General features: G+C 52.7%; 51 protein-coding genes, 3 tRNA genes, 2 rRNA genes and 6 pseudogenes (2 of these 62 cut by a window edge). 21 read left to right on the forward strand and 41 right to left on the reverse strand.

Annotated elements, in window-relative coordinates; all coding sequences use genetic code 11:
* The 7 genes from ACQ86N_RS36985 to ACQ86N_RS37015 form a co-directional block, all read right to left on the reverse strand.
* Positions 1–2,218: ribosomal RNA gene (locus tag ACQ86N_RS36985) — 23S ribosomal RNA — on the reverse strand; it reaches 663 nt to the left of the window's first position.
* 195 nt (positions 2,219–2,413) lie between these two features.
* Positions 2,414–2,488: transfer RNA gene (locus tag ACQ86N_RS36990), tRNA-Ala, on the reverse strand.
* 68 nt (positions 2,489–2,556) lie between these two features.
* A tRNA-Ile gene (locus ACQ86N_RS36995) sits at positions 2,557–2,631 on the reverse strand.
* A gap of 135 nt (positions 2,632–2,766) precedes the next feature.
* Positions 2,767–4,294 (reverse strand): 16S ribosomal RNA (locus tag ACQ86N_RS37000).
* Together the 16S and 23S rRNA genes with 2 tRNA genes alongside form the textbook arrangement of a ribosomal RNA operon.
* Positions 4,295–4,953: 659 nt before the next feature.
* Positions 4,954–5,487, reverse strand: a complete 534-nt coding sequence (locus ACQ86N_RS37005; protein WP_431211408.1) for a tRNA pseudouridine synthase A — start codon at positions 5,485–5,487, stop codon at positions 4,954–4,956.
* Positions 5,488–5,799: 312 nt separating this feature from the next.
* Positions 5,800–6,636 (reverse strand): DUF4476 domain-containing protein, encoded by an 837-nt coding sequence (locus tag ACQ86N_RS37010; protein WP_431211409.1) that lies wholly within the window; start codon positions 6,634–6,636, stop codon positions 5,800–5,802.
* A complete protein-coding gene (locus tag ACQ86N_RS37015; RefSeq protein ID WP_431211410.1) occupies positions 6,633–7,151 on the reverse strand; it encodes a hypothetical protein in 519 nt (172 codons plus the stop codon). The genes ACQ86N_RS37010 and ACQ86N_RS37015 overlap by 4 nt, the downstream gene beginning before the upstream one ends.
* Positions 7,152–7,429: 278 nt before the next feature.
* Here ACQ86N_RS37015 and ACQ86N_RS37020 point away from each other — a divergent pair, with 278 nt between their 5' ends.
* Together ACQ86N_RS37020 and ACQ86N_RS37025 are read left to right on the forward strand one after the other, a co-directional pair.
* Positions 7,430–7,708: a hypothetical protein gene (locus ACQ86N_RS37020; protein ID WP_431211411.1), complete on the forward strand. Its 279-nt coding sequence runs from the start codon at positions 7,430–7,432 to the stop codon at positions 7,706–7,708.
* Positions 7,705–9,882: a M1 family aminopeptidase gene (locus tag ACQ86N_RS37025; protein ID WP_431211412.1), complete on the forward strand. Its 2,178-nt coding sequence runs from the start codon at positions 7,705–7,707 to the stop codon at positions 9,880–9,882. The genes ACQ86N_RS37020 and ACQ86N_RS37025 overlap by 4 nt, the downstream gene beginning before the upstream one ends.
* Positions 9,883–9,966: 84 nt before the next feature.
* Here ACQ86N_RS37025 and ACQ86N_RS37030 read toward each other — a convergent pair whose 3' ends face one another.
* The 4 genes from ACQ86N_RS37030 to ACQ86N_RS37045 form a co-directional block, all read right to left on the reverse strand.
* The gene (locus tag ACQ86N_RS37030; RefSeq protein WP_431211413.1) at positions 9,967–10,791 is read right to left on the reverse strand and encodes a TPM domain-containing protein; all 825 of its coding nucleotides are present in this window, start codon (positions 10,789–10,791) and stop codon (positions 9,967–9,969) included.
* A 134-nt stretch (positions 10,792–10,925) separates the two neighbouring features.
* Positions 10,926–11,255: a TPM domain-containing protein gene (locus ACQ86N_RS37035; RefSeq protein ID WP_431211414.1), complete on the reverse strand. Its 330-nt coding sequence runs from the start codon at positions 11,253–11,255 to the stop codon at positions 10,926–10,928.
* A gap of 57 nt (positions 11,256–11,312) precedes the next feature.
* Positions 11,313–11,906, reverse strand: a complete 594-nt coding sequence (locus ACQ86N_RS37040) for a LemA family protein (RefSeq protein WP_431211415.1) — start codon at positions 11,904–11,906, stop codon at positions 11,313–11,315.
* Between the two features lie 83 nt (positions 11,907–11,989).
* The gene (locus ACQ86N_RS37045) at positions 11,990–12,997 is read right to left on the reverse strand and encodes a PmoA family protein (protein WP_431211416.1); all 1,008 of its coding nucleotides are present in this window, start codon (positions 12,995–12,997) and stop codon (positions 11,990–11,992) included.
* Between the two features lie 264 nt (positions 12,998–13,261).
* Between ACQ86N_RS37045 and ACQ86N_RS37050 the strand changes: the two genes are divergently transcribed.
* The 4 genes and pseudogenes from ACQ86N_RS37050 to ACQ86N_RS37065 all read left to right on the forward strand — a co-directional run bounded on the left by ACQ86N_RS37050 (position 13,262) and on the right by ACQ86N_RS37065 (position 15,621).
* On the forward strand, positions 13,262–13,855 hold the full coding sequence (locus tag ACQ86N_RS37050; RefSeq protein WP_431211417.1) for a Gfo/Idh/MocA family protein: 594 nt from the start codon (positions 13,262–13,264) through the stop codon (positions 13,853–13,855).
* Positions 13,856–13,973: 118 nt separating this feature from the next.
* On the forward strand, positions 13,974–14,561 hold the full coding sequence (locus tag ACQ86N_RS37055; protein ID WP_431211418.1) for a hypothetical protein: 588 nt from the start codon (positions 13,974–13,976) through the stop codon (positions 14,559–14,561).
* Between the two features lie 112 nt (positions 14,562–14,673).
* Positions 14,674–14,961, forward strand: a pseudogene (locus ACQ86N_RS37060) (MDR/zinc-dependent alcohol dehydrogenase-like family protein); the annotation flags it as partial.
* Complete coding sequence (locus ACQ86N_RS37065; RefSeq protein WP_431217745.1) at positions 14,944–15,621, forward strand: zinc-binding dehydrogenase; 678 nt, start codon at positions 14,944–14,946, stop codon at positions 15,619–15,621. The pseudogene ACQ86N_RS37060 and the gene ACQ86N_RS37065, both read left to right, overlap by 18 nt.
* Before the next feature lie 238 nt (positions 15,622–15,859).
* Here ACQ86N_RS37065 and ACQ86N_RS37070 read toward each other — a convergent pair whose 3' ends face one another.
* The 4 genes and pseudogenes from ACQ86N_RS37070 to gap all read right to left on the reverse strand — a co-directional run bounded on the left by ACQ86N_RS37070 (position 15,860) and on the right by gap (position 19,793).
* Positions 15,860–16,357: a DUF3471 domain-containing protein gene (locus ACQ86N_RS37070; protein WP_431211419.1), complete on the reverse strand. Its 498-nt coding sequence runs from the start codon at positions 16,355–16,357 to the stop codon at positions 15,860–15,862.
* A 71-nt stretch (positions 16,358–16,428) separates the two neighbouring features.
* On the reverse strand, positions 16,429–17,415 hold the full coding sequence (locus ACQ86N_RS37075; RefSeq protein WP_431211420.1) for a serine hydrolase domain-containing protein: 987 nt from the start codon (positions 17,413–17,415) through the stop codon (positions 16,429–16,431).
* 98 nt (positions 17,416–17,513) lie between these two features.
* A pseudogene (locus tag ACQ86N_RS37080) lies at positions 17,514–18,724 on the reverse strand (phosphoglycerate kinase).
* A 55-nt stretch (positions 18,725–18,779) separates the two neighbouring features.
* Complete coding sequence (gene gap, locus ACQ86N_RS37085) at positions 18,780–19,793, reverse strand: type I glyceraldehyde-3-phosphate dehydrogenase (RefSeq protein WP_431211421.1); 1,014 nt, start codon at positions 19,791–19,793, stop codon at positions 18,780–18,782.
* Between the two features lie 388 nt (positions 19,794–20,181).
* On the opposite strand from gap, the gene ACQ86N_RS37090 reads away from it, so the two are divergent.
* Positions 20,182–20,254: transfer RNA gene (locus ACQ86N_RS37090), tRNA-Glu, on the forward strand.
* A gap of 344 nt (positions 20,255–20,598) precedes the next feature.
* On the opposite strand, the gene ACQ86N_RS37095 is transcribed toward ACQ86N_RS37090, so the two are convergent.
* From ACQ86N_RS37095 to ACQ86N_RS37135, 9 genes and pseudogenes are all read right to left on the reverse strand, one after another.
* Positions 20,599–21,864 carry a RagB/SusD family nutrient uptake outer membrane protein gene (locus ACQ86N_RS37095; protein ID WP_431211422.1) on the reverse strand — a complete coding sequence of 422 codons (1,266 nt, stop codon included), beginning with the start codon at positions 21,862–21,864 and terminating at the stop codon, positions 20,599–20,601.
* Positions 21,815–22,363 (reverse strand): hypothetical protein, encoded by a 549-nt coding sequence (locus tag ACQ86N_RS37100; RefSeq protein ID WP_431211423.1) that lies wholly within the window; start codon positions 22,361–22,363, stop codon positions 21,815–21,817. The genes ACQ86N_RS37095 and ACQ86N_RS37100 overlap by 50 nt, the downstream gene beginning before the upstream one ends.
* Before the next feature lie 113 nt (positions 22,364–22,476).
* A complete protein-coding gene (locus tag ACQ86N_RS37105) occupies positions 22,477–23,886 on the reverse strand; it encodes a TonB-dependent receptor domain-containing protein (protein WP_431211424.1) in 1,410 nt (469 codons plus the stop codon).
* Between the two features lie 124 nt (positions 23,887–24,010).
* Positions 24,011–24,544 (reverse strand): hypothetical protein, encoded by a 534-nt coding sequence (locus ACQ86N_RS37110; RefSeq protein ID WP_431211425.1) that lies wholly within the window; start codon positions 24,542–24,544, stop codon positions 24,011–24,013.
* A gap of 76 nt (positions 24,545–24,620) precedes the next feature.
* Positions 24,621–25,301 (reverse strand): TonB-dependent receptor plug domain-containing protein, encoded by a 681-nt coding sequence (locus ACQ86N_RS37115; RefSeq protein ID WP_431211426.1) that lies wholly within the window; start codon positions 25,299–25,301, stop codon positions 24,621–24,623.
* Between the two features lie 210 nt (positions 25,302–25,511).
* Positions 25,512–26,150 carry a PEP-utilizing enzyme gene (locus ACQ86N_RS37120; protein WP_431211427.1) on the reverse strand — a complete coding sequence of 213 codons (639 nt, stop codon included), beginning with the start codon at positions 26,148–26,150 and terminating at the stop codon, positions 25,512–25,514.
* A gap of 300 nt (positions 26,151–26,450) precedes the next feature.
* Complete coding sequence (locus ACQ86N_RS37125) at positions 26,451–26,900, reverse strand: hypothetical protein (RefSeq protein WP_431211428.1); 450 nt, start codon at positions 26,898–26,900, stop codon at positions 26,451–26,453.
* A complete protein-coding gene (locus ACQ86N_RS37130; protein ID WP_431211429.1) occupies positions 26,897–27,367 on the reverse strand; it encodes a PEP/pyruvate-binding domain-containing protein in 471 nt (156 codons plus the stop codon). Before ACQ86N_RS37130 ends, ACQ86N_RS37125 begins: the two co-directional genes overlap by 4 nt.
* Before the next feature lie 37 nt (positions 27,368–27,404).
* A pseudogene (locus tag ACQ86N_RS37135) lies at positions 27,405–28,112 on the reverse strand (PEP/pyruvate-binding domain-containing protein); the annotation flags it as partial.
* A 259-nt stretch (positions 28,113–28,371) separates the two neighbouring features.
* On the opposite strand from ACQ86N_RS37135, the gene ACQ86N_RS37140 reads away from it, so the two are divergent.
* A complete protein-coding gene (locus ACQ86N_RS37140; RefSeq protein ID WP_431211430.1) occupies positions 28,372–29,037 on the forward strand; it encodes a hypothetical protein in 666 nt (221 codons plus the stop codon).
* Positions 29,016–29,453 (forward strand): hypothetical protein, encoded by a 438-nt coding sequence (locus tag ACQ86N_RS37145; protein WP_431211431.1) that lies wholly within the window; start codon positions 29,016–29,018, stop codon positions 29,451–29,453. Before ACQ86N_RS37140 ends, ACQ86N_RS37145 begins: the two co-directional genes overlap by 22 nt.
* Positions 29,454–29,530: 77 nt before the next feature.
* Here the strand turns inward: ACQ86N_RS37145 and ACQ86N_RS37150 are convergent, their stop codons facing one another.
* The gene (locus ACQ86N_RS37150; RefSeq protein WP_431211432.1) at positions 29,531–33,652 is read right to left on the reverse strand and encodes a choice-of-anchor J domain-containing protein; all 4,122 of its coding nucleotides are present in this window, start codon (positions 33,650–33,652) and stop codon (positions 29,531–29,533) included.
* 243 nt (positions 33,653–33,895) lie between these two features.
* Between ACQ86N_RS37150 and ACQ86N_RS37155 the strand changes: the two genes are divergently transcribed.
* Complete coding sequence (locus ACQ86N_RS37155; RefSeq protein WP_431211433.1) at positions 33,896–34,087, forward strand: hypothetical protein; 192 nt, start codon at positions 33,896–33,898, stop codon at positions 34,085–34,087.
* A 44-nt stretch (positions 34,088–34,131) separates the two neighbouring features.
* On the opposite strand, the gene ACQ86N_RS37160 is transcribed toward ACQ86N_RS37155, so the two are convergent.
* A complete protein-coding gene (locus tag ACQ86N_RS37160; protein ID WP_431211434.1) occupies positions 34,132–34,944 on the reverse strand; it encodes a class I SAM-dependent methyltransferase in 813 nt (270 codons plus the stop codon).
* Positions 34,945–35,176: 232 nt separating this feature from the next.
* Between ACQ86N_RS37160 and ACQ86N_RS37165 the strand changes: the two are divergent.
* The 5 genes and pseudogenes from ACQ86N_RS37165 to ACQ86N_RS37185 all read left to right on the forward strand — a co-directional run bounded on the left by ACQ86N_RS37165 (position 35,177) and on the right by ACQ86N_RS37185 (position 39,927).
* Positions 35,177–35,814 (forward strand): annotated as a pseudogene (locus tag ACQ86N_RS37165) (hypothetical protein).
* Positions 35,815–35,819: 5 nt separating this feature from the next.
* Positions 35,820–35,936 (forward strand): helix-turn-helix domain-containing protein, encoded by a 117-nt coding sequence (locus ACQ86N_RS37170; RefSeq protein WP_431217746.1) that lies wholly within the window; start codon positions 35,820–35,822, stop codon positions 35,934–35,936.
* 33 nt (positions 35,937–35,969) lie between these two features.
* Positions 35,970–36,884, forward strand: a complete 915-nt coding sequence (locus ACQ86N_RS37175) for a PLP-dependent cysteine synthase family protein (protein WP_431211435.1) — start codon at positions 35,970–35,972, stop codon at positions 36,882–36,884.
* Positions 36,885–36,886: 2 nt separating this feature from the next.
* A complete protein-coding gene (locus tag ACQ86N_RS37180) occupies positions 36,887–37,546 on the forward strand; it encodes an NAD-dependent epimerase/dehydratase family protein (RefSeq protein ID WP_431211436.1) in 660 nt (219 codons plus the stop codon).
* Between the two features lie 11 nt (positions 37,547–37,557).
* Positions 37,558–39,927, forward strand: a complete 2,370-nt coding sequence (locus ACQ86N_RS37185; protein WP_431211437.1) for an ABC transporter permease — start codon at positions 37,558–37,560, stop codon at positions 39,925–39,927.
* 356 nt (positions 39,928–40,283) lie between these two features.
* Here the strand turns inward: ACQ86N_RS37185 and ACQ86N_RS37190 are convergent, their stop codons facing one another.
* The 4 genes from ACQ86N_RS37190 to ACQ86N_RS37205 form a co-directional block, all read right to left on the reverse strand.
* A complete protein-coding gene (locus ACQ86N_RS37190) occupies positions 40,284–40,595 on the reverse strand; it encodes a hypothetical protein (RefSeq protein WP_431211438.1) in 312 nt (103 codons plus the stop codon).
* Positions 40,585–41,460: a hypothetical protein gene (locus ACQ86N_RS37195; RefSeq protein ID WP_431211439.1), complete on the reverse strand. Its 876-nt coding sequence runs from the start codon at positions 41,458–41,460 to the stop codon at positions 40,585–40,587. The genes ACQ86N_RS37190 and ACQ86N_RS37195 overlap by 11 nt, the downstream gene beginning before the upstream one ends.
* Before the next feature lie 74 nt (positions 41,461–41,534).
* Positions 41,535–43,679: an FtsX-like permease family protein gene (locus ACQ86N_RS37200; RefSeq protein ID WP_431211440.1), complete on the reverse strand. Its 2,145-nt coding sequence runs from the start codon at positions 43,677–43,679 to the stop codon at positions 41,535–41,537.
* Entirely contained in the window at positions 43,676–43,915 is a 240-nt protein-coding gene (locus ACQ86N_RS37205; protein WP_431211441.1) for an ABC transporter permease, read from the reverse strand. Before ACQ86N_RS37205 ends, ACQ86N_RS37200 begins: the two co-directional genes overlap by 4 nt.
* A 197-nt stretch (positions 43,916–44,112) precedes the next feature.
* Here ACQ86N_RS37205 and ACQ86N_RS37210 point away from each other — a divergent pair, with 197 nt between their 5' ends.
* A complete protein-coding gene (locus ACQ86N_RS37210; RefSeq protein ID WP_431211442.1) occupies positions 44,113–44,973 on the forward strand; it encodes a bifunctional transcriptional activator/DNA repair enzyme AdaA in 861 nt (286 codons plus the stop codon).
* 194 nt (positions 44,974–45,167) lie between these two features.
* Positions 45,168–45,715, forward strand: a pseudogene (locus tag ACQ86N_RS37215) (2OG-Fe(II) oxygenase).
* A 2-nt stretch (positions 45,716–45,717) separates the two neighbouring features.
* Here ACQ86N_RS37215 and ACQ86N_RS37220 read toward each other — a convergent pair.
* From ACQ86N_RS37220 to ACQ86N_RS37255, 8 genes and pseudogenes are all read right to left on the reverse strand, one after another.
* Positions 45,718–45,879, reverse strand: coding sequence for a hypothetical protein (locus ACQ86N_RS37220; protein WP_431211443.1), 162 nt, complete (start codon positions 45,877–45,879; stop codon positions 45,718–45,720).
* Positions 45,872–46,510, reverse strand: coding sequence for an ABC transporter permease (locus tag ACQ86N_RS37225; RefSeq protein ID WP_431217747.1), 639 nt, complete (start codon positions 46,508–46,510; stop codon positions 45,872–45,874). The genes ACQ86N_RS37220 and ACQ86N_RS37225 overlap by 8 nt, the downstream gene beginning before the upstream one ends.
* A 5-nt stretch (positions 46,511–46,515) precedes the next feature.
* Positions 46,516–48,090, reverse strand: coding sequence for an ABC transporter permease (locus tag ACQ86N_RS37230; protein ID WP_431211444.1), 1,575 nt, complete (start codon positions 48,088–48,090; stop codon positions 46,516–46,518).
* A 115-nt stretch (positions 48,091–48,205) separates the two neighbouring features.
* The gene (locus ACQ86N_RS37235; RefSeq protein ID WP_431211445.1) at positions 48,206–49,189 is read right to left on the reverse strand and encodes an ABC transporter permease; all 984 of its coding nucleotides are present in this window, start codon (positions 49,187–49,189) and stop codon (positions 48,206–48,208) included.
* Between the two features lie 107 nt (positions 49,190–49,296).
* Complete coding sequence (locus ACQ86N_RS37240; protein WP_431217748.1) at positions 49,297–50,415, reverse strand: ABC transporter permease; 1,119 nt, start codon at positions 50,413–50,415, stop codon at positions 49,297–49,299.
* On the reverse strand, positions 50,373–50,903 hold the full coding sequence (locus tag ACQ86N_RS37245; protein ID WP_431211446.1) for an ABC transporter permease: 531 nt from the start codon (positions 50,901–50,903) through the stop codon (positions 50,373–50,375). The genes ACQ86N_RS37240 and ACQ86N_RS37245 overlap by 43 nt, the downstream gene beginning before the upstream one ends.
* 41 nt (positions 50,904–50,944) lie before the next feature.
* Entirely contained in the window at positions 50,945–51,304 is a 360-nt protein-coding gene (locus ACQ86N_RS37250; protein ID WP_431218034.1) for a GHKL domain-containing protein, read from the reverse strand.
* Positions 51,305–51,409: 105 nt separating this feature from the next.
* A pseudogene (locus tag ACQ86N_RS37255) lies at positions 51,410–51,930 on the reverse strand (histidine kinase); the annotation flags it as partial.
* A gap of 323 nt (positions 51,931–52,253) precedes the next feature.
* Here ACQ86N_RS37255 and ACQ86N_RS37260 point away from each other — a divergent pair.
* The 4 genes from ACQ86N_RS37260 (at position 52,254) to ACQ86N_RS37275 (ending at position 55,254) form a co-directional block, all read left to right on the forward strand.
* Entirely contained in the window at positions 52,254–54,077 is a 1,824-nt protein-coding gene (locus tag ACQ86N_RS37260) for a TonB-dependent receptor domain-containing protein (RefSeq protein WP_431211447.1), read from the forward strand.
* A complete protein-coding gene (locus tag ACQ86N_RS37265; RefSeq protein WP_431211448.1) occupies positions 54,074–54,319 on the forward strand; it encodes a hypothetical protein in 246 nt (81 codons plus the stop codon). Before ACQ86N_RS37260 ends, ACQ86N_RS37265 begins: the two co-directional genes overlap by 4 nt.
* Positions 54,320–54,455: 136 nt before the next feature.
* Entirely contained in the window at positions 54,456–54,743 is a 288-nt protein-coding gene (locus ACQ86N_RS37270; protein ID WP_431211449.1) for a hypothetical protein, read from the forward strand.
* The gene (locus ACQ86N_RS37275) at positions 54,682–55,254 is read left to right on the forward strand and encodes a hypothetical protein (protein ID WP_431211450.1); all 573 of its coding nucleotides are present in this window, start codon (positions 54,682–54,684) and stop codon (positions 55,252–55,254) included. Before ACQ86N_RS37270 ends, ACQ86N_RS37275 begins: the two co-directional genes overlap by 62 nt.
* 65 nt (positions 55,255–55,319) lie before the next feature.
* Here ACQ86N_RS37275 and ACQ86N_RS37280 read toward each other — a convergent pair whose 3' ends face one another.
* The 3 genes in view from ACQ86N_RS37280 to ACQ86N_RS37290 are tightly spaced (at most 59 nt apart) and all read right to left on the reverse strand, a layout consistent with a single transcriptional unit that may run on beyond the window.
* The gene (locus ACQ86N_RS37280) at positions 55,320–55,781 is read right to left on the reverse strand and encodes an SRPBCC domain-containing protein (protein WP_431211451.1); all 462 of its coding nucleotides are present in this window, start codon (positions 55,779–55,781) and stop codon (positions 55,320–55,322) included.
* Between the two features lie 59 nt (positions 55,782–55,840).
* Entirely contained in the window at positions 55,841–56,767 is a 927-nt protein-coding gene (locus ACQ86N_RS37285; protein ID WP_431211452.1) for a helix-turn-helix domain-containing protein, read from the reverse strand.
* Between the two features lie 23 nt (positions 56,768–56,790).
* A protein-coding gene (locus ACQ86N_RS37290; protein ID WP_431211453.1) for an amidohydrolase family protein crosses the window boundary here: on the reverse strand, positions 56,791–57,671 show its 3' portion. The gene runs 469 nt beyond the window's last position; 881 of the gene's 1,350 nt are visible here — the last part of the coding sequence; its start codon lies off the right edge, out of view; it ends in the stop codon at positions 56,791–56,793.

Here is a 57,671-nt window from a genome sequence, read left to right on the forward strand (position 1 = left end):
CCCCGCAAGGGGTTAGACTCTAAATCAAAGAAGGTTGGTATTTCAACGACCTCTCCCACAAAGGCTGGCGCCCCTGCTTCAAAGAGTCCCAACTATTCTACACATCCGTAATTCAAAATCAATGCAAAGTTGTAGTGAAGGTTCACGGGGTCTTTCCGTCCCGTGACGGGTAACCGGCATCTTCACCGATACTACAATTTCACCGGGCTCGTGGAGGAGACAGTGTTCAACTCATTAGACCATTCGTGCAGGTCGGAACTTACCCGACAAGGAATTTCCGCTACCTTAGGACCGTTATAGTTACGGCCGCCGTTTACTGGGGCTTCAGTCAGGAGCTTTGGCTTGCGCCGAACACCCTTCCTTAACCTTCCAGCACCGGGCAGGTATCAGGCTCTATACGTCATCTTACGATTTTGCAGGGCCCTGTGTTTTTGTTAAACAGTTGGTTGAACCATTTTACTGAGGCCTACCGAAGTAGGCTGGCTTTATCCCGAAGTTACAGCCACAATTTGCCTAGTTCCTTCTCCACGGCTCACCCGAGCGCCTTAGAATATTCTTCTCGTCTACCTGTGTCGGTTTGCGGTACGGGCCGCTTTAGCCTAACCTTAGAGGTTTTTCTCGGCAGCTATTACCTCACTCAATCGAGCCGAAGCTCTCATATACTTTCGTATTTCGTCAAGACCACCGGATTTGCACTGGCAGCCCTATAACTACGTACTTAAACGGGGAATTCCGTATCCCTCGTGTGAGTTTCACTTCTGCGTCGCCCCATCGAAACTAAAGCGGGTACTGGAATATTAACCAGTTTTCCATCAGATGCCCCTTTCGGGTTTTCCTAAGGACCCGACTAACCTCTGATCCGATTAACGTTGATCAGGAACCCTTGAGACTTACGGCGATAAAGTTTTTCACTTTATTTATCGTTACTTATACCTACATTTTCTTTTCTGAACGCTCCAGCATACGTCGCCGTACACCTTCGCAGCGGATCAGAATGCTCCCCTACCGATATACCATCAAATGGCAATCTTAGAACTTCGGTTCGTAGTTTGATGCCCGATTATTTTCCGTGCCTGAACCCTCGACCAGTGAGCTGTTACGCACTCTTTAAATGAATGGCTGCTTCCAAGCCAACATCACTGGCTGTTATAGGGTTCAAACTTCGTTTGTTCAACTTAACTACGTATTAGGGACCTTAGTTGCTAATCTGGGTTATTTCCCTCTCGGCCATGGATCTTAGCACCCACAGCCTCACTGCCGCAGATATTTATTAGCATTCGGAGTTTGTCAGGGTTTGGTAGGCGGTGAAGCCCCTAGCCCAATCAGTAGCTCTACCTCTAATAAACTTCTATATGCGACGCTGTTCCTAAAAACATTTCGGGGAGAACGAGCTATCTCTCAGTTTGATTGGCCTTTCACCCCTATCCACAGGTCATCCCATAGCTTTTCAACGCTAATGAGTTCGGTCCTCCAGTGTGTGTTACCACACCTTCAACCTGCCCATGGATAGATCACAAAGTTTCGCGTCTACCCCCACTGACTAAGCGCCCTGTTCGGACTCGCTTTCGCTACGGCTCCGTTACTTAAGAACTTAACCTCGCCAGTGAGGAGTAACTCGTAGGTTCATTATGCAAAAGGCACGCTGTCACCCTTGCGGGCTCCAACCGCTTGTAGGCGCACGGTTTCAGGTACTATTTCACTCCCCTGTTTGGGGTGCTTTTCACCTTTCCCTTACGGTACTGGTTCACTATCGGTCTCTAAGGAGTATTTAGCCTTACCGGATGGTGCCGGCAGTTTCAAGCAGGATTCCTCCGGTCCCGCCCTACTCAGGGTACCGCTCGTCCATGACAATTTATACCTACGGGGCTATCACCCGCTTTGGCCCAACTTTCCAGAAGGTTCAGTTTGATGTCACTTTCTAAATGCGGCTCCTACAACCCCACAGCAGCACGCCACTTGTGGTTTGGGCTGTTTCCTTTTCGCTCGCCACTACTCAGGAAATCACGTTTGTTTTCTTTTCCTCCAGGTACTTAGATGTTTCAGTTCCCTGGGTTGGCTACCTTTCGGTTGACACACCTTCAGTGTGCCGGGTTGTCCCATTCGGAAATCTGCGGATATAATGCTTGTGTGCAGCTCCCCGCAGCTTATCGCAGCTTACCACGTCCTTCATCGCCTCTTAGAGCCTAGGCATCCACCATGCGCCCTTATTTGCTTTAAAAATCTTACCAAATTTTAAGGTGTCTTACCACCATAAAAGTTACTCGGTATTACAACTTTTTTCCCAATATGTCAAAGAACTTTCCCTGTTTCCAGGGACTGCTGATGCCGGAGTTTCGAACCCCTGATCCTTACTTCGGCTAACCGCCTCCGTAATATCACATCAATAATTTTAAAAGAACTCTTTTCTACCTTGTGGAGGATATCGGAGTCAGAACCGATGACCCCCTGCTTGCAAAGCAGGTGCTCTAGCCAACTGAGCTAATCCCCCAGGGCGGCTCTTGAGCGCTGATCACCTTCTCCTTTTCAACCTCTCCAGCTTCTCTCCTTACCTTCTAGTAGACCCGAGCAGATTTGAACTGCTGACCCCTACATTATCAGTGTAGTGCTCTAACCAGGCTGAGCTACGGATCTGTCTGTAGCCCCCTTTTTGTTTACGACGCCGACTCAAATCGACCCCGCAATCACTCGGGTTACTAATTATTTAAAGAACTATTCATTCAAATTAAAAGAAGGAAACAACAAGTGGTTATGCTTTATTAGCTCTAAAAAGGAGGTATTCCAGCCGCACCTTCCGATACGGCTACCTTGTTACGACTTAGCCCCAGTCACCAGTTTTACCCTAGGCGGCTCCTTGCGGTTACCGACTTTAGGTACACCCGGCTTCCATGGCTTGACGGGCGGTGTGTACAAGGTCCGGGAACGTATTCACCGTATCATTGCTGATATACGATTACTAGCGATTCCAGCTTCATGCAGTCGAGTTGCAGACTGCAATCTGAACTGAGAAAGAGTTTTTGGGATTAGCTTCACGTCGCCGTGTCGCTGCCCTTTGTCTCTCCCATTGTAGCACGTGTGTAGCCCCGGGCATAAAGGCCATGATGACTTGACATCATCCCCTCCTTCCTCGCGTCTTACGACGGCAGTTTCACTAGAGTTCCCAGCTTTACCTGATGGCAACTAGTGATGGGGGTTGCGCTCGTTGCGGGACTTAACCCAACACCTCACGGCACGAGCTGACGACAGCCATGCAGCACCTTACAGACAGTGTATTGCTACAAAACCAGCTTTCACCGGCGGTCTATCTGCATTCTAGCCCAGGTAAGGTTCCTCGCGTATCATCGAATTAAACCACATGCTCCAACCGCTTGTGCGGACCCCCGTCAATTCCTTTGAGTTTCAACCTTGCGGTCGTACTTCCCAGGTGGGATACTTAATGCTTTCGCTCAGACACCAACTGTGTATCGCTGATGTCGAGTATCCATCGTTTAGGGCGTGGACTACCAGGGTATCTAATCCTGTTTGATCCCCACGCTTTCGTGCCTCAGTGTCAATAATAGTGTAGCGAGCTGCCTTCGCAATGGGTGTTCTATGTCATATCTAAGCATTTCACCGCTACATGACATATTCCGCTCACCTCCACTACATTCAAGACAGATAGTATCAACGGCAGTTTCCGGGTTAAGCCCGGAGATTTCACCACTGACTTACCTGCCCACCTACGCACCCTTTAAACCCAGTGAATCCGGATAACGCTTGCACCCTCCGTATTACCGCGGCTGCTGGCACGGAGTTAGCCGGTGCTTATTCATCTGGTACCGTCAACGGCCTTAGAAAAGTCCGGTTTCTTCCCAGATAAAAGAAGTTTACAACCCAGAGGGCCTTCATCCTCCACGCGGCATGGCTGGTTCAGACTTGCGTCCATTGACCAATATTCCTTACTGCTGCCTCCCGTAGGAGTCGGGCCCGTGTCTCAGTGCCCGTGTGACTGGTCGTGCTCTCACACCAGTTACTGATCGTCGGCTTGGTGGGCCGTTACCCCGCCAACTACCTAATCAGCCGCACGCCCATCTTTAAGTGCCGGAGCTTTAATTACTAGGTGATGCCACCCCATAATCTTATGGTGTATTAATCCAAGTTTCCCTGGGCTATTCACCGCTTAAAGGAAGGTTGCGTACGTGTTCCGCACCCGTTTGCCGGTCGCCGCCAGGTATTGCTACCCGCGCTGCCCCACGACTTGCATGTATTAAGCCTGCCGCTAGCGTTCATCCTGAGCCAGGATCAAACTCTCCATTGTAAATGAGTTTTGATACTGACTATCTAATTTCTCTCGAAATTTGACGTCATATTATCGATATTTTTCGCTAACATAACCTTACCATAAATGTGCTTAACATTTACGTTCTGTTGTTTCCATTCTTTCAAAGATCTTTTGGCTTTTTCCTCAGCCTCCCCGCTTCCTCAAAACTCATCGTTTCGAACGGGGATGCAAAGGTAAGGGCCTTTATCAAATCATCAAAAACTTTTTGCCGTTTTTTGAAGTTTTCTTTTTCAGAAAACAGCTATTAGTATTTCGAAGAACTTGTAATTTTTTAGAGCGGACGGCAAAGATACAACGAGTATTCAAACCATCAAAATTTTCTTCACTTTTTTCGAAACTTTCGTCTCTACTTTTTCTCTCGTTCAACCGCGTCGCTACAAACAAAGAACTGCTCCCAAATTTGCTAAAACTCCCACCACATCTATCTCTTACTCACTCTTCTCTCACTACTCGCCGACACCTCTGTTTCAAATCGGGTTGCAAAGATAAGCAGTTGTACATCGCCGCCAAATCTTTTTTGAACTATTCTTTTCCACAACTCCCCAAACCCTCACCGGACGGCACTTTCAGCAAAATAAAAAAATTGAGCGCGAATCCACCGCGCACAAACTCACTTCTTACACCACCCAATTTGATCACAACTTATTTTCCGGCAGGATACTAACAGGAAAGGATACCTGAAAAAGAAAAAGCCCATGCCCAGGCGTAGAAAAATCCGCCAGCTGATTGTCCCTCCCACGCAAAATATCCGCAAACTCATCCACCCCGATCTTACCCCTCCCCACCTGCAACATCGTACCCACCAAACCCCGCACCATCCCACGCAAAAAACGATTCGCTTTTACATGATATACCCAACACTTTCCCTCCCTCTCCCAATAACTCTCATAGATCCTGCAATCAAAAGTCTTCACCTGCGTATTCCGCTTCGCAAAACTCGTAAAATCCTCAAACCCCTTAACCACATCCGCCGCCTCCCTCATCCTATCCAAGTCCAGCGTGTACGGAAAGAAATACGCCCGGTCTTCTAAAAACGGATCCTTATCCCTGTATATATAATACCGGTACTCCCGACTGACCGCATCGAACCTGCAATGCGCATCAGCCGCAACCGGATAAATACCCTTCAACGCAATATCCACAGGCAGTATCGCATTGATATTATACAAAACCTTCTTTTCTATAACTCCTTCATAATCAAAATGAAAAAAGTTCTGGTAGGCGTGTACCCCCCATCGGTCCTCGACGACCCCGTAAGACTGACAGAAGTACGGAAAAATATACCCAACGCCCTCTCCACCTCCTGCTGAATGGAGATTGCATTGTCCTGGACCTGAAATCCACTTGTAATTCGTGCCTTTATAGGCCAACTCAAGAAAATATCTGGGCATGTGCTTAAGGGCTGCAAAGATAACAACCTCAGTCAAACAATTCTCAATGCTCAACCATCGCGCGAAACTTGCCGCTATATACCGGGTCCGTCAGCAGCCCCCCAACTCACCGAACTGACTGTCAGAACAAAAAGGATAGGCCGCTTCAAAAAATCTGTATTTGCCCGCGTCACCACTAAAAACCTCACTCAGAGCCCGTATCTGCCGCGTAGCAAAACAACGCGTCTTAAAGACCTTGCGGGCCGCGGTAATCCGGTCCTCGTCCTTACTAAGCTCCAATAGCTTGACCCTCAGCTTGTCCACGTCGTAGTCGGAGGCATAATTATGACAATCGGAATTGACAAATGGAAGAGCGCCCTTCGCCTCTGACACCTTACGGGGCGTATCCGCCGGCCGCAGTCTCTCCGCCTCGGGAGCGGCCGTACCGACAACTGAACGCCCCGGCCCGCCGTTCTGCAACAATGGACTATCCGGATTAGGCCCGTGCGCCTTCGGCGGCGCAGTCACCCGCCCCGAATCCGCTCCACGCACCGGCTTTATTCCCTCCCTTGCAACTGCAGGCGTATCGACCGGTATGAAAAGTACAATAGTGTCAGCCCTCTTACCCGCAGACCGGTCCGCAAAAGACATTCGCACCGAACGAGGCAGCTTCCGCTCACTCAACTTTACCACCCCCCTGGACCGGCTGGCAGCCTTCCCATTCCCAACTGCCACAACACCCGAATCCACCGCACGGACCGGAATCCCGGCCGTCACCCTTACACTATCTCCAACAGGCGGCAAAGAACCAGTCTGGTCCTCACCACCTTTGAGATTCGAAGAATCCCTTACCGGAGGCGGCGTCACCGGCGCACGGGCCAGCGTATCGGTACCAACCCTGGTCGTAACTAAAGTTCCAGTCCCGCCTGGCTCCGCCACAGGCTTCACTCCGGCACCAACTTTCCCCGCAGGCAGAACCGAAGAATCCTTCCTGACACTATCCGGCTCCGACATTGCATAAGTATTATATAGCACCGCCGTGTCCTGCACCACCCCAGCCATAAGACGGGAAAAAGCATCGTCTTTCTTAATGCCAGGCGGCGTAACCTCCACTTCCCTCCCCCGGCCTCCGGCGTCTTCATTTCCCTCGCCTGCTCGTCATATAACCCCCATCCCCTGTCGCCCAGGTCCTTTAGTCTGAATTCCAGATCTCTCCGCCGGATAGCCACCGCATATCGCCGCTCCAGCGCAGACTGCCCTGGCAGACCAATAGTAATAATATACGTGCTGTCCTTCAACTGAGCAAGAATGAGATGCCCCGCGGCCGAAGAAGGATATACCTGCTCTCCTACACGGACATAGAACGGTTGGTTGTTATCGGCCTCGATGAACACAAAATAGCCCTGCGCGCGGCCGACGCCCGCCATCAACATCAAAACGACTACCAATCCGAACTTTGACATGGTTAGAGTTATAAACTACTGCAAATTAAGGAAAACTATAGTGAACAGATTCAGCGAATAATACATTTATTGATTAATTGCTATACAATATGTTCGTGAGGTCATATACTACCTTTTATCCATTTTTGTCTTCTCTTAACCCCGAAGCCGATTATCTTTATCCCCTGAAAAATAATAATATGAATTTGATTCAGTCAAAACTTCAACGGTTTACTCGACCAGCATTTTACAAATGCGGTAAGCCTCTTGTCCTCTTGTCCGGCTTACTATCCTGCGGAATGATTCTGCACGCACAAAGTAAACAGCCGGAAGACGAACCATGGAAAAAGGAATACCGGGCCACAGCAACTAAATACAACGACCTGATCCATACCAGACTGGAAGTAAAGTTTGACTACGACAAGAGTTATATGTATGGCAAGGAGTGGGTAACCATAAAACCTCATTTTTACCCCAGCGACTCCCTCACCCTCGACGCCAAGGGAATGGACCTTCATAAGGTCGCCATCGAAAAGGACGGAACAACTACCCCCTTAAGTATGACTATGACGGAATGACCCTTCACATCCATCTGGATAAAACTTATAAGTATACCGAAAAGTACACGATATTCATTGACTATACGTCAAAACCTAACGAGTTGAAAGTGCATCAGGGCAGCGCCGCCATCACAGACGCTAAAGGTCTTTACTTCATAAATCCCAAAGGAGAAGACAAGGACAAGCCCACCGAGATCTGGACGCAGGGGGAAACAGAAGCCAATTCGGTATGGTTCCCAACGATCGACAAGCCAAACCAGAAGTCAACCGAAGAGATCACCATGACCGTGCCCGCAAAATATGTGACCCTGTCCAACGGCCTGCTCGTCAGCCAAAAGAACAACGGAGACGGCACCCGCACTGATCACTGGAAGATGGACCTGCCCCACGCCCCTTACCTTTTCTTCATGGGCGTTGGAGACTTTGCCGTAGTAAAGGATTCATATAAAGGCAAAGAAGTCAGCTACTACGTTGAAAAGGCGTACGCCCCCGTTGCACGCCGCATATTCGGCAATACCCCGGAAATGATTGCTTTCTACTCACGCATTACCGGCATTGACTACCCCTGGCCTAAATATTCGCAGATGGTCGGCCGGGACTATGTCAGCGGAGCCATGGAGAATACCACCTCTACCTTACACGGTGACGCCGCACAGCAGGATGCCCGCCAACTATCGGACGGCAACGACTGGGAAGACGTGATCGCCCACGAACTGTTCCACCAATGGTTTGGGGACCTGGTAACTACCGAAAGCTGGAGCAATATCACCGTGAACGAATCCTTCGCCGACTATAGCGAGACGCTATGGAATGAATATAAATATGGCAAAGACGCCGGAGACGCTGTTAACTACCAGGGCATCCAAAGCTATCTGCAGCAGCCTGAAAACTCAGAAAAGAACCTGGTCCGCTTTTACTACGAAGACAAGGAAGACGTATTCGATCAGGTTAGCTATCCCAAAGGCGGCCGCATCCTGAATATGCTTCGCCGCTACGTCGGCGACAGCGCCTTTTTCAAGTCCCTGAATCTTTATCTGACTACCAATAAATTCAAATCCGCCGAAGCGCAAAACCTCCGCCTGGCTTTCGAAGAAGTAACCGGAGAAGACCTCAACTGGTACTGGAACCAATGGTACTATGGTAGCGGTCATCCGAAACTGACGATCGATTACGCCTATGACGACGCCGGCAAAAAGGTAAAAGTCATCGTCAATCAAACCCAGGAAACGGGTAAAATATTCCGCCTGCCCATCGCCATCGACATATACAACGGCGCCGCAAAGGTTCGTCACAACATTTGGATAGAGAACAAAACCGACACCTTCACCTTCGACTACAATGGCAGCCGCCCCGACCTTGTCAACGTAGACGGCGAAAAAGTCCTGCTCTGCGAGAAAAAAGACAATAAGACGCTGGACAATTATCTTCACCAGTATAAATATGCCGGCAACTACGTAGACAGAAGGGAAGCTATAGAGTTCTGCTCTAAGAACCAGGACGACCCCAAAGCCCTGGCCCTGATGAAGACCGCGCTGAAAGACAAATATTATCGCCTTCGCGGTTACGCGCTCGGCAAGCTCGACATGAAAAAGGATGCTATCCGTACCGCTTTTGAGTCCCTCATCGCAGACCTGGCCGAACACGACCAGAGCCGCATCGTCAAGGCCAAAGCCATCGATATCCTCGGCAGTTTCGAGAACCCCACCTACAAGAACTTGTTCCTGAAGGCGACCTCCGACTCTTCTTATTCGGTAGCAGGCAACGCACTGGAAGCCCTGTCCACTATCGACAGCGTCCAGGCGCTGACACTCGCCAAGAAACTGCAGCAGGCGCCCGCAAAAGGCGAACTCTCTACGGCAATCTCCGCAGTACTGATCAAGTCGGGTGAAGAAAGCGATTTCGACGTAGTAGCAAACAATTTCGAGAAAATGTCCACCAATCAGAACAAATTCGAGATGGTAATGCCCTTCGCAAGTATGCTGACAAAGGTAAAGAGCCCGGAAAGACTAAAAAGAGGGGTCGACCTGCTGATCCAGTTCAAGCAAGCCATCCCCCAGGCATACCGGAAACAGACGGATCCGTATTTTGACAATGCCCTCAACGGTGTCGCAGCACAAAAACACGCTGCCGGCCTCCAGGATCAGGCAGACTATATAAAAACTAAACTTACCGACAGCAAAAAAGGATTCTGATATATAGAAGTGGTCCACGAAAAAGGCCCCAGCAAAAGGCCCCGGAATTCCCGGGGCCTTCTTTATTAAGCCAGATCAGGCATCTTACCAGCTTCCGCTTGCTCCGCCGCCTCCGGTATCACCCCCGCCAAATCCGCCGAATCCGCCGCCTCCACTGTCTCCGCCGGACCAGCCGCCTCCTCCTCCACCGCCCCAGTCACCGCCGCCACGAAACCCACGCCCTACCATGGTGCCGATAATAAAAGGAAGTATGCCGCTTCCCCGGTAAACGCCTCCCCCACCACCGCCGCCACCGCGATTACGGCTGATAAAGACGATGATGAGAATAAATATAAAAATCAGGAACCCGAGGACATTACCGCCTCCGCCATGACGGCCACGGTTCCCTCTTTGCTCATATCCCGAAGGGGCCTTGTACTCCCCCGCCGCAGCCTTGATCAGCGCATCCGCGGCATGGCTAAATCCGCGATAAAAATTGTCCTGACCGCCACCCTTGAAATTGGGGACCATCTCATTGTCGATAATAGACTTCGCCGTGACATCCGGAATGGCGCCTTCCAGTCCAAGGCCCGTCTGAATATATACCTTACGACTGTGCATGTCCACCAGGACGAGTACTCCGTTATTATTCTTCTTATTTCCGATACCCCAGGCCCTGAATAGCTTTAGCGCATAGTCTTCGATGTCATAGTCACCGATATCCGCGACGGTAACGATGGCGATCTGTACCGAAGTACTGTCGTCATAGTCCACGAGCTTGCGCTCGAGCGATGCTATCTGATCGCCTGTCATGACATGGGCAAAATCATTGACCAGCCGGGGCGGATCGGGTCTGGCCGGTACTTCCTGTGCCCAAAGCCCGGCCACCGGCAGGAACAGAAAGGCAAATAGTAAAAGGAGCTTGTTCATTATATTATTTTCCAAATACAATATCGTCGGGTAATTCATTTTCATCGTTTTCACGGTCATAAGGGAAATGCCGCCGAAGCGCCTCCCCGATGCCGGTCACCACATCTGCGATCCCTCCGGCATAGTCGGATTTGTTAAAATGGGACAGGATTGTACGCACCTGTTCGGTCCAGAAAGCCTGTCCAACTTTCTCGTGGATGCCCTGATCTCCAAAGACCGCCAGGCTGACGGTCCCTCAGAGCCACATATACAAGTACTCCGTTGCGGGCACTCGTCTGTTCCATCTTCAGGCCGGCAAAGACCTCTGTCGCCCTGTCCAGCGGATCGACATAACGGCAGTGCCTTTCGATAAATACCCGGATCTCGCCACTGGTTAGCCGTTCAGCCGATTGTATCGCTGCCACTATCTGCTGCTGTTCGTCCGGCCCCAGCAAAGGCCTGCGGGATATAAAAGGAATATACATAGCTACTCAGAAGACTAAAGTTAGCGGCCGACTCTTCGCAAAGTCGGCCGCCGGTAGTTATTTGATATCGAAATGTATCTCGGGAGCGTTCTCGCTGCCAGGATCCGACTTATAATATGGCTTCTCGTGGTAGCCGAAGATACCGGCGAAGATATTGTTCGGGAAACGCTTGACCTTTAGGTTATATTCATTGACGGCCGCATTGAAGTCCCGGCGTGCAACATTGATCCTGTTCTCCGTGCCTTCGATTTGCGTTTGAAAGTCTTTGAATTGCTGGGTTGTTTTCAGGTCGGGGTAATTCTCCGCAACTGCCATCAGGCGGCTGAAAGAACTCTGCAGCTGTCCCTGTGCCTGCTGAAAACGGGCAAGGGAAGCAGAATCGTTGACATCGACCTGTATTTTGGTTGCATTGGCCCGGGCATTGATGACTTCCTTCAGCGTGGATTTTTCGAAATTGGCGGATCCTTCGATGACCTTTATTACGCTGTTGTATAGATCGGTCCGGCGCTGATAATTGGTCTCGACATTACTCCAGGAAGTCTTGACGCTCTGGTCTACCGTTATCAGCCCGTTGTAGCTATTGCAGCCACAGCCGCCGAGAAACAGGAGGAGAACTGCGATAACGATCAAGGTCAATTTACTCGTACTCATTTATTTAGATTTTAAGTTAACGGGGTAAAATTAACACTTTTGGTCACCCTGTAAAACCCTTTTTAGGTCATTGCATCCATTTCTCATTCCATCTTGCCAAAAGCATCGGCAAGCTGCCCGATCCTGCCGGTGGACAACGACCTGCCGCCGGCGGCAGTGACTATTCGGTATCGGAAAGTAACCGACTGTCCTTTTTCCAGCTTGTAGCCTAACACCTGCTTTCCATTGCTGAAAATTTTCTGGCCCAGCGGGTTGGCTGCAAAAAGGCCATAGCCCCGGGCATGCCAGTAGGTTGGATAACCGGGATTGCGGGGATGATCGATGATAGCGATACTGAGCGTGTCATTTTGTTTTTTGCCGTATAACAGACACCAGGTGCCGCGGGTGCCCCAGGCGCTGTCTCCCGTTTTTCCCTCGCTCGTCAGATAGTTTCCGTTGATGTCGGGAGTATGCCCCGCCGCAACCTTTGTAATATTTCCCTTGTCATCGACAAACTCTCCGGGCGTATTCGAAGGTATCTGCAGCTCTTTGGTCACGCGCAGCCCCAGCATGCCATCCTTTGCATCGGGGAAACTGACATCCACGCTTGCATCCAGGGTCGTATAACGATCGATAATCCGCTCAGCTCGCGTTGCGCTGAAGACGTAAGTGGTATGCTCGGTAAGAAGGACGTCCTGCTTTTGATCGGTCCATCGGGCAGAATACCTGAGTATCCCTACGTCGGCCCGTCCGTGGGAAGGATGAGCCGTCCCGGAGGCCACAGGAGGCAGCGACTCCCGGCCGCCCGAAACACCGCTAAAGCTGCCTGCCTGCAAAATGCTGTCTGTACGGATCCAGCCATACTGACTTTTCTTGCTGGCAGCAATAGCGTAGGAATTATTCCAGAAATCCAGTCCGTTCACGTTCTCGTAATCGAACCAGAGACCCAGGTGATGCGGATGGTCGACCGGCTCCCCGGCACGGGGGGCGACAGGGAACCCGCGCGTGATCAGCTGGCCATCGGGTGCATATATAGGATAAAGGACAGGCTTCTCCAGCGTATCGGGATACATAAAGGTTGTGAAAGGCGCTCCGTCGACCGTAATGGTCACGGAATGATGGGGCGGATCCCCTGGTGACCTTAACTGGCAGCGGCTGTGAAATACCACGAAAAGATACCAGCGTAACCAGGGTCAGCAGTACCTTCCGGAAACGTTTTCGTAAATAATAAGGTCTTAGATTGATCATATAACACCCATTTTCTTTGTTGGATGACCTAAATTAGTACATTTATCCTACTTAAAATCACTTCAACAATGACAACAACCCGTAGGGATTTTATCCGTAAAAGTTCTATGGCCGGTATGGCCACATATATGGGCTCCTTAGGCCTGAGCGCAGCCAGCTATAGAAGGATCATCGGCTCGAACGACCGGGTACGCGTAGGAGTGGTAGGATTTTCCGACCGTCACCGCAACGACCATATCCCGGCATTTCTCAGGTCCAACCAGGAGATGAATTTCGATATCATCGCGGTGTCGGATATATGGAAGAAAAGAAGAGAGGAAGGAAAAGATTTTCTCGCCCAGAAATTCGGCCACTCCATACAGGCCTGCGTCAACAACGACGAATTGTACAATATAAAAGAAGTAGACGCCGTGATAATCAGCACGGCAGACTTCCAGCACGCCTGGCATACTATCGAGGCCGTCAAGGCAGGCCGTGATACATATACGGAAAAACCACTGGCCGAGACAATGGACGACGCAAGGGCCGTCCTGAAAGCAGTTAAGGATTCCGGAAAGATCGTTCAGATAGGCTCTCAGCGCCGCAGTGGCGCCAACTATCATGCAGCCGCCGAATTTATCCAGTCCGGAAAATTCGGACCGATCGTCATGGTCGAGCTCACCTGGAACGTGAATCAGCCCGGACGCTGGCGCAGACCCGCCACTGGTAGCACAGCTCCGTGAAGAGGATACCGACTGGAAACGATTCCTGATCAACCGTCCCTACGAAGCATTCGACGCCCGCAAACACCTCGAATTCCGCCTTTTCTGGCCCTATTCTTCTGGTCTTCCGGGTCAGTGGATGAGCCACCAGATCGATACAGTACACTGGTTTGCCAACCTGCCCCATCCCCGGTCGGTGTCGGCCAACGGCGGCATTTATTGCTGGAAAGACGGACGCAAGAATGCAGACACAATGACCGCTGTATTCGACTACGGCCCGCTGGACGATCATTCCACAGGCTTCCAGGTGACCTTTACTTCCCGTCAGACAAATTCTGACGGTGAAACAAAAGAAATCTACTACTCCAACGGCGGGACTCTGAACCTTGACACTAACAAGATCACCCCCGTCGGCGGACTGACGGAAAGATATGCATCTGCAATGGGAATGCACGCCAACCAGCTGCCGGAGATTTCATTAAAAGAGCTGGGCGAAAAGATCTCTACCGAAGCAAGCACGGGAGGCGACCCGCTGACCACCGCACACGTACGCAACTGGATGGAATGTGTCCGCAGCAGAAAGCAGCCCAATGCCCCCATCGAGGCAGGCTACAAACACTCCATCGCCGTGATCATGGCCAACGCCGCCTACCGTACAGGAGAAAAAGTGACTTTCGACGAAAAGACACAGGAAGTAATGGCTGGCGGAAAGGTTTTTAAATACTAGTTCTGACACAAAAGCTAAATACTGGTACTACCATGAAAGCGCTGGTGATAGCTGAAAAGGATCATCCCCTTGAGGTTCGGGCAATCCCCGAACCCAGGCAGGACCCGACGATGCGATCGTTAGGGTATACGCCGCTGCACTGAATCACCGGGACGTATGGATCCAAAAAGGGCAATATGCCGGCCTAAAATACCCCATCACACCCGGTTCTGACGGGGCCGGAGTTGTTACCGCATCCGGCCCATCCCACGAGCGCTGGGTCGGCAGGCAGGTGATCATCGACCCTGCCCTGACCTGGGGCGACAATCCGGCCTTTCAAAGCCCCAGCTCATTTAAGATCTTAGGCCTGCCGGACGACGGCACGCTGGCCGAATACGTAAAAGTGCCCGCAAACAATCTCGTCGAAAAACCAGCTCATTTATCCTTCGAAGAGGCCGCAGCGCTGCCGCTGGCCGGTGTAACGGCCTGGCGGGCGATCATGACACGCGCGCAGGTCAGGTCAGGAGAAAAGGTGCTGATCACTGGGATTGGAGGCGGGGTTGCACTTTTCGCCTTCCAGTTCGCGCTGGCTGCAGGCGCACAGGTTTATGTTACCTCGGGTAGCGATGACAAACTGGCCAGGGCGCTATCCATGGGCGCGGCAGGCGCCGTCAATTACAAAAAAGAGGGATGGGTCGGAGAACTTCGCGGACTGGCAGGCGGCTTCGACGTAACCATAGACGGTGCCGGTGGCGACGGGGTAAACGAATTGTTCGACCTCGCCTTTCCCGGTAGCCGGCTAGTCTTCTATGGTGCCACAAGAGGAAACCCCTCCAACGTTGTGCTCCGCCGCATATTCTGGAAACAACTGAACGTTCTTGGCTCCACCATGGGTAATCCTAATGACTTCAGAGCGATGATTGCATTCGTCGCAACGCACCGGATTCACCCGGTAGTCGACAAAATATTCAGTCTCGAAGATGGAGAGGCCGCCTTCCGATGGATGGACGGTGCAAATCAGTTTGGAAAGATCGTCGTCAGGATCGCGACCGCTACGGCTGCTTTTTCCTCACAGCCTTAAAAGTGCCATTGGGCTGCACCGATAGAATGGCGGAAACTTCCCCTTTTCATCGACAACGAACTGCTCTTCAAAATTCGGCAGCGTCTTTAGCACGAACTTATCCTTCCCCACCGGAAGCAGCTCATATTCCGGCTGTCCCGGAACGACAAGATAGAGCGTCGTTTCGTTCTTGACATAACACTTTATAGTAACATTGGCGATTTGGTATTCCCCGCATATCGCTGCAGGTCCGCCGGAGTCAGGACGTTCGGCTTTGGCGTGCGGCTAAAAAAATGGGTTTATTCAGAGCCGGCTCGATATTCATTGCGATACTGTTGATATTTCCACCCTGATCCATATTGAACTGCACTTTCAGCGGGCCGTCATCCGTAGTATCGATCCCCGCCTTCGGATCTTTTTCCAATGGGTCGAATACATCGTAGCGGGAATGCCTCAGCCACCATATTACGTGCGGAAAATTAACCCACAGTGAGTCGTGTTCGGCGACGACTTCCATGCTGCCATAGCCTGGATTGCTATAAATTCCCGCATAATCGTCCAATGCATGAGACGGACGCGTTAGCGACCCGGGCGGAGCGACCCTGGCTGAAGCCGCCGCCTTCGCATCGGCGCGTCCTTTGTCCGCCAGACTCTTCAGATAAGTGCTCCAGTCTTTGTACCCAAGACGCAGGAGCCTGTCCGCGATAAAATTCCTTACGATAGCCGGCACCTGCGAGCTGCTCTGGTTGCACAGCACAACGATACCGATACTATCCGAAGGGAATAAACAGGTGCTTGCGGTAAAGCCGTCTATATTACCGCCGTGCTCTACCCGGTAGTGACCGCGATAGGAAGCAAGCGACCATCCAAATCCATAGCTGGAAAAAAGATATCGGGAGCTTCTTTGGAAGGGACTCCTCCCCCGCTGACCATCTGGGCGCTGATAGCCTCGTTGACGTAGCTGGCCGGTAGTATTTCTCTGTCCTGGTATTTACCGCCGTTGACCCAGGTCATTACCCAGGCCGACATATCATTGACGCTGCTATTGATCGCTCCGGCCGGCGCTATAGCCTCGACGACGTGATAGTCTACTCTTTGAACAACGCTGTCTTTCTTTAATTCATATCCGATCGCGGCTTCCGGCGCCTTTTGAAGATCGGCTACGGAAAGATCGGATTCGCTCATACCCAACGGCTTGAAAAGCCGTTCCGCAATATTACTTTCCCAGCTGCTGTCCGTCAATTTCTGAACAACCATACCCTGAGCCAGGAACATGAAGTTATTATACTGCCATTTTTCCCTGACGCCCGCCGTAGGCTCCTGATACTGTATCCGGTGGATAAGGGAGTCCCTCGAACCGGAATTGAAAAGATACCAGGCATAGTCATGACGGGGCAGCCCTGTACGGTGACACATCATATCACGCAGCGTGATCGTGCTGTTCATCGTTTCATTATAGAATTTCAACTCGGGTAGATAGTCCCGGACCGGCTTGTCGATATCCAGCCTTCCCTGGCGGTCGAGCTGCCCGATCAGAGCCGCCGTAAACGCCTTGGTGCAGGATCCGATGGCAAAAAGGGTATGTGGTGTAACGGGCTGCCTGTTCTCCACGTCGCGGTAGCCGAAGCCTCTGGAATAGACTACTTTCTTCTTCTCTACCACCGCCACAGCAAAGCCGGCGGCATGCCAGTCCTGAAGTACCCGGGCAAATAGAGTGTCCAGACCCGCAAACGGGTCGATGGGATGATGGGACCTTTGCGCAATGGCGGGAGACAGGAGTCCGAGCAGGACCCAAAGCAGGATCGGGTATTTCATATGACAAAAAAATAGCCCGATAAATCTAATGATTATCGGGCTAAATTCAATTCAAATATGATGATCGGCTGGCCGGCCGGCCGAAGGCGGGCCTTCGCCTATGCCTTGACTGCAGCAATTCCGGGCAGTTCCTTTCCTTCGAAATATTCCAGCATCGCTCCCCCGCCGGTGGACACATAGCTAACCTTGTCGGCATAACCGAACTGGTTGACGGCAGCTACTGAATCGCCGCCACCTACCAGCGAGAAGGCGCCCTTCTGCGTAGCATCGGCCACAGCCTTCGCGATAGCCTTGGTTCCGTGCTGAAATTTGGCCATTTCAAAAACCCCCATCGGACCATTCCAGAGGATCGTCCTGGACATGCGAACTACGTTGCCGAATTGCTCGCAGGCATTCTCGCCGATGTCAAGCCCCATCCAGCCGTCGGGGATATTGTTGCTGGGCGCCGTAGAGTCGTTGGCGTTGGCATCGAACTTGTCGGCAATAATCGAGTCTGAAGGGAGATGTATTCTGACCCCTTTCGCCTCCGCCTTCTTCAGCAGATCACGCGCCGTATCGAGACGATCGTTTTCGCAAAGGGAATTACCTATCTTGCCGCCCTGAGCCTTGACAAAGGTATAGGCCATACCGCCTCCGATGATGATATCGGTAGCCCGCTCCAGCAGGTTCTCGATAATGAGTATCTTGTCGGAAACCTTGGCGCCGCCGATGATGGCGGTAAAGGGCTTCTGCGCCTCGTGCAATACTTTTTCAGCGCTGCTGACCTCGCCTTCCATCAGCAGACCAAACATCCTCTTGTCTTTGGGAAAGAACTGTGCGATGACCGCCGTGGACGAATGCGCCCTGTGGGCGGTACCAAACGCGTCATTCACGTATACATCACCCAACTTCGACAACTTTTCCGCAAAGCCTTTGTCACCCTTTTCTTCCTCCTTATAAAATCGCAGATTCTCGAGCAAAAGAACTTCCCCGGAACGGAGCATCTTCGCGGTGAGAAACGCCTTCTCGCCAATGCAGTCGTCGGCAAAAAGGACGGGAACATTCGGCTGATCAGGAGCATTCAGCAGCTGCTGCAGGTGAGGGACGAGGTGTTTCAGCGAATACTTCTCGGTGGGACCGTCTTTCGGCCGGCCAAGATGACTCATCAGAATGACACTGCCGCCGTCAGAAAGTATTTTTTAATGGTGGGGATAGCCGCGCGCATACGGGTGTCATCGGTGATCTCGTATTTGTCGTTGAGAGGGACGTTAAAATCCACCCGGACGAGGGCTTTTTCATTAGCAAAGCTGTGCTGGCTGAACTGGCTCATAAAATAGTTAGATTAAAGAAGCCCGGGCAGGCTGCCCGGGCTTGAAGATGCAATCTTATTTGGAGATCAATTTGGCAAAATAGTGCAGGCTGCGAACGAGCTGGCTTACATAGCTCATTTCATTGTCATACCAGCTGACGGTTTTGACCAGCTGCTGGTCGCCATTGGTGATAACACGGGTCTGGGTGGCGTCGTACAGGGATCCGTAGCGGATACCGATGATATCGCTGCTTACGATCTCGTCTTCGGTGTATCCAAAGCTTTCGTTGGCTGCGGCCTTCATGGCGGCATTGACTTCTTCGATAGTCACCTTCTTGTTCAGGACAGTAACCAGTTCTGTCAGCGAACCGGTGAGGGTCGGTACGCGCTGTGCGCCACCATCGAGCTTGCCTTTCAGACTGGGCAGTACCAGGCCGATGGCCTTGGCAGCGCCTGTGCTGTTGGGCACGATATTGACCGCCGCGGCACGGGCCCTGCGCAGATCGCCCTTGGGGTGCGGCGCATCCTGCGTATTCTGATCGTTGGTATACGCATGGATCGTCGTCATGAGACCGGTCACGATACCAAACTTCTCGTCCAGGACCTGAGCCATGGGAGCCAGACAGTTGGTAGTACAGGAAGCACAGCTGATGATCGTCTCGCTGCCATCCAGAATATTGTGGTTAACGTTGAAAACAATGGTCTTGAGGTCACCGGTAGCGGGAGCCGAGATAACCACCCTTTTCGCACCTGCGGTGAGGTGAGCGGCAGCCTTGTCCTTATCGGTAAAGAAACCCGTGCATTCCAGGACAACGTCTACATCGTGTTGTTTCCATGGAATTTCAGCAGGGTTCTTCTGGGCATATATCTTTACCTCTTTGCCGTTGACGACAATCGAGTTCTCTGTAGACTTTACTTCTTCTTCGAAGCGGCCCTGTGCACTGTCGTATTTCAGCAGGTGAGCCAATACCTTGGGGCTGGTCAAGTCATTAATCGCCACTACTTCGATACCCTCCAAACCGTGGATCTGACGGAACGCCAAACGCCCGATTCGGCCAAAGCCATTGATAGCAACTTTAACTGTGCTCATAACAAATGAATTTGTGTTTTGAATTTTAAGGTAGCGAAGTTACAATATTGCCTGTTTACGACTATGTAATTTTTTGGGTATCAATTGAAAACAACGCCTAATTTTCTTAAAGCCAGCAGGTTGGCCAGCCCCAATTTCGGTTGGAGATAATAGGATTGCCCCTACCGCGGTTGCGCCCCCGCCTGCCCGCGGTCATATATTCCGCAAATCCCCAATCCACCCGGGCCTACCTCCCGGGCCTGCACACACTCATCACAAGCCAGCCCAACCCACCCCCTTCTATCCAGGGTAAAAATTTGACAACGAATCGGGTAAAAAATTTGGCGGGTTTTCAACTTGCTTATATCTTTGCACTCCTTTCACGAAAAAACGAAAAGGAAAGTCAAACGCCGCGTTGGTCAATCGGTTAAGACGCCTCCCTTTCACGGAGGAATGAGGGGTTCCGACTCCCCTACGCGGTACACAAGCCGAAAACACTGGTTTTCGGCTTTTTTTATTTCTTCCATTTGTCCAATTTGTTTCAATCTTTTAACACTGCGTCTCAACCGCAGGTAAAAAGCCGGCTGGTTTACTTCTATGTCGCCTGGGTGAGCGATCATAAAGGTATAACAATTGCCGAAGCCTGGCCTTTCGCATTGCTTACATTTTCCGGTGCGATCATACTGGCTTATATAAGCCTGAAGATATACGATGAGCCGGCCCGGGCATGGCTTCGGAAGAAATTGAAATAAGCTCCTAAGATGACAAAAACCCGCTACAGGATCTGGCTGTAGCGGGTTTTCCTTTTGTGATTCCTTACAGAATTCTACTTTGTATAGCCGTCATTCTGCGCGAATATCTTTGTAGCATCCATTGTAGATTGCGGAATGGGGTAAATACGGCGGAAAGGCTGAGACACAGGCTTGGCTGTACCGGCTGCTTCGAACTTGCCAAACCGGATAGCGGCTTTTCTTCTGTACATTTCCCAATACATTTCAAACCCGGTTTCATTGTAGAGCTTCTGCATGTCGATAGAAGCTAGCGCCGTTCCGGGGGCATTTGCATAGAGCGCTTCACGGGTTCTGCTCGTACGCAGAATATTCACGTCAGCCAATGCCTGTGCAGTCTGGCCTTTGCGCAGATATGCTTCTGCTCGCATACAATACATTCCGCCGAGACGGTAGACCGGAATAGCACAGTTGCTTCTGCTGTTTTGCCCCTGCGGATCGAACTCGTATTTGAATGGCCGAACGCCGCGATTGATCTCCAACTGAGTGAATACGGACTGGTTGGGGTCATCGAAATTGAGAGCAGGCGTGAAGTCCATGAGTTGGGTAGGAGCCTTTTCGCAATACAGCTTGCTTACTTTGATACGGCCATCGGGCGTGCGCTCATAATCGGTCCCCGAAAGGCGCGGCCCATACTGCTGACCAACCTGCATACCGCGGTTGAAGTGGAACCAGGGCAAGGTGGTACCGACTACAAGACTGGTTGCAGGCACGCTGACATCTGTACCGTCATTCATGAACCAGGTGCCGTCGGCATACTGATAGTGCCTTTGAAAGCGCGGGTCATCATGATTGTTATCCCAGGTAGCATAGAACTCAGGAGTAGTGCAGATGGCATTGGTGCCGCGGTTAGCCGGAGAAGGTTTCTGATTTCTTTCCATCGGCATATATGCAAAATTATTACTGCTGCTGCGCAGGGTGTTTACATATTGGGTAATGACAAAGATCAGTTCGGTCCCGTTCGCGTTTTGTATGTCGAAATTGTGGAAAAAGTTGCTTTCCAGTTTGAATTGCCCCCCGATCAGCTGAGAAGTGTAGGAAATTACCTTGTCCATATCAGTTCCGTTGTTATCAACCGCCGCTTCACTAAAGTTGAAAGTGGAGGTATTATAACGGTCTTTGTATACGGCACGGTTAAGATACATATCTGCCAGCAGGGCATAAGCCGCCTGTTTTGTGAAGCGCCCGTTACCTGTATTGTTCTGACCGATATTTGCCAGATCCGGAATCAGCGATTCAACGTCTTTGATCAGGTCATCGATGGCGGTTGCTGCCTTTCTTACCTGCAACGGCGCATTGTCCACGGCTGGATCCCGGTAGGGCGCCTGGCCGTATAGGTCCAGGAGCATGAAAGGTGTAAAGATCCAGAAGTCCCTTGGCTTCCGCCAGCAGCTGGGCTTTGTTGGGAGCAGTTGATTTGTTAATGGTGCTGATGGCAGTCAGTGATAGCGTAATACCATTATTAAGGCTATTCCACGTGTTGGTAAGCATGGAATTGGACGGCCCCCATGTAAATTCATGAATAGCGCGATAGATACCCCCGTCGCCCCAGTCGCTGCCACGTGTAGGCAATATTGCTTCATCTGTCGAATATTCCTGCAGGGAAAACACCTGGCTATGGTCTACAAAAGTACCATTGTCCATTTGCCCGTATGCCGAAGCCAGAGCATTTTGGGGGCTTGCAATATTGGAGCCCAGCACTTCATCGATTACCTGCTCTTTAAGTTTGGTACAGCCGGCTGTGGCTGCCATCAGGAATGAGCAGGCTACTATTATATTCAGTTTAAATGATCTGTTGTTCATATTTCAAATGATTTAGAATTTGATCGTTGCGCCTAACAGGAATGTTTTTGTTGAAGGATAGGTAGCATAGTCGACACCCAGCGACTGGTTGCCGTTTGCATTTTTGGTGGTATTCACCAAGGATCGTACCCCGAATATTTTGTAATCGTAAACAGATTCTGGGCGCTTACATATAAATTGATCGACTGCATCCACGGAAGCTGTTTAAAACTAAAGGTATTTCCCAGACGCAGGTTGTTGAGACGGAGGAAATCTGATTTCTCCAGGTACAGTGACGACACGGTCACCTGGTTGCCAATGTTTGCTTTGGCGTCAACGTATTTTTTCAGCACATTGCGGTCCGATGCCAGGTTGTTGATATTCAGGTCAAGCGCGGTGTTGTTGAACAAGTACCCGCCCGCTTGCCCAATGAACGAGACTGACATATCGATAGTCTTAAAGCGCAGCTGGCTATTAAAGCCGTAGTTAAATTTGGGAATTGCACCCTGGAAGATCTCCCTGTCATCCGCATTGATAATGCCATCCCCATTCTTATCTTCGAATACGTCCTTACCATTCTTGTCGTAGCCCAGGTGCTTTAACATAAAGAACGAACCCGCCGCGTATCCGTTCTTATAGATATTGGCGGTCACGCCCGAAAGTCCCGGGCCTGAAATACTACCGGAATACAACTCGGAAACAGGCAGGTTTTTGATGGTGTTATTCAGTGTAGACCCGTTGACATCGACTGACCAGGTCAGGTCCTTCGTGTTGATGATCTGCGATCCCAGTGTAATTTCAACCCCCTTGTTGATGATCTGCGCACCGACGTTCTTCCATACGGTGGTAGTTGGACTCAATGGTTCAGACGGAATGTTCAGGATAGGGTCTCTGGTAGTCTTGTTATAATACTCGATCGAACCGTATAATTTGTTTTTGAAAAGCTCGAAGTCAACACCTGCATTATATTGTTCGACTAGCTCCCATTTGAGATTTGGGTTGGCGGTACGGTTGACTGAAACTCCATTCACGAGGTTAGTACCATCGAGGTAATATCCTGAACCCGAAGACAGGGTATAGCTCGCCTGGGTGATCTTGTTGGGCACTTCCTGGTTACCCGTTTGTCCCCAACTGGCACGCAGCTTCAAACTCCTGATCGCAGGAATGTTTTCCAGAAATTTTTCACGTGTAATGTTCCAGCCTCCCGCAAAAGAGGGGAAGTAGCCATATTTGTTGTTGTCACCGAACCGGGTAGAGCCGTCTGCGCGGATCGATGCCGTAAACAGAAATCGGTTGTCGAAGTTATAGTTCACACGTCCGAAGTAAGACTGGAGCTCGTTCTCCTGAGCATATCCGCTGGGGGCGGAAGGAATTCCCGAATACCCCGGATTATACATCGGGGGTACACCTGTACCCTGTGCAGCAATGTTCTGCATCCCAAAGGCCGTACCCGAGAACCTGAACTTCTGATAAGAAAATCCACCCAATACTTCTACCTGGTGTTTTTGAATGGCCAGGTTATAGGTGAGGTAGTGCTCCAGCAAAGTAGTCAGTGATTTTACGTCGTTTTGTACATAGGCGCCCCGGGGGTACGATCAGTAACGTTCGGGTACATTGTGGTATTCCGCTCCGAAGTTGTTTTGTCGATACCCAGATTGAAGCGATAGTTCAGTCCCGGCAACAGACGCAATGAGGCTTCCAGATTGCCCAGCACGCGAAACGTATTGGTTCTGTCATCATAGACGCTGAGCACATAGAGGGGTTGAACAGCTGGATCTGATTGAAATTGGTGTATTTTCCGGCAGAGTCATAAATCGATCTGGTGGGGTTGGCCATCAGGGCGTAGATGATCAACTGTCCGTCCGACCCGGCGGTGTTACCGTTCGGTATGCCTGTTTCATCGATATTGCTGGCGGTCATGTTCAGTTTGACCGTCAGCCTCCTGTTATCGAAGAAGGACTCTTCGGCATTCAACCGGCCGGTCGTTCTTTTGAAGCTGCTGCTCTTTACGATGCCATTTTGGTCAAGACGGGAAACCGATGCCACATAGCTACCTGTAGAAGTGTTCTTCGTAAACGACAAATTATGGTTCTGAATGAACCCTTTGCGAAGGATCGCGTCCTGCCAGTCGGTATTACCACCATGGTCAAAAGCCTGATTGGCAATTGCCTTCCGGTAGTCCGACGCAGAAAGGAGGTCCATTTTTTGATGACTTTGGACGTACCTACGTACGTATCATAAGTCAGGGAGGGATCCCCTTTTTTACCCCGTTTTGTCGTTATAAGCACCACACCGTTGGACCCCTGGCGCCGTAGATAGCCGCCGCAGAAGCATCCTTTAATACGGTGATGGTTTCGATATCGCTGGTATTCAGAAAATTCAGCGGATTCTTCGCGTCGGTGCTGCCCAATCCGAAGTCAGGGCTGCCTGCGCTCACGTTATCATTGCTCAGCGGCACGCCGTCTATCACAAACAGCGGCGTGCTTCCACTGCGGATAGAGCCCACACCGCGGATATACAGATCAACCCCGGCGCCGGGTTCACCACTGGATTGAGCGATGCGTACACCCGCTACTTTACCCTGAAGCATGTTGTCCGCAGAGATATTAACCCCCTGTCTTATATTATCGGCCTTTAACTGGGTCAGCGAACCGGTCACGTCGGCTTTGGTACGACTGCCATAACCCACCACGACTACCTCTCCCAGCTGGGCGTTGCCGATTGTCATTGTCACCCGCAGCGATGTGCCTCTGACTGTTACTTCCTGATCGTTGTAACCAACGATAGTTATCCTGAGCTTTTCGCCCTCGTTCGCCGCCAGAGTAAATTCCCCCTTTTCATTAGTTGTTGTTGTGTGATTGGTGGAAAGTGATTTGACTGTGGCACCGGCAACAGGTGAGCCGTCTGCGCCAACCACTGCCCCTTTTACAGGCTCCCGCGAAGCAACCTGGTAATACATGTTATGGTTCGGCATATTAGCCCGGGACGAACTCAATGCACGACAACCATACTCCTACCACTAATAGAAATCGAATGTTCATAAGTAAACGTGTTTTTAGCATTGGTTTAAAAAACTAGAGGTTCCAAAGGCGCATACACAAAATCGCCCTGGAACCCCTAGTGAGTAACAATTTGTTAATATTAAACTGAAAAACCGTCCACTTTGCCCTTATAGTATTTCCACATATCCATCCGTCCCATTCACCCGGATCCTCTGCCCGTCTTTGATCAGCCTGGTTGCGTTATCCATCCCAACAACTGCCGGCAATCCATATTCACGCGCGATAACCGCCCCATGGGTCATCAGACCGCCAACTTCCGTCACCAGTCCCTTTATAGATACAAATAGTGGGGTCCAGCTGGGATCTGTAAAGGGCGTGACCAGGATGTCGCCTTCCCCCAGATCGGCGTCTTCCATATTCAGGATAACGCGAGCCCGGCCCTCTGCAATTCCGGAAGAAACAGGCAGCCCCACAATGGCGCCAGCCGGAAGATTCTCGCGTTTGTACTTTCCGGTGATAATTTCCCCATCAGACGTGATGACGCGCGGCGGAGTTAGTTTTTTATACAGAATGTACTCGGCCTTTCGCCGGTCGATGATCCGGTAGTCCAGTCGGTTTATTCCGGCAGCCTCGCGAAGTTCTTCACAGCTGAGATAGTAGATATCCTCCTTTTCATGAATAACACCGGCCTGTACCAGCCGCTCTGCTTCTTTCAACAACGCCTTCTTGTAAATAAAGTAGCAACTCACTATGCTGTATTTCGGGTATTCCCGGAAACCGGCCAGATCCCGGACCAGACTGATCATCCGTTTGGCTTCAGCAGATTTTTGTTCGCCATCCGGCAAGCTGCTTCAACCGATCCAATAACTCCCTCTCTTTTTCAATGCCTCCTGCAGACCCTGCTCAAATTTCCGTTTGCCGGCACCGGGTTCAAAATTTCTGATATTGCTCAGTATCATCGGGACAATTGCAGCCGGCTTTTTCGCTCCAGCGCGTTCTCGTTATATCGATCTCCCCGCACACCGCATTCCATATTTATCGAGGTAGTTATAGATCGCGTCCCGGACCGTCTGTCCGCCCCGGAGGCGGGTCAGTCCGTCCAAAAATCATCTCCTTTTATAATTTGTAAATATCCCACCAGCTTCCGGATAAGGACGGACGACGTCAGCCAGATCCAGTAGCTCAAGCCCCATCTCCGAAGTAATATTATTGCGTACCGATTGAGTCAGCGTGTCCGCCACGTTCTTTTCACCCAGCCATTCGAGCATCCTTTCGTTGATCCATGACGAAGCGTTCATTGCGGTCATGATCACACCAAAACTCCGTGAATCGAAAAGTCCCATCCTTAGTTGCCGGGCGTCTTCCAGGATAAAATCGATCAGTTCAGGCCCTGATTTCGTTTGGATGACCCGTTGCAGTTCCGCCCGGAATAACTCGCTGCCCCTGATCAGTTCATCGACCACGCCCGGATCGTAGTCGACCAGGGTTTCAAAATCCCGGAACGACGGCTCCTTTTTGCCCGCCGCATCTTTTCCGTCATCCGGCATCAATCTCACAAAATCCCCCGCTCCAGAATGGTCGCTATCGCATCTTTTATCAAAGTGGGTCTGATTTTCCAAGGACGTCTACCATAATTCTTCTTCCGGCCGACGACGCCAGATGGTTCGTTATATCGACAAACAGTCTCCCTGCAGCTCTTATGCATGGACGCCGCAGACGTCAGCTGGAATAAAGACAATCCGAGCGGCTTCATAGGGTCAGTCATCATTTGCTGGTGTCCTACGGAAACGTAGACGTGATTCCCGTCCTCACCCGACTCGGGTATCGGAAACAAAGTAGTGATCGGGCGGCTCTGGACAATATAAAATGCGCCCTCGGCCAAACACCATTCGATATCCTGGGGATAGCCGAAATGTCCTTCGATCGTTCTGCCGATCGCCTCCAGTTGCAGGATCTGCCCGTCCGTCAGCGCCGGTCGCCCTGCCGGCAAAGGCTCTCCCGCCGCCTGACTGTCCCGCCGCACCTGTTCGATTTTCCCTTCCCGTATCCTTGTAGCACTCCGGTGTTACCAGACCGGCGACCAGCGCTTCTCCGAGGCCATAGCTGGCATCGATCGACAGGACCTTGCGGTTGCCGGTGACCGGGTCGCCCGTAAATAAAACACCGGAGACCTGTGGAAATATCATCTTCTGAACAATCACAGACAGATAGACACTACGCTGGCTGAAGCCGTTTTGAATGCGATAGGTTACCGCCCTGTCCGTGTATAGCGATGCCCAGCATTTTTTGATATGCTTCAGGATAGCCTCCCATCCGATAATGTTCAGATAGCTATCCTGCTGGCCCGCAAAGGAAGCCATCGGCAGGTCCTCAGCCGTGGCGCTGGACCGGACGGCATAAGCCCCATCCCCGCCAAATTTTAAAAGGCAATCCGTGATCTCCGCTTCTATATCTTTTGGAATATCCGCACCTTCAATGAGTCCGCGTATCCTGGCACTGACCATCCCGATCCCCCGTCTGTCTTCCGCACTGAATAACTCCAGTTCATCCAGCAATCCATCAAGCTCCTTGCAATCGGCGACCACTCTACTGTACGCTCCGGTGGTAACGCAAAATCCTTCCGGAACCTGAATCCCACCGATTCCTGACAACTCGCCTAAATTGGCCCCCTTGCCTCCGACATCCGCAAATTTTGACCTGTCGGTCTCCCGAATAGAAAGCACAAATCTGTACATATTGTTACTTTTTTTATGAATACAACTATGCATTAACGTTACACTACCGACCGGCGCACGAATTCAAAAATAAAGCATTCGAACCTTCATAATCGATTGACTTACAAATAAAAATATCGTCAAACCAAACAATTATCTTTTTTGTTATCCAATTATAGTCCCGCCCTTTTTCGGCCTGGCACACCAATATCCGACCGTTAGGAAAGCAAAACCCACCGATCAAAAACTTCCCACACTCCGATACAACGATAAGCTCGTATTCCCGATCAATGCTGGTACAAATCTGCCTAACATGAAATATATCCAGTGCATGGCCCTGGTCGCGGCCACAGCCCTCATCACGACCCCGGCTTGCAGAAAAGGCAATTCCGGCAAGGAGCAACCGCCACCACCACCACCCAAAAAGGCAGCAATCGTCAGCACATTCGCGGGCGACGGAACGGATGCTTACCTGAACGGCCCATTACTTTCCGCCAGATTCCATACACCCATCGATATCGCCATTTCTGCCGACGGAACCCTTTACGTAGCAGACTACAATGGACGGCGAATCCGAAAAATTTCGGCGGGACAGGTCTCGCTGCTGGCCGGAGACGGCAATTTCGGCACAAAGGACGGAGCGGGCGATACCGCCCAGTTTGTAGACCCATACCGCATCGAGGTAGACCGCGGCGACAATGTATACGTCACGGATCAGGCTGACGCCCGCGTCCGTCGCATTGCCGCGAACGGAATGGTGTCCACTTATGCCGGCACAGGGATCCCCGGATTTAACAATGGAGACGTTTCCGTAGCACAGTTCAGCGTCGGCATGGGCGGCATTGCGATCGGCACACTGGGAGACGTCTACATTGACGACACGAACAACGGCCGCATAAGAAAGATCACCGCCGCCGGACAGGTTAGCACCTTTGCCGGCAGGGATAAAAAGGCTTTGTGGACGGAGACACCACTATAGCCGAATTCCTGAACCCCAACGCCATCCTTTTCGACAAGCAAGGGAATATGTTTGTGGCAGACAATGGAAATTATTGCATTCGCAAAATAACGCCCGCGGGCATAGTATCCCGTTTCAGCGGCGCAGGCACGCCCGGAACGGCCGACGGCGACGCCAGCACGGCTCAATTCTTTTATATCTACGATATGGTGATAGACAAGGAAGGGAATATATTATTGACCGACGGCGACCGCGTCCGGAAAGCAGACCCATCCGGGAAGGTGTCGACCATCGCTGGCGGCGGCACAGGATACGCAGATGGGGAAGGAGCAACGGCGCGGTTCAACTACCCCGCCGGACTGGCGATAGACGCAGAAGGGAACCTCTACATCGCGGACGCGATGAACAATAGGATAAGAAAAATCAGCTTCAAATAATTGGGCTTCCCTGGCGGTGACATACGAAAAAGAGGCTGCCTTTTTGGGCAGCCTCTTAATAGCTTAGAGCTGATAAACTATAACACCAGCAACTTGGTTGTCGCTATCGAGCCGGCTGTAATCACCTTTACAGTGTAGAGACCGCGCAGACCGCCCAGGCCAACAGTATTGACAGGGTTAGAAGGCAGACCGCTCTGTTGCCTGACCACATTCCCGCTGGAATTCAGGATCTGGATAAGATAGGGACCATCGGCGTGTGCCACGATCAGCGCAGTGAATCCGATGGCGGGGTTGGGAACCGCGGTGACTGTCAGCGGCGGCGCAAAGGTTAGGCTGATGGTATTGGACAACGTAGAATTGCCCAGCGTTACTATCTCCCTGAGCCGGTAGTAGTTGGTACCCGCCAGCGGCAGGGGATCGGTAAAGTTATAGTCGGTGCTGGGATCCGTACTATTGCTCGCCTTTGCCTGGACCAACCCGATCGGCAGGAACAGACGGCCGTCAAGGCTCTTCTGCACTTCGAATACGCTGGTCTTATTTTCCGGCGTTGTCGTCCATTTCAGAAGGGCCGTATTTCCCTGTTTGACCGCGGTGAAGGTCAGCGGCGGCAGGATCGCTCCCGTATCGGGCTGAGTGAACGAGAACTGCGTAAACACAGGATAGTGGTCCGTCGTCGTATTGCCATAGTTGGCGACCAGCGTCGCAACATCTGAGCGCACCGTAGCCGAGTAGGGCAAATAAAGGCGGCTCATGGTATCGGTGATGATCACGTTGTCGATCACGCTTGTAAAATTGACATCGCTGTGCTGACCCGCAAGACTCAGCGACTTTGTCGGGAAGGCATACAGGGCAGAATCGTTGATGGTGAACGAGCTCCACGAACTAACCGGCGGATTTACACCGGCAGTGATGGTTGTATTCAGGTCGTCGTTGAAATCACCAAGGATCACAACGTTCTCATTCGGGTACTGAACCTTCAGCAGCGAATCCAGCGCATGCGCTCCGTCTGCACGACGCGCATAGGCCGTCAGCACCGGAGAGGTATTGGCCTTTGCATGAACATTGACAAAATGGATCGTTTTGGTATTCGTTCCTCCATGGTTGTCGCTCAGCGTAACGTTAGCCGTCAGCATATAGGGGAACCTGCCGCTCGCCCAGTCATTATAATATAGAGTGGAAGGATCCAGCGGATTGCTCGTTCCAAGGGTCAGCAGGGAGTCGGTACGCAGTACCGATATCTTGGCTGTATTGTAAACGAACGCCAGCTTTTGTACAGTGTTCATCGGATCAGGACCACCGGGGATCGTCGGGTTCGAGAACGACCCGTATTGTCCGACTACGACCGCATAACCCGGCATAGTGGCCACGATGGAATCCAGCGCCTGCTCGTCACATACTTCTTCGAGAGCATACAGGTCGGCGTGCAGACTGGGCAGGACGATGCCTACATTCTTCTTCTGCAGGGCCTTGTCGGTCGGTCCGAGGGTTGGATCGGGAGTACCGAACCAATTGAGATTCCAGTCGATAACGCTAAGCGTGGAAGCCGGGTCGATGCTGTTCCCTTTCACATTGACTACCGCCGTCGAGTCGGAAATGGAGACGATGACAGAATCGATGAACTGACGGTTGCCGGCCGCAGGCCTGAAACGGATAAATACCTGCTCTGTTTTGTTATTGGCCGCAGCAGCAGTGAACGCCACGGAATCACTGAAGTTCACGCTGTCCGTAGAGACCTGGAAGCTGCCGGAAGAAGTAACGGTAATATTCGAAGTAAGGTCATTTCCCGTAACAAGTAGCTTCTGAACAGCCCAACTGTTTGTAGCCGTAAAGCCAAACTCGAAATTGTCCGTGCTCAGCGTGAGGCTGGGCGGTGGGGGAACCGGCGAATTTATCAGGCTGATATCGTCTACCGTCCAGCGGGAGCCGTCCTGGGTTGACGAGGTATAGACAAAGGCGATATAGACACTGGTATCCTTGAAAGTCGACAGGTTGATGCCGGGCGACAGCGTCCAGACATCCGAAGCCTGGCTGGGTAATTTCCCGTTGAGATCGGTCCAGTGCGCCAGAGCGGGGTCGCCGGAGCCCGAATAGTCGGAAGATATCTTCAGCGTCAGTGGAGCGCCCGCAAAGGCGTTACGGCTCCAGAAGCTCAGCAGCGGAAAACTGGTCTTGCTGAGGTCGAACCGGGGCGTGATCAGCCAGTCCTGATTGGCATGGTTCGCGCCCGCCGCAAAACCGTTGATCTGGACAGCGTGTCCAAAAGCCGTGGTGCCCGCCGGGTTGCTGCTATCCCTGCCAAAAGTCGTGCAATCCCAGACCTGGGCGCCGGATACGCTGAAGGAAGTGAATCCATTGGGCAGCTGGCCGCTGCCAAGACAGCTGTCGAAACTGGTAGTGAAAGGAAGTGTCTGAGCAACGGTATTGTTAAAAGTGCTGAAGGTCCAGGCCTGATTTGTCGTTAAACCGGCAAAACTGTTCCCGAACTGATCCGCGAAAGTCCCGGCCGCTATGCGAACCGAATAGATATTGCCGCCCGCCAGTCCCAGATGGAAAACGACGGAGTCATTGCTGACCGCAATACGGGGATCGCTAACGGGGATGGGAGTCCCGTCCACTCCATTCGTAACAAGGATGATATTCCCGCTGCTTTTGATGACGGGCTTCGTGAATACCAGCACAGGGATAGCGCTGGACGGGATATTGGCCGAGTTATTGGCAGGAACCAGTGTCTGAACCATCGGCGGCGCCGTAGTAAAGCTGCTGTTACGGGGATTGGGGGTGCCTGCCACAAAATCGGTAGAATTGTTATTGGCGTCCTGACCATCCGGCGCACGGAGGTCCGAAGTGGAATTGGTCAGCACCGGGGCGGGCGCGGTTTCAAATCCGGTTGCGCCTGGGCCATAGCCGACGATATCGATAACGGCCGCTCCGCCGGGATTGGCCCCTGTTTGGGCCGCGGTAGAATTGCTCAGAAGGACCTTGCCGGTAGTAGCGCTCATCGAGATCGCCCCGGTAACGTCAGGCGCGGGCAGCTGCCCTGTGGAGTTGGAGCCCAGAGACTCCGCTACAAGGAAGTATCCATGCGGCGGGATAGTACCCGCCAGAGGCGTCACCTGCCACGAACTACCCGTAGACGACGCATACTGAACAGACCAGCCGGCGAGATTGACCACCGTATCGGCGTCGTTGAAGAGTTCAATAAAATCATTGGCGAAGACAGAGCCCGAGTTGCCGCCGCCGCCGTATACCTGGTTGACGACGATCTTTGCAGCCGGCGCAGTGACCGAGCCCGAAAGGGAAACGGTCTGGCTATCGGCCCCCGTGCTGCGGAATATGATGTTACCGCTGACAGCGCCCGACGGTGCACCGGCGGCGAGTCTGACAAGAAGCGCCGTATCCGCTAGCGTCCCGCCCTGCGGGGCAAAACTCACGGACGTAACGAAACTACTGCCGTCCCGAGAAACCTCGAATCCCGCGGAACAAGTAGCGGTAATGTTGTTGGTAAGGTTGATCCCTCCGATGGCGAGGACCTGGGTGCCGGACGCACTTCCTGCCACGGCGGCAAATGACGGCAGGGAAGACGGGCTAACGGTGATCGCCGGCAGGGGTATGCTCCCCGAAGTGGCAGCCGTGACGCTGAGGTCGTCGATACGCCAGTTGGCAGTACTCTTCGACGCATTTCCCGCACCGTTATAGGCATAGAGACGGAGCGTTATGGCCTGCCCCTGGGCTCCCGCGACAGACAGTCCATTACTCATAAGCGCCCAGGCACTGTTATTGGCCAGTACGCCGGAACCGGCGGCCGTGGCGAAATTGTCGAGGCTGGTACGGATATCATAAGCCTGAGGTCCCGTACTCGTACTGCGGCTGCCGAAACTGACCTGGTTGACGGTAACGGCTATGCCTGCGGCCGGGGTTAGTGTCCATTCGAAATAGGCGGTGGTATCGGGACGGAATGCCCCTACATTGGCCGCCGCGCCGGCATTGTTGCCGCCCGTAGCGCCACCATAGCCCGAAGAGGCGGAGGTGGTAGTCAGCAGCGTAGTGGTACCGTTATTGTTGCCCTGTGAAATGGCCGAGACCGTGACACCGGCAGGGACGCCGGAAATTGGAGTGGCAGTGGAGAAGTCCCAGACGATCTGGGAATGGCTAATAGCAGGCAACAGAATTGCCAGGAGCAGTGGGTAAAATTTTCCCATTACAGATTAGATTTAATTAAAAGTGTATATGTTATAAGAAGCGATACAATGGCTGGACAGGAAATTGGGACGCTACAGCAGAAACTCAAAGGATACAGGCCTGTAAATGTAGGGGGAAATGAGAAATTGGACAGATTTTGGATTTGAAGAAATTATTAACCCTTCCGGCCAGGCTAAAATATTTGCACAGCCTGTTTATAACTTCAATCGGCGCTTCACACCCAAAATACTATCTTTCGTATTATGATCTTCACGCCAGGTCAACCCGTCATCGTACTGGATACCACCCACAAGCCCGCTGGCACCGGCATAGTGCAAGTCTACTACGCCGATACGGATAGGTGTCAGGTATTATTTCAATACCCCGACAAGACGCAGCCCGAGAGTATACCGGTCCCAGTGTACCGGCTCGTCGCTCAGGCAGCAGCCGAATAAAAAGGGCCCATAAACAGGCCCTCCTTCCAGATCGTCGCCGCCGACTATTTCCTCGACACCGTTACTCTCAAAAAGTTAGCTGGTATCGATGTTGTTCCGTTACCACTCTTATTCTGTTTGTTGAACAACTCCTCCAGCTCACGCTGCAGATCTTCTGCCTTTCCGTTCTTTTCAGCGGCTTCGAATGCATTCATGGTAGGACCATAGTACTTCCTGAACCGTTCCAGAAACTCGGACGGAGTTCCGGATATCTCGAAAGTAAAAACGTCCTTTTCAAACGAAATGTCTTCTTTTGCCACACCCGCGCTGGTAAATCGCTCTGTTACATTGCTCTCCACTCCCCACAGCATCGGGCTGACAAAACCTTCCGGCGGCGGCGGGGTATACGCAGAGCTGATCTTTAGGATCTGTGCAACCAGAGTAGGATCCCCGGGTATCCAGTTACCCATCACGATCTTTCCGCCGGGCCGTGTAACACGGACCATTTCTCTTGCAACGTCGAAAGGCTTCGGAGCAAACATAGCGCCGAAAACGGTAACGACGAGATCGTATGCCCCGTCCTCCAGCTCACGCAGATCGGTCGCATCACCTTCCTGGAACCGACAGTTGCCAAGCCCTTCCGACGCAGCCCTTTTCTTACCCGCCTCGACAAGATTGCCCGCAATATCGACTCCCAGGACTTCCGCTCCCAGTCTGGCCTCCGGAATAGCCGTGGTCCCATCGCCACAGCCCAGGTCCAGAACTTTCATTCCCCTGGAAACGCCCAGCCGGCCGACAAGCGCGGAGCCGCTGTCCCTCATGCTATCCGCGATTTTGGTGAAATCACCTTTCTCCCATAGTGCTTTGTTAGGATTCATATTATAAACATTTTTGTAATGCAATACTAGCCATTCTCAAATCCACGCCGTTGACTCTCCGGTTCAATTTCCTGACCAGAAAGCTCAGAACTCCGTTCCTGGAAAATTTCATAATTTTAGACAGATGGATAATTTTTTTGAACGCATCCTGCAGCGCCCCCAGTACTACAGGCAATTCAATTGTGGCAACTCGCTGATCACAGCCTTCACCTGCCCGATGGACGCCCGTCTGATGAAGGCCCAGTTTGCGGACCTTTGGACCCAATACAATTACCTGTTCTATGTGATCGACGGCCGGAAGATCTGGCACACAGCCGGAGGGAAATACGATATCCAGAAAGGGAACTGCGTATTCGTCAGAAAAGGGGGTTTATCCTCGAGCAGCCGCTGGACACCGGATTTTGTGTGATGCTTTTCTTTATACCCGACGAATTTATTTGCGAAACCCTGCACACAAGAACCCGGCCGCTTGCGGGTTACGACCACGAGTTCGACCAGTTGATGCTGATCGAACCGAGCGAGACCCTTCAGGGATTCTTTCACTCCATGTTCACCTATTTCACTGAAACGCGCGATCCCGACCCGTCATTGCTGGAGATCAAGTTCAAAGAGCTCATCCTGAATATCGCGGACAATGCCGTGAACAAGGACATTTTGTCCTATTTCTGCTCGCTGCTGCATGAACCACAGACTGCCCTCCTGAAAAGGGTGATGGAGGATAATTTCTGCTATAACCTGAAGCTCGATACGTATGCAAGATTGAGCAACCGCAGCCTGTCTGCATTTAAAAGAGATTTTGAACGACTGTTCCGGAACTCCCCGGGAAATGGCTGCTGGAAAAAAGACTCCAGCACTCCTTTCATCTGCTGAGCAACCTGAAAAAGACAGTGGGAGAAGCAGCCTTCGAAAGCGGCTTTGAAAGCCCCGCCCATTTCAGCCGCGCCTTTAAGATCAGGTTCGGCAAAGGGCCGTCCGAAGCGAAGAATTATTAACTACATTTAACCGGACTAATCAAATCAACCATTATGCCTGCAATTGGAAATACCCCGCTGATCAAACTCCAACGTATGACCGAACCCGGGTGTGCCGACATTTATGTAAAATACGAAGGCGCAAACCCAACGGGCAGCATGAAAGACCGGATGGCGCTTTCCATGATCGAAGGGGCTGAGCGCCGCGGTCAGCTCAAGCCCGGCGGGAAGGTGGTGGAATACACCGGCGGAAGCACGGGCAGCTCGCTGGCGATGGTCTGCGCCACAAGAGGATACCGCGCGCATTTTGTCAGCTCCGACGCTTTCTCACAGGAGAAACTGCAGACGATGAAGGCCTTTGGCGCCGAACTGGAGCTCTTCCCCAGCGAGGGAGGCAAAATAACCGCGAAACTTATCGGAGACATGATCGAAAGGGCAAAAGAGCTCAGTAAAGAACCCAATGTTATCTGGACCGACCAGTTTAGGAATGAAGACAACCGGAATGCCTATCACGCCCTGGCGCAGGAGATCATCGGCACGCTAGGCAAAGACATCGCGGAATTTATACAGGGCGTGGGCACGGGCGGCTCTTTTTCGGGCACCGCTGAAATTTTCAAAGAAGAGATCCCGGGCATCCGCTGTATCCCGATAGAACCGCTGGGTGTTCGCGCGCTCTCTGGCGGCGATATCTCCGGCACGCACCGACTCGAAGGCATCGGGGCAGGCTTTGTGCCCGCCATCTGCCGGCTGGACCTTGCCGATGAGATCATCGCCGTCTCCGACCAGGACGCGTATGCGACAGCGCGCCGACTCGCCCGGGAAGAGGGCATCTTCGGCGGTATCACCTCCGGCGCAAATGTCTGGGCAGCCCTCCAGCGGGCAAGGAAGATCGGCGCGGGGAAAAAGATTGTCACGATCATCTGTGACTCCGGCCTGAAATATCTCAACGGCGACCTTTACAAACAATAGCCATGAAGATCAAAGCCATCATAACAGGAGCAACCGGGATGGTCGGAGAAGGCGTCCTGCTTGAATGCCTCAACCACCCCGATATCGAACAGGTGCTGGTCATCAACCGGAATCCGTTGGGAATATCGCATCACCGGCTGCGCGAGATCATCCACAAGGATTTCTTCGACATCACGCCCATCGAAGACCAGCTGGCCGGCTACAACGCCTGCTTTTTCTGCCTTGGCATTTCTTCCGTCGGGGTCAGCAAGGAAGACTACAAACATATTACCTATGACCTGACGATCAATTTTGCCACGACGCTGGAGAAACTGAACCCGCAGCTGACTTTCTGTTATGTCACCGGCGCAGGCACGGACAGCAGCGAACAAAAAGGGATGGCCTGGGCGCGCGTGAAAGGCGCTACGGAAAATGCTCTGATGAAGCTGTTTACTAACGCATATATGTTCCGCCCCGGATTTATGAAGGCGTCGCCTGGTCAAAAGAATTTAAAAAGCTTTTACCGATACATTGCCTGGCTGTACCCTATCGGCCGGGCGGTCTACCCGGGAGGATTCTGTACCCTGAAAGAGGTCGGGCTGGCCATGATCAACGCCGCCGGCAAAGGCTATTCCAAAAAGGTCCTCGAAGTAAAAGATATCGTCGAACTCGCAAAACGCTAAATCAATACTGCATGTTTCATAACTATCTCCGAACGGCACTGCGCAATATCCGCCGCAATCCACTGTTCACCGGACTGAATATATTCGGGCTGGCGACCGGCCTTGCCTGTAGCATACTGATCTTCAGTTGGGTTCAGGACGAGGTTGGCTACGATAGTTTTAATGCAGGGGCGGAAAGGATATTCCGGCTAACAGCCACCGTTAAGGACATAGAGAGCAGCGCTGTACCCTACGGGTTCGCTAACGCCATCCGGACCGGCATACCGTCAATTAAGAACGCTACCCGCATCCATATCGACCAGAAGATCATCAGCGTGGGCGCTCGCAAGTTCGACGAAAAACGCGTCTTCCAGGCGGACACCAACTTCCTGCGAATATTCAACTACCCACTGCTCCGGGGAGAAGCCACGGCGGTGCTGCGGTCCCCCAACAGCATCGTATTGACCGAGGCAACAGCGATCAAATATTTTGGCAGTGCTGACCAGGCGATGGGCAAGTCGGTCTTCGTCGACAACGACAGCGTTACCATGCAGGTCACCGGCATCCTGAGGAATATTCCATCGAATTCTCATCTGCAGTTCGATATGCTCCTGTCCATCGACAACTGGGACCAGACGATGGATCCGCAGCAAAGCTGGCGCTTCTTTGACAGCCATGTCTATTTTCAGCTGGCCGACGCCGTCCAGCCCAGTCCAGCGGTATTGAAAATGATTACCCGCCAAATGGAGGCCATGCGCGCTTCAGCGATTGCAGGCACCCTGGCCGTACCAGCCTCCATATCCGTCCAGCCGCTCGAAAAGATCCACCTGTATTCCCACTACAGAAACGACTACCCGGGACAGGGAAACATCAGCCACGTGCGTATTCTTTCGCTGGTCGCCCTCTTTATCCTCGTCATTGCATGTATCAATTTTATGAACCTGGCGACGGCCCTGTCGGGCGTCCGGGCAAAAGAGGTCGGGCTGCGCAAGACGATCGGCGCCCTACGCCGTCAGCTGGTCCTCCAGTTCATCGGTGAATCCATGCTGCTTTCTTTTATTGCGCTCGGCCTGGCCCTGCTGCTCGTCTTCGCCGCGCTTCCCTTCTTTAACGAGCTGGCCGGAAAATCCATACCGTTCAATCTGGCAAGCCCCGGACTGGCTGCTGGTGTCCTCGCGATCACGGTAATAACAGGGTTGCTGGCCGGCAGCTATCCCGCCTTCTATATTTCCTCCTTCAGCCCCATCAAAGTCCTAAAGGGAGAAGGGGTGCTTCGGGGAGCCTTCCTGCGCAACGGACTGGTCGTCCTGCAATTTGCCGTCTCGATCGTCCTCATGGTAAGCACCGTCGTCGTCTATCAGCAGCTGCGTTTTGTTCACAACCGGGATATCGGCTTCGACCGGAACAACCTGCTCTATGTCTCCATACCTCGCGTCGGCAGCCGCATGCAGAACTCTGCCGCACTGCGATCGATGCTGCGCCAGTCCACCCGGATCGGCGATTTTACGATCACGGGCGAGCTGCCCACCGACATGAACTCAATAAGGCCGATGACATGGCGCGGCGCAAATGACCGGATTATGATCAACTGCAGCTACACCAATGTAGACGAACAATTCATACAAACTTTTGGCATGAAGATGGTCGCCGGCAGATTCTATTCAAACGAATTCGCCGATTCCGACAGTGACTATGTCGTCAACGAGACAACTGTCAGAACCATGGGACTGTCACCGGATGCGGCCATTGGAAAAACAATTGCCGTACGCGGCGTTGAAGGCAGGATACTCGGCGTCGTAAAGGATTTTAATTTCAAGGCGGTCTACCAGCCCATCGAGCCGCTGGTCATGCGCCGGTGGCCCTCCGGCGACTTTATCGTCTTTCGCTGCACTCCAGGGAACCTTCCCGATAAACTCTCCGAGATCCGTAAAGCCCTCAGGGCCGTATTCGGCGATACGCCCATCCGCTATGGTTTCGTCGACCAGGATATCGACCATCTCTATACGGCAGATGCACGAATGGGCAGGATCTTTAATATTTTCTCGATACTGTCAGTCGTCGTTTCCTGCCTCGGACTGTTCGGGCTGGCGACATTTTCTACGCAACGGCGTACAAAAGAGATCGGGATCCGAAAGGTACTGGGTTCCGGCGAGGCCAGTATCGTACTGCTTCTCGCCAAAGAATTTCTGCAGCTGGTGATTCTTTCCCTGGCTGTTGCTTTCCCCATCGCCTGGTTCGTGATGGACAAATGGCTTCGGGAATTTGTCTACAGGACGACTATCAGCCCCTGGATCTTCGCGGCGACGGCCGCGGCCGCGGTGCTGGTCGCATTCGTGACGGTAGGTTATCAGACGATCAGGGCCGCGGTGGCCAATCCGGTGAACTCGCTGAGAAGTGAGTAGCCACGTGGCTTTTGCCCGGAATCGCAGGTCGAAAGCTATAGACCCTCCGTAGGCGGGGCAAAAAGATCGGACATGTCTTTTGGCGAGGAGGATCGGTTCTTCGGACCCCGGTAAAGGATACCGACCAGCCGGCTGAACAGTTGGGCCGTGGCAACGGCGTCTCCAAGTGCCGTGTGCCGTCCTTCTACGACTATGCCAAAATAGTCCAAAGCATCCTGGGACGCGGTGAGCTTTCTTTTTAACTTACCGGTCAGATACAGGTAAAAAGTATGGCCGAAGTATCGACAGTGCGATGGGAGAACCGCTGCTGAAAATCATACCCGCTGCGAGTGAGGAAAGCGTTCAGAAAATTGACGTCAAAATTGATATTGTGGCCGCCTAAAACAATCTTTTCGTCGGCTGGAAAATGACTGTTGACGAATTTGTACATCTGCTTTATTGCGACAGCGAGGCGACACTGCCTTTTTCCGGTGTTCCTGGAGGTTGATCCTGTTGATCCCGAGGGCTTTTTCAGTCACGTTGAGCACGCCGTCGTCGATGAGTATCTCCAGAGAAGCACCGATCTCGGACGCTTTCCACACGACAAGACCAAGCGACAGCAGGCTATTGTTTGCCGGGTCGGTGCCACCGGTCTCGGTGTCGATAAAAAGTATCCTGTCAGCCTTCATATAGCTTTTTCTTGTTCAAAATATAAAACAGTGATACAATTCTTTCGTCTCCATAGAGGGTCCAGTATCTTTTATACTTAACATGAAAGGTGAACCACAGAATGACCATCGTCGTTACGATGAGTCTGGATATTTCCTGTATTGAAGGCGAAATAAATGCCCCGGCAACCCGAAAGAACCCGATATAGTAGAGGGTGGTAATAACGAAGATCAGGGCTAGCGACCGATACAGATTGTACTTCGCCAGAAAGAAAGGTCCGAGCGTCTTCATACTTTCCTGCGTGGTGATGACGCCGGACAATTTGGTGACCAGACGGGTGTCGTCCGGATAGTCGACGGAAAGACGGCTCTTTACCAGCTGCAGACAATTCTCTTTCAGGACGGCGTCGCCGGCGAAAAAGTCCGCGGCCCTGAAGGTGAACAGATATTCCAGCACCGTCCCCAGCGGACGCAGCAACTCCTTCAACCGCAAATAGACGGGTGAAGAGGGATTCCTGAAAAGCCATCCGCAAATCCTCTCATACCCACTGATGACCGGCCTGTTCAGACCGTCGTCGAAGACCGCCGTCAGCAGCTCGTACTTAATCCTCGAAAACACCTTGACCGTATGCCCCATCAGATAAGCGATAATGGTAAGGATCGTCAGGGAGGATTTCGGATAAGCGGCCCAGTTGATTTTTAAGATGTGGTAGACCGTTTGCAGCGCCGATAGAATGACCGACCCGTCGACGGTCGCCGCCGGAACGCCGTCGATATTGACAAACAGGACGGGTGAGAGCAGGATCATCAAAAAGATAGCTCCGGGCAGTATCAATCCCAGAATATCGAAAAGAAAGTTTTCGAGTTTGGAAAAGAAGTCGTTCATTGGTCAAAAAGTACAGAATCTTCCCGCTCCGGGAGTCAGCATCCCTTCTGTTTTTTGCACCATCTATCCACGCTCTATTCCGAGTGAAGGCTGTTCACGGGATTGGCGAGTGCCGCCCTGATCGCCTGCCAGCTGACGGTCAGCAGGGTGATCACCACCGACGCAAAAGCCGCAGCCACAAAGACCAGCGGACCGATGACGATGCGGTAGTCATATTTCAGCAGCCAGGTCCGTAGAAAGTAAAGCGCTATGGGAGACGCGATGAGACAGCCAATCAGAACGAGCACGACAAAATCCCTCGAAAGCAGATACCAAAGCCGCGCAACGGAAGCCCCCAGCACCTTCCGGATGCCTATTTCCTTTGTCCGCTGCTCGGCCATATAAGCCGCCAGCCCGAACAACCCGAGACAGGAGATGAAGATGGCCAGACCGGCAAACAATCCCGACAGCTTGCCGATCAGGTTTTCCAGGCTGAACTTGGACGCGTGGCTAGCCTCTACAAAACTGTAGATATAGGGATAGGCCGGGTTGTATTTGTTGAAGATCCCGGTCAGCCGCGCGATAGCGGCATGGGTATTTACCCGCGGAGCCAGCCGGTAGGTCATGCTGCTACCCCAACTGGGGTCGTAAATGAAAATGGTCGGCTCGGCGGCCGAGAAGGGGGAGGCCATCAGCGAATTTCTTACTACACCGATGACCCTTACGCGCTGAGGAACGTCATGCCAGGTGATCACCTGATTTATAGGTTCTTTATACCGCATCCTTTTTACCGCCGCCTCATTGAGGATCACATTCAGCGAGTCGGCCGCCAGATGGCCCGTCCAGTTGGAACCCTTTATCAGCTGCATCCTCAGGGTCTTGAAATAGTCGGCATCGCTGACCGCCACGGTCGCGAGGTCGAGGCTCTCGCCCGCCTGCTTGCCCTGCCAGTCGTCTATCCGCTGGTAGGACCAGATGTCCGTGGCCGGACTCGAAGACTTCGTGACGTCAGTGACGACACCGGAAGCCAGCAATTCATTCTTGAGTGCGTCATAGTTCTTATTCGCTTCCGCGCCGGCATCGGTCATCAGCAGCCGATCGGCGTCGTAGCCCAAAGGCCGGTCCTTTGCATACTGGACCTGCTGATAAATGACGACAGTACTGATGATCAGCGCGACGGAACAGGAAAACTGCAATACCACCAGCGCCCTTCTGGACAGGGTCGCTGACCTGCCGGTCCGAACGGCGCCTTTTAGTACCTTAACAGGATGAAATGATGAAAGATAGAACGCAGGCCTGCTGCCGGCCAGTAACCCGGTGAGCACCACATACCCGGCCATGATCGCCCAGAAGAGCATATTCGACCAGGGCATCGCGATAGCCGTATCAGTAAGCGAATTAAAGAAGGGCAGGGCCAGCGCCGTGATCAGCAGGCAAAGAAGGAACGCCAGAAATGTAATGGCAAAAGACTCACACAAAAATTGAATGACGAGGTCCTTCCGCCGGGAACCGATCGCTTTCCGGACGCCTACTTCCCTCGCCCTTTTCTCGGACCTGGCCGTTGAAAGGTTCATAAAATTGATGCAGGCGATCAGCAGGACGAGAATGCCGATAATGCCGAACATTTTCACATAGTCGATCAGACCGCCGGCCTGTACGCCTTCCCGAAAATCCGCATACAAATGCCAGTCTCTGAGGGGCTGAAGGAATACCGCCGACTTGTAGATGCTGAAGTCGTCGGGATCGTGGTTCTTTATCAGCCCATTCAATACAGGCTCCGCCTGTTCGTAGGGGACGTCCAGCGCCACAAAGGTCTGCCAGGAATTGTTGCGCCAGTTGCCGGAATTATTCCTGGCCCATTCATCCTGCCCAAGCCAGTGACTAAAGGGCAGGATAAAACCGAATTGCAGGCTGGTGTTGGCCGGCAGGTCCTTCAGCACGCCGGTGACGGTTGCATTGTAGCCGCCGTCCATGCGAACCGCTTTTCCCATCGGATCGGCGTCCCCGAACAAAGATTTTGCCGTAGCTTCCGTAAGCACGATCGAACCAGGGTCTTTCAGGACGGTCCCGGCATCTCCTTTTATCAGTGGGAACTGAAATATTTTGAGGATGTCTTCGTCGGCCTGGCAGCCGCGCAGATATAGCTTCTTATCGCCGACGATCAATGACCGGCTACCGAACCAGTCGGTTCTGGCGACGTATTTTACACCCGGCACCTCGGTCCTGATCGCCGCGCTCAAGGGTAGGGGCGTCGCCTTTTGTACCTCCCCCCACTGCTGCTGTGGCTGCGGATCAATGCCTGGTAGACCTGCCGGGATCCCGGCAGCCAGCGGTCGTAGGAATACTGGTACTGCACCCAAAGACCAATGAGGAGGGCAACGGTCATGCCAATGGCCAGACCGAAGATATTCAGGGCGCTGTAGGCCTTATTCCGGACCAGGTTGCGCCATGCGGTTATAAAATAGTTTCTTAGCATGATTATGGGGCCACAGCAACTATGCCCCTTTCATATGCCGATAAGAATCAATATCTTAACCCCTAAACTCCGCATCGGATTGTCCGGTTTCGATACGGCGCCTGTTCCAGGACGGGCAGTGTAGCCGGAAGAATAGCAAAAACCGGGTTTTCCAGCCTCGCAGGGGGTGGTATTTTTGTGTCACAAAAGAAAATAACATGTCAACCCAACAAGAGATCAACTATAAAAGAATTGCGGAGGCCATCGCATTCTATAAACAAAATTTCAAACGACAGCCGTCACTCGACGAAGTAGCCGAACACGTCCACCTGAGCCCGTTCCACTTCCAGCGGATGTTCAAGGACTGGGCAGGGGTCACGCCGAAACAGTTCCTGCAGTACCTGACCCTCGAGCATGCAAAGGAAGTCATGAACAAGGAGACGGACGTCACGCTGTTCGACGCTGCATTTGAAGCGGGGCTTTCGGGTACCGGCCGTCTGCACGACCTGTTCATAAAGATCGAAGGGATGACCCCCGGTGAATACAAGAACGGAGGAGAAGAACTGAACATCAACTATCATTTCGCCGACAGCCCTTTCGGACTGCTGCTGGTGGCTTCGACCAACAAGGGCATTTGTTATATGGGGTTTGCCGACGAAGGCAAAGAAGCTACGCTGAAGGACCTGAAAAGCAAATTCCCCAATGCCCGATTCTTCGACCGCGCGGACGAGCTCCAGGGAAGGGCTCTGTCCATCTTTCACCGGGACTGGAACAAACCCTCGGAGGTCAAGTTGCACCTCAAGGGCACCGATTTTCAGATCAAGGTATGGGAAACGCTGCTGAAAGTGCCGATGGGCGAGCTGGCCACCTATTCCGGGATCGCCGGGAAACTAGAACACCCCGAAGCAGCCCGCGCCGTAGGCACTGCAGTAGGCAGCAACCCGGTGGCCTTCCTTATCCCCTGTCACCGCGTGATCAGGGCCGATGGACAGATAGGTGAATACCACTGGGGAACCGCCCGCAAGAACGCGATGATCGGCTGGGAAGCTACCCAGGTATTTGCCACGCAGGACAACTAATATTTGCTACGCAGGACAACCTCACAAGAATGAATACGATCATAGAACGGCTGCGGCTGACGGACTGGCAAAAGACGACCGAAGACCTGTACCGGAACGGACACGCGGTGGTACCGGGGTTGCTGACAAAGGAAGAATGCAGCGAACTGATCCTCGGATACGATGACGGCGCGCTCTACCGGAAGACGATCAATATGGAGCGCTACAGATTTGGAAGCGGAGAGTATAAATATTTTCAGTATCCGCTGCCTGAGCGGATAGCGGGGATTCGGGAGACAGTCTTCCCGCGATTGGCACCGGTCGCCAATCAATGGATGGAGCAGGTGGGGGTCGAAACAAGATTCCCTTCCTCCCACGAACAGCTGCGGGATCGTTGCCGGGAAAAAGGCCAGACAAAACCCACGGTCCTGATCCTGAAATACGGAGAAGGGGGATTCAACACTCTGCACCAGGACCTCTACGGAGAAGTTTATTTTCCCATGCAGCTGGTGCTCTTTCTGAACCAGCCTGGGCAGGACTATACGGGAGGAGAATTTGTGCTGACCGAACAGATACCACGCGCGCAGTCGAAAGCGATCGTTTTGCAGCCGCGACGGGGGATATGCTATTGTTCACCACCAGTTGGAGACCTGTCAAAGGCGGTCGCGGCTGGTATCGGGTAAATATGAAACACGGGGTCAGCCCGGTGACAAGCGGATCGAGGCATACGCTGGGAATAATTTTTCACGACGCGGAGACTTAACCTTACTCGGACCGAAGGCTTTTGACCGGATTGGCCAGTGCCGCTCTTACCGACTGGTAGCTGACGGTCGCCACTGCAATCACAAGGGCCAGCGTCCCGGACGCCGCAAATACGGTCCATCCCATGTCTACCCGGTAGCCATAGCCCTCCAGCCATTTATCCATGGCGAACCAGGCCACTTGGCGCAGCTATCAGGAAGGCTATTCCGACCAGCAGCACAAATTCCCTTGCGAGCAGGGTCGTAATGCTGGTCACGCTCGCCCCCAGCACCTTGCGGACGCCTATTTCCCTGATCCTATTCTCTGCCATATAGGCGGCCAGCGCAAAAAGCCCCAGACAGGATATAAGGATAGTAAGACCGGCAAACAGTGCCGAGAGGCTGCCTATCTGTTGCTCCTCCCTGAATTTTCTCGCATAGGCATCGTCGGTAAAAACATACTCCCAGGGATAGCGCGGATTGTATTTTTTGAAAATATTCTCTGCTTTTTCGATGTTGGCGTTGATAGAGTTGGCCGGATTTAGTTTGAAGTGGATGACCTGACAGAACAGACGCGGACCCGCGATCATCATCGGGGCGATATGCTCGGCGAACGGCGATTCCAGAATAAAATCCTTTATAACCCCCACGACGTGCCATTTTTCCTGGTCTGTGCCGGTCCCTCTCCAGATGTTTGCACCGACCGGACTCTTCAGGCGCATGGCCTTCACCGCTGCTTCATTGAGCAATACAGCCGTGCTGTCGGTTGCGTATTTGTATACGTCGAGATCCCGGCCGGCGATGAGCTTTGCGCCCATCGTATTCACAAACCCGGCGTCTGCGGCGAACTGGATAAAATCTGTTTTTTGTCGGCCTGGGTGCTGCCATCCCATTCGTAATCCCACCCGTCGCTCCAGTGCTGCGTGACTGGCCCTGAAGTTTTCGTCACGGCGACCGCCGCGCCGCTGCTGATCAACTCGGTGCGGATCGAGGAATAGTATTTGGTAGCGTCCCCCTGCGTAAAAGTATAGACGAGGTTGTGCCTGTCATAGCCAGCGTCCCTGTCCTCGCCGTATTGTATCTGTTTCTGAATGATCAGGGTGCAGATTATGAGGATGATGGCGAAACTGAACTGAAGAACGACGAGGACTTTACGGACTGAGACGAGCGAATCGGACTTCCTGAACGTCCCTTTCAGCACCTTCACCGGCTGGAAAGATGAAAGATAAAAGGCGGGATAGCTGCCGGCCAGCAGACCGGTGAACAGCACAAACCCAAGTGCAAAGATCCAGAGCAGCGGATCGTTGTAGTGTATGACCAGTTGCTTGCCCACCAGCAGGTTGAACTGATCAAGACTGACTACCGCCAACGCCATGGCGATCAGAAAAGCAAGCCCGGCGATAAGAATGCTTTCGCCGATGAACTGGGCGATCAGAAATCCCCTGTATGCCCCAATGACCTTGCGAACGCCTACTTCACGCGCTCTCCGTTCGCTGCGGGCCGTCGACAGATTCATGAAGTTGATACAGGCGATCAGCAGGATGAAACAGGCGATGACGCCAAAAAGACGAACGGTCTTGATCTTCCCTCCGACAAGCATACCATTTTCGGAGGTCGCATACAGGTGATAGCGGGACATCGGCTGCGTAAAAACTTCCGTCGTCTCCCTTCGCCCCGAATGATCGATGGTGATATTCCTGATCTGCCGGTCAAAATCGGTCTGCGACACACCGGGCTTGAGCAGCACATAGGTGTATACCGAATTATTGCCCCAGCCATTATCGTCCCAGCCCAGGCGCGTCATGAACGCCCAGGGCAAAAGATAGTCGAATGTAAAAGAAGTATTGGGCGGCAGGTCCTCCATGATACCGGTTACCATAAAGTTGGCTGTACTGTCGATGACTACGGTCTTGCCCATGGCCTCCTCATTCCCAAAAAGCCTCTTCGCCATGCCGCGGGTAAGGACGATACCGGTCGGACCGTTGAGCGACTTTGCGTTGCCTTTTATCATGGGAAACTGAAACATACCCAGAAAACTGCTGTCCGCAAACGCGCCCCGCGTATTGAGGTGCACGTCACCGACGGTGGTCAGGAAAGTAATATTATTGAAGCGGGCCACTTGCTCAACGGCAGGATAGTCCTTTTGCAATGCTGTCGCCAGCGGCTTGGGCGTATTGTTCCAGGCCCAGGATTTACCCTCGAACTTATCGCGGTTGTAGAGCGCATAGATGCGGTCGGTTTTTGGATAGATACGGTCATAGGACAGCTCGTTCTGAATCCACAGCAGTATAAGCAGCGCACTGGCCATACCGATCGCCAGACCGGAAATATTGATGATGGAAAAGCTCTTGCTCCGCAGGAGGTTGCGAACCGCGATTTTCAGGTAGTTCTTGAACATACCCAAAACGCGCGAATAGAGTGCCAGAGTTGCAAGACATTGTTGAACAATCGATTAAGGGCTGTGTCCGGGTATTTGGTGTCCGGGTACGACACAGTTGATGTACGGGTTTGGTCTAGTCGGCCCGAAGCACCCGGACCGGATTGGTGAGGGCAGCCTGCACCGCCTGAAACCCGACCGTACCCGCCGCGATAACTATCGAAAGAAGCCCGGTAAGCGCAAAAATCCACCAGGAGAGATCGATATGATAGGGAATGTCTTCCAGCCATTTGCTCATAAACCACCAGGCCACCGGCGACGCAATGAAGAAGGCAATGACGACCAGGACGAGAAAATCTTTTGACAGCAGGGTAACGAGCCGCATAATGGAAGCGCCCAGCACTTTTCTCACGCCGACCTCCCGCAGTCGGGATTCCGCCATATAGGCGCTGAGCCCGAACAACCCCAGACAGGATATCAAGATCGCCATCCCGGCAAACAGCGCGGCGAGTGTCCCGAAATGTCTTTCGCCCGTCAGTTTCCACAGGTCGTAGTAGTCGACAAAGAAATACTCGAAAGGATAGTTGGGGTTATATCGTTTGAAGATCCCGGTCAGACTGGAGATATTCGCGGAGGTGTTGTTCGCGGGGTTCAGCCGGAAAGTGATGGTCCCGAACCAGGCGTCCGTCCCGGTCTTACTGGTTGGCCCCTGCACCACAATAGGATTGACCCGGTTGTACAGTGAGCCGGTGACAAAATCTTTTATCACACCCACGACGTGCCAGGTGCCTTCATCGCTTCGAAGGACCTGGCCTATCGGATTGGAAAGCCCCATCTGGCGAACGGCCATTTCGGTCAGCAATACTGCCGAGGAGTCCGTTGGATATTTTCGAATGTCTATGTCCCGGCCCGCAACCAGACGCAGCCCCATCGTCTTTACAAAAGTCCTGTCGGCCCAGTATTTGATCAGGTTGACGCGCTGATCGGGGTCCTTTCCCGGCCACTCGAAGCCGTCGTTGTTCGCCCATACTTCGGTGATCGGCGAATTGGTTCGGGTGATATCCGTGATCGTTCCGCTGGCCAGCAGGTCATGACGGATCAGCTCGTAATTCTTTCGCATGTCGCCCTTCAGATAGACAAAGGCCAGATTGTCCCGGTTATAACCGGGATCCCTGTCCGTCGCATATTTTAGTTCCCGGTAGATAACGATCGTACAGATAATAAACGCTATGGCAAAGCTGAACTGGAAAACGACCAGGATCCGCCGCGGCGTGACCAGGGCATGGATGGTCTTGAAATGACCACGGAGGATATTGATAGGACGGAAGGCGGAAAGATAAAAAGCCGGATAGCTGCCGGCCAGCAGACCCGTAAATAGTATGAATGCCGTACCCGAAAGCCAGAAAAAGGATCCCCGTAGGGGATCGCCAGATTCGTCATGATCAGCTGGTTGAACCAGGGCAGGGTCAGGATCACGATAACAAGCGCCAGCACTCCCGCCAGACTGGCGATGAGCAGCGACTCGCCGAGAAATCTGCCGATCAGCGAACCCCTCCCCGCCCCCACCACCTTACGGACCCCTACTTCCCGGGCCCTCCGGATACTGCGCGCACTGCTCAGATTCATATAGTTGATACAGGCGATCAGCAGGATGAACCCGGCGATGACTGCCAGCATCCGGACAAAATTGATGTCGCCGTCGGTCGCCTCGCCGTTGACGAAATTGGAATAGAGCCGCCACTTGCGCATGGGATGCAGGAAAATCTCGGCCTTTGTCTCCGGCGCGTGCATACGGACCAGATTGCGCAGGCTGATATTGGCAACGGTTTCCGAGACGTCCGGCCTCAGTAGTAAATAGGTGCCGATCATATTGTTGGTCCAGCTGGCGTTGTCCCAGTGTACCTCATTGGTATAGGACCACGGGATCAGGTATTCGAAATCGAACCGCGTGTTGGGGGGCAGGTCTTTCAGAACGCCGGTGACTGTAAACCCGGCAGTACTGTCGACGTTGACGAACTGACCCATCGGGTCGGCATTGCCAAAAAGTTTTTTGGCCAGCTTCTCCGTGAGGATCACGGAATGCGGATTTCGAAGTGCGGTAGCCGCATTGCCTTTCAGCAGAGGAAAGTCAAATAGTTTGAAAAAACCGGGGTCCGTCAAGAATCCCTGGGATCCCACGTGTTTGTCACCGATAGAAAAGATAAAGGCCCCTACCCAGTTCATCCTCACCACCTCCTCGACCTGCCGGCCGTAATTGGCCTGTACCACCGGCCCCATGACCATTGGGGTCCTGCCATTGCATTCTATCTGACCATTGAAGACGGCGCGGGTAAAAACCTGGTAGATCCGGTCGCGGTTTTGTGAAACTGATCACAGGTCAGCTCGTTACGGATCCAGAGGATCAGGACGATGGCGCTGGCCAGACCGATCGCGAGACCGGAGATATTAATAGCGGAAAAACCCTTGTTGCGGCGAAGGCTACGCCAGGCTATTTTGAAATAGTTGTCGATCAGGTCTATCTGGTGGATGACGCGGGGAATCAGCCCCTGGACTGGTTGCGGCGATTCATCTAAAGGCACTGGGGGCTTTTCCGCCCCGGCGGGCCGATCCAAATTTTTGAGCGTCATCCGCGTAAGGTGGCGGCTGAAAGCGTCCTCGGCATCTTTTTCTTTTTGTTGGGGTTCCCCTTTCCAAAGATCGGCCAGCAGTTGAAGAGAATAGGTCATCTCGGGATGCTGCTGCTGCCAGGACTCCAGTTCTTTCAATTCCTCCTCCGTAGCTTCACCGGAAAACTTACGGGCCATCAGGTGCCATATACGGTCCTTGTCTTTCATACCACGGAGGCAGCATTTGATTCCGTAGCAATATACTTAAATTATACGTTATACGCTATGCCGCTGACAGGAGCCGGTACCGGCAATAGTTCGAGATGGAGACGGACTTTGAACGCTGCGGAGTCATTTTGAATTTCCAACCTGTATTTGCCCGGGTAGAGAAGGTCCAGACGGCGTTGCACGTTCCGCAGACCGATACCGCCGGTCTGCTTATTCCGGTGACCGATACTGCCCGTCTGCCGGGCATCCAGGTGACCGGAGGAGACGCTGTTTAAAACGATCATCGCCAGCTCACGACCATCCAGCGCCAGCTGGATATTTATCCAGTTCGACCCACCCGTCTCCCTGGAGACGTGCTTGAAGGCGTTCTCGACAAAGGTCATCAGTATGAAAGGCGCCACGTACAGCTCCTCCGCAGAAGCCGTATTCAGTTCGCAGCTGACCCTGAGGTTGTCGTTTTGTCTCAGCCTTTCCAGTTCGATAGAATTTTTTATGTAATCGACTTCTTTACTCAGCAGGATCCTGGTATCGTCGCATTCGTACAGCTGATAGCGAAGCAGGTCGGAGAACCGTGCCAGCGACTCGGCTGCGGTGTCGGGCTTTTGCGGATGAGAAAAAATATGGAATTGATGGTGTTGAAAAGAAAATGCGGGTTGAACTGCTGCTTTAGAAAATTAAGCTCCGCCTCCAGCTGCTCATTCTCCAGCTGTTGCTGCCGCCGCTGGCTACGGATCCGGATAACGGTCAGCATTATCCCGGTGGTAATGACGACACCCGCAAACAATACCGAAAGAGCGTTTCCAAAAAAATACCAGGCGCAGCGGCCGGGGCCATACAGCTGTTCTAGCGTACGATGCGAGAAAAATGCGGGCAAGTAATAGCCTGCAACGATGGCGGCGGAGGCAACCAGCATGGACGCCAGCAGCAGGACGGAATAAGCAATGAATTTTCCCTTTCCGAGATAACGCGGAACAAGAACAAGGAGATTCAGGCAAATAACAAGGATATGTATCGGGATCTGGAACATCGGTAAAACGCCTGTGTTTCTCCAATATACGTTTAATTCACGCTTCAATGGCCGACGGCTATTTGAACGGCCGGTTTTTATTGACGAAATGCAATGCCGCAGTTCAGCAATTATTGATGGCCGGTGGGCATTTGGGTTTGTTTGTTCTTTCCGGCATTTCTTTTTTTACATCATGAAAAGTCTAATTCTCCACTTGCTGTTTACTTTTTATAGTAGCCAAGACGCTCGGCCAGACTACGGAACGGCCGGATACAGCCACGCTGAAGGCCGCGGTCATAAGGGCGGAAAAGCCCCTGTTCCGGCAACAGCTGAATGGCACGGTCGTGAATGTCGGCAGCAGCATCCTGACAAAAGGAAGCAATACGCTGGAGGTCCTCGAACGGAGCCCTGGCATCGTCATCGACCGCAGAAGCAATTCCATTTCGCTAAACGGAAAGAACGGCGTGGTAGTCCTGCTGAATGGCAAACAGCTCCGGATGTCCCGGGGGCAGCTGATCGATCTGCTGAACAGCATGCCCGCGGACAATGTCGATAAGATCGAACTACTGACCAGTCCTCCGGCGGGATACGACGCCGACGGCAACGCTGGCATCGTCAATATCGTCCTAAAAAAGAACAGGGAAGAAGGGACCAGCGGCTCGCTGACCGCCTCCGCGGGATATGGCTACCGGGAGAAAGCATCCGCCAGTCTGAACCTGTCGCATAATTCCAAAAGGGCCGAGGTCTACGGCTCATATTCGTACTCACACGACCGGAATGAAGGCAGCTGGCACGCCATCTCCACACAGGACCTACCCTTGCTCGGGGGACCGACCTCCGCCGATTTCCTGAGTGTTATCCGCCCTTCCTCAAACTCACATACCGTCATGGGTGGACTGGATCTCCGCCTGAATTCCGGGACCACCATCGGCAGCGGCTTCAGCTATAGCAACAGCCGGACGAACACGACGACACAAAACACCGGTACGTATATTGTCCTTCCCGATTCCCCGCTGTTCCTGAATGCCACTATCCGGGAAACGAACCGGTGGAACAACCTTCTCCTTTCTTTCTACGGTGAAAAGAATATTGGTGGCGGCAACCGGCTCAGCTTCGACGTCGACCTCCTGGACTATAAGAACAACCACCCTACCGATGCGATCAGCTCATTTGTAAACGCAAAGGGCGAACCGGCGGGCAACGATGACACGCTGGCCTCTCCCCGCCAGAAAGGATTTTCGGCTACGGCCATCCGGGTGGGTGTCGGCAAACTGGACTTTAAAGGACAGCTGGGCCGGAGTATCCAACTGGAGACCGGCATAAAGGGTACGTATACAAAGACGTCGGGTAATTCCGGTATAGAGAGCCTGGTGGAAGGTAAGTGGGTCAGCCGGGAAGGAACGTCCAGCAATATGGAAATGAAGGAAGCCATCGGCGCGGGCTATTTCTCGCTGACAGCTGCCCCTGGTCCTTCGACGAGCCTGGTGGCCGGTCTGCGCTATGAATATTCGGATACCCGGATGGACGACCCGGAAAACGGGAAGTCTGTTGTCCACCGAAGGCTTGGGAGGCTGTTCCCTTCGCTGTTCTTTTCGCAAAGGACAGACGCGCGGTCGGAGCTCCAGCTCGCCTATACGATCAGGATCAGCAGACCCGCTTACAATGACCTCGCCTCGTACGTTATCTATACGGGGCCGACCTCGGTCGAGTCTGGCAATCCGCTGCTGAAACCTACTATTACCAACAGCCTCAGACTGGGTTACAATTATCGCGGTTATTCCTTCTCGGCTACCCTTAGCCGCGATGACCATCCGATCGTCCGCTATCAGATAGCGCCAAGCGTGGACGGCGTTCTGATGGCCCTGACGCCGGAGAATCTCGTCTACCTGAACAGCCTGCTGCTTCAGGCCAGCGTCCCGGTGAGGGTCGGCAACTGGTGGACGATGAGTTACAGTATCACGGCGGGCTGGCGAAAATACAGGGAGGATTTTACGGCGACTCCGGCGGAGAAGGGCTGGTTTGGTTATTCGGGTAATTTCAGCCAGTCATTCCGGCTTCCACGCGGCTTTTCCCTGGAAGTAGCGGGGTGGTATCATTCGGGAAGCTATGACGGTACGAGAAAGGCCGAAGCCTTCGGGGCGCTCAATTCGGGTTTAAAAAAGAATTGAAGAATGACGGGGGTACGCTGCAGGTGTATATGACGGATATCCTGCGGACGACGGTGTATATCAATCAGTACGGGGCCGTGGCGACAGAAGCTTTTGGGCTGAAAAGCAGGGTGCCTTATCAGCCGGAATCGTACCGGTACCAGAGTATACGCGTTAGTTATTCCAGGCGTTTTGGTAGTGGCGGCTCCAGGAAGGGACGGAGTGGCGGAGCCGGTGATGAACGCGGACGGATAAGGGAATAGGGCGTTGGCGTCGGATGCGGACTGCAGGGGGTTAGAGCATTTCGGAAAATAGGATATATTTGCATGAACGCGCAACACGAAGACCTTTCTACGCAGACCTTTCTCCGAAATAACCTTTATCACCAAAACTTTTGTTATGAGATCGTTGCTGCTCATGATCTGTCTCTGCTGCAATACCGCACTATTCGCACAGGCCTATATCGGCGATCCGGGAATCCGCAATATCAAACAGCCTGCCGCCATCATCCGGCTCCCTTACGACGATAATTCAGTAGAAGACGCGCTCAAACAGTATATGATGACCCAGGGGATACAAGAGTACGGGCTCCGGCGGATTTATTCTTTTCAGGAATTCGCCGCTGGTGACCGAAGCCCCCATCCTGAGCGACCTATATTTCAAGACGAGTTCCGACAGGAATGCTAAGGACATGACCCTGCTGAACCTGATACCAGTGCCGGTCAACCAGGATATAAAGACAGCCGGTCCCGTCGACAGCGCGAGACTGGAGAAAGCGAAACTACTCCTCGACAGCCTGGGCCCCTATATTTCGTCTTATCAAATGCGCCTGCAGATAAACGAACAGCAGAAGCAGCTGGCAAAGGCCCAGGACAAGATGAATGACCTCAGGGGCGACTCGGCGGACCTTCAGAAAAAGATACGGGACCTCCAGTCGGACCTCGCCAGTGTCAAGCAGGACCAGTTGAAGGCCTCTTCCGACCTCAACACGAGTATTAATGCCGATGACAACACAAAGAGTAAGTACCAGAAAAGGGTAAACAAACTATTCGATAAGGAGGCAAGTCTCGAAAAGAAGCTGCGCCGTGCACAACAGGATCTCGAAGACAACAAGCACGATATCAGCCGCCAGCAGGAGGAGCTCAGCAAGCAGCAGCAGGGTCTGAACGCACTCAACTCGCGCTATACCCCCAATTAGGCCGAGGGCGCGTCTTCTCATTTGGCTGCGGACGGGTCCGCCAATTTGCCTGCGGGCGGAGCCCCTCATTTGGCCCCCTCTTCCAGCAACTCTTTGATCTGAACCAGTAGCGGCGTCCATCCTCCGCCCGCCATGGTCTCTTCATAGCGTTTGGCCCCTTCGGCCACCGAGTTATAGTCGCCCTGGGAGACGGCCAGCCGGGTATGGCCATTTTGCTCGGTCAGCTCATACGTGATAGTAAGATAGTTTTCCGGCAGGTCCGGGATAGCCGGGTTATTCGGATCGATCGCAGTATAGACGAGTGATCGGCCTGGTTCGATGCTGACAACGCTGCCCTTTACGGCGACCATGTCCAGACCGTTGAAATTTCCCTTCCAGAGCAGCGGACTGCCAGGCCGCCAGTCGGAGATGGCCTCGCACCCGAACATATATTTTTTTGTCATCCCGGGGTTGGTCAATGCGTCCCAGACGGCTGTTGCGGGGACCCGGATATCGATTTCGCTGCTGACGATCAGTGGCTGGTTCATATTGGTGTTTTTTGATTATGCCACAATATTCGCCAGATTTTGGCGGCCGGGATTGCAGATTACGGATTTTTTCTAATGGAATCCGGAGTCAGGCCAAACCGTTTCTTGAATACATTATTGAAGTGCTGGGGCGTGGAATAGCCCAGCTCGAAGGAGATCTCGGCTGCCGTCTTTCGTGTATCCATAAGGTATTGGTAGGCAAGCAGCAGGCGCTGCTCGGTAAGGTAGCCGAATACAGTCGTGTTGAAGACCTCCTTAAAACCCCGTTTCAGCTTGTACTCGTTGATCCCGACCGTGCGCGCTATCTGGGAAAGACTGGGGGGCTCGCTGAGACGGTCGTTGATAAGGTCCCGGACGGCGATGATCTTCTCCTTGTCGCCGGGTGTCCTGACAAACTCCTGCCTTTTATTCATCGCCAGCGAACAGGACTCGGCGCAAAGAACCAGCATCTCGATGCTCTTTGAAAGAAGAAACAGCTGCTGAAGATCGCCGCTATAATGATTGTTGATTATCTGATGGACCACCTGCTGGATCTGGGGGTCGACGGCTCCCCACTGGTCGGAAAGCAGGACGGATCTGCCGGCGGCGACCTGGTCGCCAAAACGCTTGAGCAGATCGCTGGCATTCTGCGTAAACTTTAAAAAGGTTTCGCGGGGAAACTGAATGCCGAAGGTCTCCAGCTCGAGGGTCCGGTTCTCCACGGTCATGTCGAACTCGGGCGAATACATGATATTGTGGTGCCCCCCGATCAGGTGAAAGTCGGTGTTGAGCTGCCGGTAGTGGAAGCTATAGTTACCCCTGAGACCGATATGCAGGCGGATGACGTCGGTGTTTGTGCCTTTGGCCGTAAATGAAGTCAGCTCGTTGAATCTTGAGACGGCGTGGCCCATGTGGATGCCGTCGACTACCCAGTGTGACGGAATCCCGGCTGCCGGCCTCGTTTGCAAATTGCTGACGTTGTTCCATAGTATAAAGATACAGATCAATGACCAAAGGGTCCGGGGATGACCTAGTGCCCAATGGGACCGCCGCTGACTTTTATGCCGTCCTTCCAGACGGCGGAGATCGTACGGGTGTTACGGATATCTTCGAGAGGGTTTTTGTCGAGCACGATAAGGTCGGCCTTTTTCCCCGGCTGTAAGGTCCCGCGGGTATTGTCGATATGCAGGAACTTGGCCCCGTTGCCGGTCGCGACGGTGATCGCCTCGAGGGGAGTCAGTCCCGCCTTCACCATCAGTTCCATCTCCATATGTTCCGAGAAACCCTGCGCTCGGATGGGACTGGCGCCGGCGTCGGTGCCGAGAACAACGGGTATGCCAGCCCGGTAGAGTCTGAGAAGATTCTTCAGCGCCACGTCCAGGGCCGTCTTTTCCTGGGGTGTGACCGTGCTCTTGCTGATCCTGTCCCTGTAGGCCGGGCTCGTGATCATTTCAAATACGCCCGGCTCGAGGGAGTTGCGGAAGAAGGGATCGTCCAGCCAGCCGGGACTGTCTTCATATGCATACGCGAATTCGTCTAGCGAAAGGGTCGGGATATAGGTGATGTTCCTTTTCTTTATTTCTGCCAGCAGGAAATCGTCGACCACGGCGTCGCGTATGCTGTGGGCCATGGCATCGACCCCTGCCTCGACCAATTTGTAGGCGTCTGATATGTGATAAAGATGGGAGGCCACACGTATATTGTGTTTGTGGGCCTCTTTGATGATAGCCGCATAGATCTCCGGCTTCATGATCTGGTCCTTGCTGAACTGACCGTAAAAATCGTCTACCCACATCTTGATGACGTCGGGCCTGAAGGCTACCAGTTCCTGTACCTGGCGGGTGGCTTCTTCCGGAGTCGTGGGGCGATAGATATGTGTCATACCCATTCCCTCCGGAGGCATGGCGCCTT

The organism is Puia sp. P3, from assembly GCF_050632245.1.
Classification (GTDB): Bacteria; Bacteroidota; Bacteroidia; order Chitinophagales; family Chitinophagaceae; genus Puia.

What these genes read in the sequence shown, in the direction of transcription:
- ACQ86N_RS37015 (WP_431211410.1), bottom strand. Translation starts at nt 7,151, where the DNA reads ATGTCAAAGTTCGGATTGGTAGTCGTTTTGATGTTGATGGCGGGCGTC.
- ACQ86N_RS37020 (WP_431211411.1), top strand. Translation starts at nt 7,430, where the DNA reads ATGATTCTGCACGCACAAAGTAAACAGCCGGAAGACGAACCATGGAAA.
- ACQ86N_RS37025 (WP_431211412.1), top strand. Translation starts at nt 7,705, where the DNA reads ATGACCCTTCACATCCATCTGGATAAAACTTATAAGTATACCGAAAAG.
- ACQ86N_RS37030 (WP_431211413.1), bottom strand. Translation starts at nt 10,791, where the DNA reads ATGAACAAGCTCCTTTTACTATTTGCCTTTCTGTTCCTGCCGGTGGCC.
- ACQ86N_RS37035 (WP_431211414.1), bottom strand. Translation starts at nt 11,255, where the DNA reads ATGTATATTCCTTTTATATCCCGCAGGCCTTTGCTGGGGCCGGACGAA.
- ACQ86N_RS37040 (WP_431211415.1), bottom strand. Translation starts at nt 11,906, where the DNA reads ATGAGTACGAGTAAATTGACCTTGATCGTTATCGCAGTTCTCCTCCTG.
- ACQ86N_RS37050 (WP_431211417.1), top strand. Translation starts at nt 13,262, where the DNA reads ATGGGCTCCTTAGGCCTGAGCGCAGCCAGCTATAGAAGGATCATCGGC.
- ACQ86N_RS37055 (WP_431211418.1), top strand. Translation starts at nt 13,974, where the DNA reads ATGAGCCACCAGATCGATACAGTACACTGGTTTGCCAACCTGCCCCAT.
- ACQ86N_RS37075 (WP_431211420.1), bottom strand. Translation starts at nt 17,415, where the DNA reads ATGAAATACCCGATCCTGCTTTGGGTCCTGCTCGGACTCCTGTCTCCC.
- gap (WP_431211421.1), bottom strand. Translation starts at nt 19,793, where the DNA reads ATGAGCACAGTTAAAGTTGCTATCAATGGCTTTGGCCGAATCGGGCGT.
- ACQ86N_RS37100 (WP_431211423.1), bottom strand. Translation starts at nt 22,363, where the DNA reads ATGAACAACAGATCATTTAAACTGAATATAATAGTAGCCTGCTCATTC.
- ACQ86N_RS37110 (WP_431211425.1), bottom strand. Translation starts at nt 24,544, where the DNA reads ATGGACCTCCTTTCTGCGTCGGACTACCGGAAGGCAATTGCCAATCAG.
- ACQ86N_RS37115 (WP_431211426.1), bottom strand. Translation starts at nt 25,301, where the DNA reads ATGTATTACCAGGTTGCTTCGCGGGAGCCTGTAAAAGGGGCAGTGGTT.
- ACQ86N_RS37120 (WP_431211427.1), bottom strand. Translation starts at nt 26,150, where the DNA reads ATGATCAGTCTGGTCCGGGATCTGGCCGGTTTCCGGGAATACCCGAAA.
- ACQ86N_RS37140 (WP_431211430.1), top strand. Translation starts at nt 28,372, where the DNA reads ATGAAATATATCCAGTGCATGGCCCTGGTCGCGGCCACAGCCCTCATC.
- ACQ86N_RS37150 (WP_431211432.1), bottom strand. Translation starts at nt 33,652, where the DNA reads ATGGGAAAATTTTACCCACTGCTCCTGGCAATTCTGTTGCCTGCTATT.
- ACQ86N_RS37155 (WP_431211433.1), top strand. Translation starts at nt 33,896, where the DNA reads ATGATCTTCACGCCAGGTCAACCCGTCATCGTACTGGATACCACCCAC.
- ACQ86N_RS37160 (WP_431211434.1), bottom strand. Translation starts at nt 34,944, where the DNA reads ATGAATCCTAACAAAGCACTATGGGAGAAAGGTGATTTCACCAAAATC.
- ACQ86N_RS37175 (WP_431211435.1), top strand. Translation starts at nt 35,970, where the DNA reads ATGCCTGCAATTGGAAATACCCCGCTGATCAAACTCCAACGTATGACC.
- ACQ86N_RS37180 (WP_431211436.1), top strand. Translation starts at nt 36,887, where the DNA reads ATGAAGATCAAAGCCATCATAACAGGAGCAACCGGGATGGTCGGAGAA.
- ACQ86N_RS37185 (WP_431211437.1), top strand. Translation starts at nt 37,558, where the DNA reads ATGTTTCATAACTATCTCCGAACGGCACTGCGCAATATCCGCCGCAAT.
- ACQ86N_RS37190 (WP_431211438.1), bottom strand. Translation starts at nt 40,595, where the DNA reads ATGAAGGCTGACAGGATACTTTTTATCGACACCGAGACCGGTGGCACC.
- ACQ86N_RS37195 (WP_431211439.1), bottom strand. Translation starts at nt 41,460, where the DNA reads ATGAACGACTTCTTTTCCAAACTCGAAAACTTTCTTTTCGATATTCTG.
- ACQ86N_RS37205 (WP_431211441.1), bottom strand. Translation starts at nt 43,915, where the DNA reads ATGCTAAGAAACTATTTTATAACCGCATGGCGCAACCTGGTCCGGAAT.
- ACQ86N_RS37210 (WP_431211442.1), top strand. Translation starts at nt 44,113, where the DNA reads ATGTCAACCCAACAAGAGATCAACTATAAAAGAATTGCGGAGGCCATC.
- ACQ86N_RS37220 (WP_431211443.1), bottom strand. Translation starts at nt 45,879, where the DNA reads ATGGATAAATGGCTGGAGGGCTATGGCTACCGGGTAGACATGGGATGG.
- ACQ86N_RS37225 (WP_431217747.1), bottom strand. Translation starts at nt 46,510, where the DNA reads ATGGGCGCAAAGCTCATCGCCGGCCGGGATCTCGACGTATACAAATAC.
- ACQ86N_RS37230 (WP_431211444.1), bottom strand. Translation starts at nt 48,090, where the DNA reads ATGTTCAAGAACTACCTGAAAATCGCGGTTCGCAACCTCCTGCGGAGC.
- ACQ86N_RS37235 (WP_431211445.1), bottom strand. Translation starts at nt 49,189, where the DNA reads ATGCGAAAGAATTACGAGCTGATCCGTCATGACCTGCTGGCCAGCGGA.
- ACQ86N_RS37245 (WP_431211446.1), bottom strand. Translation starts at nt 50,903, where the DNA reads ATGAAAGACAAGGACCGTATATGGCACCTGATGGCCCGTAAGTTTTCC.
- ACQ86N_RS37270 (WP_431211449.1), top strand. Translation starts at nt 54,456, where the DNA reads ATGAGATCGTTGCTGCTCATGATCTGTCTCTGCTGCAATACCGCACTA.
- ACQ86N_RS37280 (WP_431211451.1), bottom strand. Translation starts at nt 55,781, where the DNA reads ATGAACCAGCCACTGATCGTCAGCAGCGAAATCGATATCCGGGTCCCC.